The sequence below is a fragment of the Methanolobus sp. ZRKC2 genome (assembly GCF_045291185.1).
GTDB lineage: Archaea > Halobacteriota > Methanosarcinia > Methanosarcinales > Methanosarcinaceae > Methanolobus.
Genome location: NZ_CP146980.1, coordinates 2,594,959 through 2,651,350, shown reverse-complemented (window position 1 = coordinate 2,651,350; position 56,392 = coordinate 2,594,959). Strand labels below are relative to the sequence as shown.

At 41.8% G+C, this 56,392-nt stretch carries 65 protein-coding genes (2 of these 65 running past the window's edge); 38 read left to right on the top strand and 27 right to left on the bottom strand.

The window, feature by feature from the left end; translation table 11 throughout:
• A protein-coding gene (locus tag V7O62_RS12760) for a hypothetical protein (RefSeq protein ID WP_406656713.1) crosses the window boundary here: on the bottom strand, positions 1-322 show its beginning. Its footprint begins 359 nt before the window's first position; the window shows 322 of its 681 coding nt (coding positions 1-322); its start codon is at positions 320-322; its stop codon lies beyond the left edge, outside the window.
• An 18-nt stretch (positions 323-340) separates the two neighbouring features.
• Positions 341-523: a methytransferase partner Trm112 gene (locus V7O62_RS12755; protein ID WP_406658301.1), complete on the bottom strand. Its 183-nt coding sequence runs from the start codon at positions 521-523 to the stop codon at positions 341-343.
• Between the two features lie 181 nt (positions 524-704).
• Between V7O62_RS12755 and V7O62_RS12750 the strand changes: the two genes are divergently transcribed.
• The 17 genes from V7O62_RS12750 (at position 705) to V7O62_RS12670 (ending at position 17,560) form a co-directional block, all read left to right on the top strand.
• Complete coding sequence (locus V7O62_RS12750) at positions 705-1,643, top strand: nucleoside recognition domain-containing protein (RefSeq protein ID WP_406656712.1); 939 nt, start codon at positions 705-707, stop codon at positions 1,641-1,643.
• Between the two features lie 332 nt (positions 1,644-1,975).
• Complete coding sequence (locus V7O62_RS12745) at positions 1,976-2,332, top strand: response regulator (protein ID WP_406656711.1); 357 nt, start codon at positions 1,976-1,978, stop codon at positions 2,330-2,332.
• On the top strand, positions 2,333-3,430 hold the full coding sequence (locus V7O62_RS12740; protein WP_406656710.1) for a chemotaxis response regulator protein-glutamate methylesterase: 1,098 nt from the start codon (positions 2,333-2,335) through the stop codon (positions 3,428-3,430).
• A gap of 63 nt (positions 3,431-3,493) precedes the next feature.
• Positions 3,494-5,524: a chemotaxis protein CheW gene (locus V7O62_RS12735; RefSeq protein ID WP_406656709.1), complete on the top strand. Its 2,031-nt coding sequence runs from the start codon at positions 3,494-3,496 to the stop codon at positions 5,522-5,524.
• 18 nt (positions 5,525-5,542) lie between these two features.
• On the top strand, positions 5,543-6,157 hold the full coding sequence (locus tag V7O62_RS12730) for a chemotaxis protein CheC (protein WP_406656708.1): 615 nt from the start codon (positions 5,543-5,545) through the stop codon (positions 6,155-6,157).
• Between the two features lie 5 nt (positions 6,158-6,162).
• Entirely contained in the window at positions 6,163-8,286 is a 2,124-nt protein-coding gene (locus V7O62_RS12725; protein WP_406656707.1) for a cell division FtsA domain-containing protein, read from the top strand.
• Between the two features lie 3 nt (positions 8,287-8,289).
• Positions 8,290-9,126 (top strand): CheR family methyltransferase, encoded by an 837-nt coding sequence (locus tag V7O62_RS12720; protein ID WP_406656706.1) that lies wholly within the window; start codon positions 8,290-8,292, stop codon positions 9,124-9,126.
• Between the two features lie 54 nt (positions 9,127-9,180).
• The gene (locus tag V7O62_RS12715; RefSeq protein ID WP_406656705.1) at positions 9,181-9,789 is read left to right on the top strand and encodes a chemotaxis protein CheC; all 609 of its coding nucleotides are present in this window, start codon (positions 9,181-9,183) and stop codon (positions 9,787-9,789) included.
• 15 nt (positions 9,790-9,804) lie between these two features.
• On the top strand, positions 9,805-10,416 hold the full coding sequence (locus V7O62_RS12710) for a chemotaxis protein CheC (protein ID WP_406656704.1): 612 nt from the start codon (positions 9,805-9,807) through the stop codon (positions 10,414-10,416).
• Between the two features lie 20 nt (positions 10,417-10,436).
• A complete protein-coding gene (locus tag V7O62_RS12705; RefSeq protein WP_406656703.1) occupies positions 10,437-10,895 on the top strand; it encodes a chemotaxis protein CheD in 459 nt (152 codons plus the stop codon).
• Positions 10,896-10,951: 56 nt separating this feature from the next.
• Positions 10,952-12,175, top strand: coding sequence for a DUF3795 domain-containing protein (locus V7O62_RS12700; protein ID WP_406656702.1), 1,224 nt, complete (start codon positions 10,952-10,954; stop codon positions 12,173-12,175).
• A 29-nt stretch (positions 12,176-12,204) separates the two neighbouring features.
• On the top strand, positions 12,205-12,828 hold the full coding sequence (locus V7O62_RS12695) for a chemotaxis protein CheC (RefSeq protein ID WP_406656701.1): 624 nt from the start codon (positions 12,205-12,207) through the stop codon (positions 12,826-12,828).
• Between the two features lie 36 nt (positions 12,829-12,864).
• Positions 12,865-13,386: a hypothetical protein gene (locus V7O62_RS12690; RefSeq protein WP_406656700.1), complete on the top strand. Its 522-nt coding sequence runs from the start codon at positions 12,865-12,867 to the stop codon at positions 13,384-13,386.
• 121 nt (positions 13,387-13,507) lie between these two features.
• Positions 13,508-14,134: a hypothetical protein gene (locus V7O62_RS12685; RefSeq protein ID WP_406656699.1), complete on the top strand. Its 627-nt coding sequence runs from the start codon at positions 13,508-13,510 to the stop codon at positions 14,132-14,134.
• A 10-nt stretch (positions 14,135-14,144) separates the two neighbouring features.
• Entirely contained in the window at positions 14,145-14,750 is a 606-nt protein-coding gene (locus tag V7O62_RS12680) for a hypothetical protein (RefSeq protein ID WP_406656698.1), read from the top strand.
• 68 nt (positions 14,751-14,818) lie between these two features.
• A complete protein-coding gene (locus V7O62_RS12675) occupies positions 14,819-16,108 on the top strand; it encodes a GntP family permease (protein ID WP_406656697.1) in 1,290 nt (429 codons plus the stop codon).
• 162 nt (positions 16,109-16,270) lie between these two features.
• Positions 16,271-17,560 carry a GntP family permease gene (locus V7O62_RS12670; protein ID WP_406656696.1) on the top strand — a complete coding sequence of 430 codons (1,290 nt, stop codon included), beginning with the start codon at positions 16,271-16,273 and terminating at the stop codon, positions 17,558-17,560.
• 150 nt (positions 17,561-17,710) lie between these two features.
• Here the strand turns inward: V7O62_RS12670 and V7O62_RS12665 are convergent, their stop codons facing one another.
• Positions 17,711-18,265, bottom strand: a complete 555-nt coding sequence (locus tag V7O62_RS12665) for a PRC-barrel domain-containing protein (RefSeq protein WP_406656695.1) — start codon at positions 18,263-18,265, stop codon at positions 17,711-17,713.
• A gap of 391 nt (positions 18,266-18,656) precedes the next feature.
• Between V7O62_RS12665 and V7O62_RS12660 the strand changes: the two genes are divergently transcribed.
• On the top strand, positions 18,657-18,905 hold the full coding sequence (locus tag V7O62_RS12660) for a DUF2795 domain-containing protein (protein ID WP_406656694.1): 249 nt from the start codon (positions 18,657-18,659) through the stop codon (positions 18,903-18,905).
• Positions 18,906-18,999: 94 nt separating this feature from the next.
• On the opposite strand, the gene fpoO is transcribed toward V7O62_RS12660, so the two are convergent.
• Genes fpoO through fpoA form a run of 13 tightly spaced genes read right to left on the bottom strand, consistent with a single transcriptional unit; the run spans position 19,000 to position 29,211 of the window.
• Positions 19,000-19,362: a F420H2 dehydrogenase subunit FpoO gene (gene fpoO, locus V7O62_RS12655; RefSeq protein WP_406656693.1), complete on the bottom strand. Its 363-nt coding sequence runs from the start codon at positions 19,360-19,362 to the stop codon at positions 19,000-19,002.
• 1 nt (position 19,363) lies between these two features.
• A complete protein-coding gene (gene fpoN / locus V7O62_RS12650; RefSeq protein WP_406656692.1) occupies positions 19,364-20,815 on the bottom strand; it encodes a F(420)H(2) dehydrogenase subunit N in 1,452 nt (483 codons plus the stop codon).
• A gap of 3 nt (positions 20,816-20,818) precedes the next feature.
• A complete protein-coding gene (fpoM, locus tag V7O62_RS12645) occupies positions 20,819-22,306 on the bottom strand; it encodes a F(420)H(2) dehydrogenase subunit M (RefSeq protein ID WP_406656691.1) in 1,488 nt (495 codons plus the stop codon).
• Positions 22,306-24,318 (bottom strand): F420H2 dehydrogenase subunit FpoL, encoded by a 2,013-nt coding sequence (fpoL, locus tag V7O62_RS12640; RefSeq protein ID WP_406656690.1) that lies wholly within the window; start codon positions 24,316-24,318, stop codon positions 22,306-22,308. The genes fpoM and fpoL overlap by 1 nt, the downstream gene beginning before the upstream one ends.
• 2 nt (positions 24,319-24,320) lie before the next feature.
• Entirely contained in the window at positions 24,321-24,623 is a 303-nt protein-coding gene (fpoK, locus tag V7O62_RS12635) for a F420H2 dehydrogenase subunit FpoK (RefSeq protein WP_406656689.1), read from the bottom strand.
• Positions 24,620-24,934, bottom strand: a complete 315-nt coding sequence (fpoJ, locus tag V7O62_RS12630) for a F420H2 dehydrogenase subunit FpoJ (protein ID WP_406656688.1) — start codon at positions 24,932-24,934, stop codon at positions 24,620-24,622. Before fpoJ ends, fpoK begins: the two co-directional genes overlap by 4 nt.
• On the bottom strand, positions 24,924-25,202 hold the full coding sequence (locus tag V7O62_RS12625) for an NADH-quinone oxidoreductase subunit J (RefSeq protein WP_406656687.1): 279 nt from the start codon (positions 25,200-25,202) through the stop codon (positions 24,924-24,926). The genes fpoJ and V7O62_RS12625 overlap by 11 nt, the downstream gene beginning before the upstream one ends.
• Entirely contained in the window at positions 25,187-25,630 is a 444-nt protein-coding gene (gene fpoI, locus V7O62_RS12620) for a F420H2 dehydrogenase subunit FpoI (RefSeq protein ID WP_406656686.1), read from the bottom strand. Before fpoI ends, V7O62_RS12625 begins: the two co-directional genes overlap by 16 nt.
• A 4-nt stretch (positions 25,631-25,634) precedes the next feature.
• A complete protein-coding gene (gene fpoH / locus V7O62_RS12615) occupies positions 25,635-26,660 on the bottom strand; it encodes a F420H2 dehydrogenase subunit FpoH (RefSeq protein ID WP_406656685.1) in 1,026 nt (341 codons plus the stop codon).
• Positions 26,661-26,665: 5 nt separating this feature from the next.
• Positions 26,666-27,790, bottom strand: coding sequence for a F420H2 dehydrogenase subunit FpoD (gene fpoD, locus V7O62_RS12610; protein ID WP_406656684.1), 1,125 nt, complete (start codon positions 27,788-27,790; stop codon positions 26,666-26,668).
• Positions 27,791-27,799: 9 nt separating this feature from the next.
• Complete coding sequence (fpoC, locus tag V7O62_RS12605) at positions 27,800-28,276, bottom strand: F420H2 dehydrogenase subunit FpoC (RefSeq protein WP_406656683.1); 477 nt, start codon at positions 28,274-28,276, stop codon at positions 27,800-27,802.
• A gap of 9 nt (positions 28,277-28,285) precedes the next feature.
• A complete protein-coding gene (gene fpoB, locus V7O62_RS12600) occupies positions 28,286-28,831 on the bottom strand; it encodes a F(420)H(2) dehydrogenase subunit B (protein WP_406656682.1) in 546 nt (181 codons plus the stop codon).
• Positions 28,819-29,211 (bottom strand): F420H2 dehydrogenase subunit FpoA, encoded by a 393-nt coding sequence (fpoA, locus tag V7O62_RS12595; RefSeq protein ID WP_406656681.1) that lies wholly within the window; start codon positions 29,209-29,211, stop codon positions 28,819-28,821. The genes fpoB and fpoA overlap by 13 nt, the downstream gene beginning before the upstream one ends.
• Before the next feature lie 539 nt (positions 29,212-29,750).
• Between fpoA and V7O62_RS12590 the strand changes: the two genes are divergently transcribed.
• Entirely contained in the window at positions 29,751-30,473 is a 723-nt protein-coding gene (locus V7O62_RS12590; RefSeq protein WP_406656680.1) for a DUF6293 family protein, read from the top strand.
• 42 nt (positions 30,474-30,515) lie between these two features.
• Here V7O62_RS12590 and V7O62_RS12585 read toward each other — a convergent pair whose 3' ends face one another.
• The 3 genes from V7O62_RS12585 to V7O62_RS12575 form a co-directional block, all read right to left on the bottom strand.
• A complete protein-coding gene (locus V7O62_RS12585) occupies positions 30,516-31,022 on the bottom strand; it encodes a hypothetical protein (protein ID WP_406656679.1) in 507 nt (168 codons plus the stop codon).
• Between the two features lie 25 nt (positions 31,023-31,047).
• Positions 31,048-31,464 (bottom strand): DUF22 domain-containing protein, encoded by a 417-nt coding sequence (locus V7O62_RS12580; RefSeq protein ID WP_406656678.1) that lies wholly within the window; start codon positions 31,462-31,464, stop codon positions 31,048-31,050.
• A gap of 73 nt (positions 31,465-31,537) precedes the next feature.
• On the bottom strand, positions 31,538-31,999 hold the full coding sequence (locus V7O62_RS12575; RefSeq protein WP_406656677.1) for an Lrp/AsnC family transcriptional regulator: 462 nt from the start codon (positions 31,997-31,999) through the stop codon (positions 31,538-31,540).
• Positions 32,000-32,219: 220 nt separating this feature from the next.
• Between V7O62_RS12575 and V7O62_RS12570 the strand changes: the two genes are divergently transcribed.
• Complete coding sequence (locus V7O62_RS12570) at positions 32,220-32,375, top strand: 4Fe-4S binding protein (protein WP_406656676.1); 156 nt, start codon at positions 32,220-32,222, stop codon at positions 32,373-32,375.
• A 1-nt stretch (position 32,376) separates the two neighbouring features.
• Positions 32,377-33,660: a phytoene desaturase family protein gene (locus V7O62_RS12565; protein WP_406656675.1), complete on the top strand. Its 1,284-nt coding sequence runs from the start codon at positions 32,377-32,379 to the stop codon at positions 33,658-33,660.
• A gap of 12 nt (positions 33,661-33,672) precedes the next feature.
• On the opposite strand, the gene V7O62_RS12560 is transcribed toward V7O62_RS12565, so the two are convergent.
• Entirely contained in the window at positions 33,673-34,188 is a 516-nt protein-coding gene (locus V7O62_RS12560; RefSeq protein ID WP_406656674.1) for a type 1 glutamine amidotransferase domain-containing protein, read from the bottom strand.
• 310 nt (positions 34,189-34,498) lie between these two features.
• Positions 34,499-34,726, bottom strand: coding sequence for a DUF1059 domain-containing protein (locus V7O62_RS12555; RefSeq protein WP_406656673.1), 228 nt, complete (start codon positions 34,724-34,726; stop codon positions 34,499-34,501).
• 400 nt (positions 34,727-35,126) lie between these two features.
• Between V7O62_RS12555 and V7O62_RS12550 the strand changes: the two genes are divergently transcribed.
• The 10 genes from V7O62_RS12550 (at position 35,127) to V7O62_RS12505 (ending at position 43,484) form a co-directional block, all read left to right on the top strand.
• Entirely contained in the window at positions 35,127-35,717 is a 591-nt protein-coding gene (locus V7O62_RS12550; RefSeq protein WP_406656672.1) for an LEA type 2 family protein, read from the top strand.
• A 49-nt stretch (positions 35,718-35,766) separates the two neighbouring features.
• A complete protein-coding gene (locus tag V7O62_RS12545; RefSeq protein WP_406656671.1) occupies positions 35,767-36,291 on the top strand; it encodes an LEA type 2 family protein in 525 nt (174 codons plus the stop codon).
• Positions 36,292-36,513: 222 nt separating this feature from the next.
• Positions 36,514-36,870 carry a hypothetical protein gene (locus V7O62_RS12540; RefSeq protein WP_406656670.1) on the top strand — a complete coding sequence of 119 codons (357 nt, stop codon included), beginning with the start codon at positions 36,514-36,516 and terminating at the stop codon, positions 36,868-36,870.
• Between the two features lie 131 nt (positions 36,871-37,001).
• Complete coding sequence (locus tag V7O62_RS12535; RefSeq protein ID WP_406656669.1) at positions 37,002-37,385, top strand: hypothetical protein; 384 nt, start codon at positions 37,002-37,004, stop codon at positions 37,383-37,385.
• Positions 37,386-37,499: 114 nt separating this feature from the next.
• Positions 37,500-38,063, top strand: coding sequence for a hypothetical protein (locus V7O62_RS12530; protein ID WP_406656668.1), 564 nt, complete (start codon positions 37,500-37,502; stop codon positions 38,061-38,063).
• Between the two features lie 181 nt (positions 38,064-38,244).
• The gene (locus V7O62_RS12525; RefSeq protein ID WP_406656667.1) at positions 38,245-39,135 is read left to right on the top strand and encodes a tetratricopeptide repeat protein; all 891 of its coding nucleotides are present in this window, start codon (positions 38,245-38,247) and stop codon (positions 39,133-39,135) included.
• Between the two features lie 481 nt (positions 39,136-39,616).
• Complete coding sequence (locus V7O62_RS12520; RefSeq protein WP_406656666.1) at positions 39,617-40,540, top strand: ribonuclease HI family protein; 924 nt, start codon at positions 39,617-39,619, stop codon at positions 40,538-40,540.
• Between the two features lie 100 nt (positions 40,541-40,640).
• Positions 40,641-41,372 (top strand): fumarylacetoacetate hydrolase family protein, encoded by a 732-nt coding sequence (locus V7O62_RS12515; RefSeq protein WP_406658300.1) that lies wholly within the window; start codon positions 40,641-40,643, stop codon positions 41,370-41,372.
• Complete coding sequence (locus V7O62_RS12510; protein ID WP_406656665.1) at positions 41,372-41,671, top strand: hypothetical protein; 300 nt, start codon at positions 41,372-41,374, stop codon at positions 41,669-41,671. The genes V7O62_RS12515 and V7O62_RS12510 overlap by 1 nt, the downstream gene beginning before the upstream one ends.
• 103 nt (positions 41,672-41,774) lie before the next feature.
• Positions 41,775-43,484 carry a glutamate--tRNA ligase gene (locus V7O62_RS12505; RefSeq protein WP_406656664.1) on the top strand — a complete coding sequence of 570 codons (1,710 nt, stop codon included), beginning with the start codon at positions 41,775-41,777 and terminating at the stop codon, positions 43,482-43,484.
• Positions 43,485-43,686: 202 nt separating this feature from the next.
• Here V7O62_RS12505 and V7O62_RS12500 read toward each other — a convergent pair whose 3' ends face one another.
• Positions 43,687-43,923, bottom strand: a complete 237-nt coding sequence (locus tag V7O62_RS12500) for a ferrous iron transport protein A (protein WP_406656663.1) — start codon at positions 43,921-43,923, stop codon at positions 43,687-43,689.
• A 221-nt stretch (positions 43,924-44,144) separates the two neighbouring features.
• Here V7O62_RS12500 and V7O62_RS12495 point away from each other — a divergent pair, with 221 nt between their 5' ends.
• Positions 44,145-45,371 carry a peptidase U32 family protein gene (locus V7O62_RS12495; protein WP_406656662.1) on the top strand — a complete coding sequence of 409 codons (1,227 nt, stop codon included), beginning with the start codon at positions 44,145-44,147 and terminating at the stop codon, positions 45,369-45,371.
• Positions 45,372-45,411: 40 nt separating this feature from the next.
• Here the strand turns inward: V7O62_RS12495 and V7O62_RS12490 are convergent, their stop codons facing one another.
• Positions 45,412-45,783, bottom strand: coding sequence for a DUF6713 family protein (locus V7O62_RS12490; protein ID WP_406656661.1), 372 nt, complete (start codon positions 45,781-45,783; stop codon positions 45,412-45,414).
• A 221-nt stretch (positions 45,784-46,004) separates the two neighbouring features.
• Here V7O62_RS12490 and V7O62_RS12485 point away from each other — a divergent pair, with 221 nt between their 5' ends.
• Positions 46,005-46,322 (top strand): B12-binding domain-containing protein, encoded by a 318-nt coding sequence (locus V7O62_RS12485; RefSeq protein WP_406656660.1) that lies wholly within the window; start codon positions 46,005-46,007, stop codon positions 46,320-46,322.
• Between the two features lie 102 nt (positions 46,323-46,424).
• Here the strand turns inward: V7O62_RS12485 and V7O62_RS12480 are convergent, their stop codons facing one another.
• Entirely contained in the window at positions 46,425-47,168 is a 744-nt protein-coding gene (locus V7O62_RS12480; RefSeq protein ID WP_406656659.1) for a hypothetical protein, read from the bottom strand.
• Positions 47,169-47,700: 532 nt separating this feature from the next.
• On the opposite strand from V7O62_RS12480, the gene V7O62_RS12475 reads away from it, so the two are divergent.
• The gene (locus tag V7O62_RS12475; RefSeq protein WP_406656658.1) at positions 47,701-48,810 is read left to right on the top strand and encodes a C39 family peptidase; all 1,110 of its coding nucleotides are present in this window, start codon (positions 47,701-47,703) and stop codon (positions 48,808-48,810) included.
• A 999-nt stretch (positions 48,811-49,809) separates the two neighbouring features.
• Here V7O62_RS12475 and V7O62_RS12470 read toward each other — a convergent pair.
• Positions 49,810-50,730: a cation diffusion facilitator family transporter gene (locus V7O62_RS12470; RefSeq protein ID WP_406656657.1), complete on the bottom strand. Its 921-nt coding sequence runs from the start codon at positions 50,728-50,730 to the stop codon at positions 49,810-49,812.
• 416 nt (positions 50,731-51,146) lie between these two features.
• Between V7O62_RS12470 and V7O62_RS12465 the strand changes: the two genes are divergently transcribed.
• Positions 51,147-51,815 carry a hypothetical protein gene (locus tag V7O62_RS12465; protein WP_406656656.1) on the top strand — a complete coding sequence of 223 codons (669 nt, stop codon included), beginning with the start codon at positions 51,147-51,149 and terminating at the stop codon, positions 51,813-51,815.
• 143 nt (positions 51,816-51,958) lie between these two features.
• Here V7O62_RS12465 and V7O62_RS12460 read toward each other — a convergent pair whose 3' ends face one another.
• Positions 51,959-52,276 (bottom strand): ferredoxin, encoded by a 318-nt coding sequence (locus tag V7O62_RS12460; protein WP_406656655.1) that lies wholly within the window; start codon positions 52,274-52,276, stop codon positions 51,959-51,961.
• 177 nt (positions 52,277-52,453) lie between these two features.
• Between V7O62_RS12460 and V7O62_RS12455 the strand changes: the two genes are divergently transcribed.
• The 3 genes from V7O62_RS12455 (at position 52,454) to V7O62_RS12445 (ending at position 54,055) form a co-directional block, all read left to right on the top strand.
• Positions 52,454-52,663, top strand: a complete 210-nt coding sequence (locus tag V7O62_RS12455; RefSeq protein WP_406656654.1) for a hypothetical protein — start codon at positions 52,454-52,456, stop codon at positions 52,661-52,663.
• A gap of 84 nt (positions 52,664-52,747) precedes the next feature.
• The gene (locus V7O62_RS12450; protein ID WP_406656653.1) at positions 52,748-53,209 is read left to right on the top strand and encodes a hypothetical protein; all 462 of its coding nucleotides are present in this window, start codon (positions 52,748-52,750) and stop codon (positions 53,207-53,209) included.
• 324 nt (positions 53,210-53,533) lie between these two features.
• A complete protein-coding gene (locus V7O62_RS12445) occupies positions 53,534-54,055 on the top strand; it encodes a GerW family sporulation protein (RefSeq protein WP_406656652.1) in 522 nt (173 codons plus the stop codon).
• A 343-nt stretch (positions 54,056-54,398) separates the two neighbouring features.
• On the opposite strand, the gene V7O62_RS12440 is transcribed toward V7O62_RS12445, so the two are convergent.
• Positions 54,399-56,392 carry the 3' portion of a response regulator gene (locus tag V7O62_RS12440; RefSeq protein WP_406656651.1) on the bottom strand. The gene runs 1,189 nt beyond the window's last position, so the window shows 1,994 of its 3,183 coding nt (coding positions 1,190-3,183); the start codon falls outside the window, past its right edge; the stop codon is at positions 54,399-54,401.

The following is a 56,392-nucleotide window of genomic DNA, read 5'->3' as shown; positions in this document are numbered from 1 at the left end:
TGTTAAGGTTAAAGCTTGCCTTTTTCGAGCCATAACCCACCGTCACAAAGACCTGGCCTGTTGTATACAGCCTTCCTGCATAGGATATCCTGGCTATCAGCGGTATATATTCTTCGTGCCTCACATAGGGATTATCTTCAAGAATAGTTATATTCTCAAATAAAGAATCGCTAACTGACAAACTTACATGTGTAGGAGCACCGTAATTTATCATCACAAGCTCAAAACTGCGTTCCTCACCGGGAGATAAAGGTATTTCAACAGTATCGTCCTCGAACTCTATAGAGTTAACTCCAAGCCTGTTGATATGTACCTGTTGCAATTAGATGTCCTCACTGGTTTATTCCCTGAGATCGGGAGGGAGCATGTTAGGAATGCCCTCTTCAATAGGATAATATTCATCACAAACGGAACAATAAAGAGTCCCTGAAATAACCTCTTTTTCATCTTCCTTCTCAATGTTCAGGACAAGGTCGCCTTTACAGATAGGGCATGCAAGAATTTTCATCAGGTCCTTTTTCATCTCGATCACTACTTATCAATAGATTAACAAAATATAAGTTTTTGCTATTATATTTAACGTAGTAATTAATTGAGTTCCTCCCTAACATTTTGTGAACGGAAGCAATGTTATGGGAACCATATTTCAAATGTCATTATTCTAAGACAAGCTTAATTTAGGTGTTTACCCGTAATCATATCCTATGTTCTCCCTTCTGGCCGATGTCCTTGATTTTGCAGTTCCCGTACTCATAGTGATATTCATTGGCCTTTTCGGAACAGGAATTCTCATCGAAATGGGCTTTATGCAAAGACTGTCACGCTTTGCAAGTCCTGTTTTCAAACACACGAATCTGCCTGATGCCTGTGCTTCATCGTTCATTGTAGCTATGGGATCAACTGTCGCTGCTAACAGCATGGTGGTCAATTTCAGGGACGGAGGATGTATTGATGACAGGGAGACAATGCTTTGCGCAGTATTCAACAGTACACCAGCATACATCAGGGAAATACTCACTTACCAGATACCTATTGTCCTTCCTGCACTGGGCGCGGTAGTAGGCGGATTTTATGTGATGGTGTTCATACTGACTGCAATTGTCAAGATCAGTACTGTGATAATCCTCAGCAAACTTCTACTCAGGAAGAATCATTGTGTCTTCGAGGAAACTTTTACTGAAAAAAAGGTAACCTTGAAGGAGGCAACCAGGAAATCCCTGAAAAGAAATAAAAGATTGTTCACCAAAATTGTTGTGATATATCTTGCAATGACGACACTGGTATTCTATCTCAGGGACATAGGTGCGTTTGAGTCTTTCAATGTACTACCGCTTGCCGAAGTTTTCGGAATTCCGGCTGAAAGTATAGTACCCCTGACGACTTACGTTGCAAGTCCTATTCTTGGGATATCTTTGCTGGGACCAATGATAAGCAGTAACAGCATATCTTATCATCAGGCAATGGTAGTTCTTATGCTTGGAAGTATGTTCATGCTCCCGTTTTTTAGTTTCAGGACTCTTCTCCCAAGGTACGTATCCATCTTCGGACCACGCATAGGCGTAAGAATCGTGGCCTTTTCTACAGGGATAAGTATGCTGGTCAGGTTCTGCATACTGGTAGTTCTTCTTTTTATTGTCAGGTGAACAAATATCAGCTTAGCCAGTTTAGCAGTTTATCAGTTCACCGCATATATGAGAAAAGTAATATATATGAAAATTTATATATTATTACTGAATGGTTTATTAGATATACGCTTAGATAAAACTGTACTGTGTGTTTTTGTAGATTTTACACTGAATTGGACATTCAGGAAACAAACAGACAGTCGGCATAATTAAGCTATCCATTTATGGAAACTAAACAATAAATTAATATATTATATTATCATCTATATAATTACGTGGGAATAGAAACCACGTGACAATTACTTGTTGTGCATTTGTTACACACAGAAATAAAGGGAGATACAAAAAAAATGGCAAAAGTAATGATTGTGGACGACGCTGCTTTTATGCGCATGGTCATCAAAGATATCCTGAAAAAGAACGGTCATGAAGTCGTGGCAGAATGTGTTGACGGATTAGATGCTGTTCAGAAGTACCCTGAGGCAAACCCCGAATTGGTATTTATGGACATAGTTATGCCAAATATGGAAGGTATCGACGCACTTAAGAAAATAATGGAAATGGACCCCGGAGCAAAAGTAGTCATGTGTTCATCTATTGGACAGCAGTCCGTAGTGACGGATGCACTGAAAAGCGGTGCCCAGGATTTCATAGTGAAACCATTCGACGCTACGAAAGTACTGGAAGTTATTGGAAAAGTAATGTAAATGACCATTAATGTTCTTGTTGTCGATGACTCGGCTTTAATGCGCAAAGTTATCTCTGACATTCTCACAGAGGATGATGAATTCAAAGTAATAGCAACCGCAAGGAATGGGCTTGACGCCGTAGAAAAGGTGGAAAGATTCAGACCTGATGTAGTCACCCTTGATGTAGAGATGCCCAAACTGGACGGATTACATGCACTGGGATACATCATGAGTGAATGTCCGACCCCGGTAGTAATGCTAACAGCCATCGACTCGAAGTCTGCCGAAAGAACATTGAATGCATTTGAATACGGAGCAGTTGACTTTATCCAGAAGCCTTCCGGAAATATCAGTCTTAACATAGCAGATATAGCCAGTAGTATTCGCCTTAAAGTAAAAATGGCATCGAAGGTAGATCTCAAGAAACTGGAATTTATGGAGGAGCAGGTCAACAAATCCAAGGAGAACAGTGGGAGCAAAAGGGAGAAAAGGCCTTTGAATAAGCTGAAAAATGCTAAACGGAAGCCATTATCCAGACAGAAGATACTTGCAATCGCTTCCTCCACAGGCGGACCACGTGCGCTTGAACAGGTCGTACCAAATCTTCCAGAAGACCTGAATGTACCTGTTGTTATTGTACAGCACATGCCAGCCGGTTTTACAGCTTCACTGGCTCAAAGGCTGGATTCACAATCAAAGCTTAAGGTATGTGAAGCAAAGGACGGAGATGTGGTCAGGAATGGAATTGTTTACCTGGCACCTGGCAACTACCATATGGAAATAGTCCAGAAAAATATCAATGGAAGGAACGAGGAAGTAATTTCCCTGAACCAGAAACCTCGTGAACAGGGAGTAAGACCCTGCGCGAATATCCTTTTCAAGTCACTTGTGCCAATATACGGACAGAATATCCTGGCTGTAATCCTAACCGGAATGGGAGCTGACGGAGCAGATGGTGCAGAAGAGATTAAAAACGCAGGCGGGAGAACAATAACCGAGGATGAGAAGTCCTGTGTTGTTTACGGAATGCCAAAATCCGTAGTTAAGCGAGGTCTCTCGGATAGTGTTGTAGCCCTGGAAAAGATATCAGATGAAATAGTCATGATGCTAAAATAGTCGGGTGATTTGGGAATGTTAATTTTTAAAACAGTGATCGAAGTAATAGGGGCATGATTTTACATGGATATGTCAGAGTATAAAGATATATTTAAAGCGGAGTCCGAAGAACACCTGCAGCAGTTGAATGAATCACTGCTCGGACTTGAACAGAATCCCAAGGAAATGGAATTTATCAATACTATGTTCCGTTCCGCACATACATTGAAAGGTATGTCGGCAACAATGGGATTTGGCACGATAGCCGAGTTGACCCATGAAATGGAAAACCTTATGGACATGGTCCGCAAATGCCAGGTCGCTGTTAACGACTCACTAATTGACATACTCTTTGAGTGTCTTGACACCCTTGAAGCACTTGTGGAAAGTGTTGACAGCGAGGAAGAGGTCAATATATCTCATCTTCAGGCCACCCTTACACAGGCTATGGAAGGTACAATTTGTGCTGCGGAGAATATTACTGAGGTAGTAAACGACCTGACAACCATTGATGAACCGGGGCTGTCTCCGATAGAGGAGATAGCAGTACCTGAAATTGATTTTTCTGCTGATGAAAGTGCTTCCATCGAAAATGCAAAACAAGATGGTTCCAACGTTTCTTCTCTGAAGGTCACACTTGACGAATCATGTGTATTAAAATCCGCAAGATCAACGCTTGTTCTAATTAATATCTCAAAGATCGGACAGATCATCAAATGCATGCCCAGTGAAACCGATCTTGAAGATGAGAAATTCGACAGGGATTTCACTGTAATCTATTCCTCAAAAGAGAGCAACGAAAATGTTGCAGAAATGATAGGGAAGGTTGCAGAAGTGAAGAGCATAGAGATAACATCTCTGTACACCTGCAACACTGAAGATAGCGAACAATCATTAGAGGAAAAGGAAAACAGTAGCCAATCAGAGCAAAGTAGTTCTGCTGTCAAACGGTCTGATACCGTAAAGAGCATCCAGAGTGTCAGAGTGAACATTGAACGCCTGGACAATCTGATGAACCTTGTGGGAGAGCTTATAATCAACAAGATAAGGCTCAACCAGCTTGCTTCTGATCTTAACGCAAAACATCTGGATGAATCACTTGCTAACCTTGACCGCCTTACCAATGAGATACAGACCGAGGTCATGGAAGCCAGGATGGTACCCATCGACCAGGTATTCAGCAGGTTCCCACGGATGGTAAGGGACCTTGCAAAATCGGAAGGTAAGCAAATCAACCTTGTTATAGAAGGTAAAGAAATCGAACTTGACAGAACGGTTCTTGACGAAATAGGAGATCCACTGGTTCATCTCTTGCGTAACGCTGTGGACCATGGAATTGAACCCACAGAGGAACGTATCAAACTCGGAAAACCTGAAGCAGGATTTGTCGGACTTTCTGCATCAAGACAAAGAAACAGTGTCCTTATAGAAGTAGAGGATGACGGAAAAGGCATGGACCCGGCAAATCTCAGGGATGTTGCTGTAAACAAGGGCATATTAAGCCGTGAAGAGGTGGACAAGTTATCCGATGCTGAAGCTCTTAACCTGATATTCTATCCGGGATTCAGCGGTGCACAGGTAATTACTGATGTCTCCGGCAGGGGAGTCGGTATGGATGCCGTCAAAACCAAGATTGAAGCCCTGGGAGGAAGTGTCAAGGTCAGTTCAGTACCTGGGCAGGGAAGTTCCATCAAATTACAACTTCCACTTACAGTCGCGATTATCCAGTCACTGATGGTTACGGTTATGGATGAAACCTATGCGATCCCCCTTGCCAATGTCGTAAGGGACGTGGGTATCAAAGCAAAAGACATCAAAACCATCGAAGGAAAAGAAGTCATCATGCTGCGTGGAGAAGTACTGCCTCTGTTAAGGCTCCACGATATTCTTGACTCACCGGACGAGATAGAGGAAAAAGAGAATCTAATAGTTGTCGTCGTTGAGAGAATGGGAACAAATATTGGATTCGTAGTAGACCAGCTTCTCGGACAACAGGAAGTAATAATAAAAACACTTGATAATAAACTTTTGAAAGATACTAAAGGATTCGCAGGCGCTACCATCCTGGGAGATGGAAACGTTGCGCTTATCCTTGACATTGCAACATTGATATAATCACAATGAGGGTAAAAAATGGCTGAAATGGACGAAATGGCAAAAGGAGCATTCCAGGAAGCAGGGAATATTGGAATGGGTCATCTGGCGACCTCTCTCTCAAAAATGGTTAGCAGAGAGGTAAAGATAGACATTCCCAGTGTGGAAATGCTCTCACTGGAGGATATAATCACCAATGCATCCGATGGAAAACAAAAAAGTGTAGTAGGAATTCACCTTCAACTGTCAGGTGATGTAACCGGAGGGACATTGATCTTATTACCGAAATTCTCAGCACTTTCGTTTTCCGATCTTCTCATGAAGAAACCTATCGGAACTACAACAAAAATAGAAGAGATGCAGGTACGTAAGCTACGGGAGATGGGAGTGCGCCTTTGCAGTTCCTACATGCGCGTAGTCAACGAATTCCTGGGCCTGAACCTGAAAGTAGGTGAGCCGACAATGGAAGTGAATATGGAAGGGGTGGCTGATTTCATACAGCAGGAAATAGGAGAACTTGCCGATGATTTCATAGTTGTCAAAGGGGAATGTTTTATTCCTTCCACAAATTCCAGAAACGAGTTCAATATGTTGTTTGAGCCGGAAGCCAGTGATGTAATCATGGCTGCTGTGATGAAAAAGATGATGGGATGATATGAGTGAGTGCCACCCACTTTGCCCTGGACATAGGAACCAGGACTGTCGTGGGGCTCATTGTAGGAGAAGAAGAGCCTCTGGAAATAAAAGCAGCATGCATACTTGAGCATAACGAACGTAGTATGTATGACGGGCAGATCCATGATGTAGACAGGGTCGCAGAGGTTGTCAGAAAAGTAAAGAACGAACTCGAAAAACAAGTAAATTATGAACTTACCGGGGTCTCTGTCGCAGTTGCCGGCCGGGCCCTGAGAACATCTAAAGTAAAAGTATCCATCGACCTGCCCTACAGGGAAATCACTGAAAAGGACATTTCCGAACTTGAATTTGAAGCAGTTGCCAGGGCCGGAAGTGAACTGGACTGTGATGAGAGATTCAACTGTGTAGGATATTCGATTGTGGGATATGAACTTGAGGGACAGAAGATCTCCAGTTTGGAGGGACACACAGGTAGCTCTATATCAATAGAACTACTTGCGACGTTCCTGCCGGAAACAGTGGTGAACAGTATGTTTGCAGTGCTCGACAGATGCGGCCTTGAAGCGGAAAATGTAACCCTGGAACCCATCGCAGCGCTGAATATCGCAATCCCCAGGGATACACGCAAAATCAACCTTGCACTGGTTGACATCGGTGCGGGAACATCTGATATTGCAGTCACAAGTGACGGAACTGTTGTAGGCTATGGCATGGTTCCGGAAGCAGGTGACGAAATAACTGATTTTATTTGTGATCATTATCTTCTTGACTTTAAAAAAGGAGAAGAAATCAAGCAACAGCTCCTGACAGAAGACAAGATAGAGATACAGGACATCTTTGGAGTGACTACAGAGATACAGACATCAGAAGTCATTTCTGTTATTGCGGAAGAGGTTGACAAACTGGCCTTCCACATTTCCGAAGAGATAGTTTCAATTAACGGGAAAGTACCCAGAGCAGTTGTGCTTGTAGGTGGCGGATCCCAGACAGCTACACTCAGGGAGCGGCTTTCTGACCATCTTGGTATACCAGTGCAGCGCATAGGTTCACGACTTCCCGGGATGATAGAAGAACTGAAAGACAGCACCGGGAAGGTTAATGGCGCAGAAATGATAACCCCGCTGGGTATTGCCCTTACAGCCATTCGAAATAGTGGAATTGACTTTGTTGAAGTTTCAGTGAATGACAACAATGTACACCTGATGGACCTCAATGGTCTTTCCGTAATGGATGCGTTGGTAGCTACCCATGTGAAAAAAATGTATCCCCGTCCGGGTCTTGCACTTACATTGAAGGTCAATTCCGGATTCATGACCATAGAAGGAGATTCGGGCAAGCATGCCAGCATTATGGTTGACGGAAAGAAAGCAAGTCTTGGTGATGTAATTTCCAGTGGTTCGAAGATTGAATTCAATCCCCCGGTTGACGGAAAGGATGCCAGTATAACAGCACAGCAACTGGCTGCCCGGGCAGGAATACCAATTGACGTTGATATCACAATTAATAGCAAGCAGGTAAGACAGGCACCTTTTATCCAGGTGAACGGAAAGAGAACCGCATTAAACGATGCAATACCTGACAGAGCGGAAGTCACTATCACACCTGCAACACTGAAAGAAGTATTGCATGCCTGGACAGATAGTGATCCTGATGAGAAATTACAGATAACTTTGAACAAGAAAGCCAGGGTTCTCAATAAAAAAGAATACGTTGTCAAACTTAACGGAATTCCTGTCGATCCCAAAGATTTCTCTGACACAATTATCAAAGACGAAGATGTTTTACAGATAAGCAAAAAAGACATAAAATGGACGTATGCCGATATAATAGACCCGCCGCAGGCCGGAAAAAATATCAGTGTAATGCTGAACAATGAGAAAGTGACCTTTGAAGGAACTGACAGTTTCATTAGGGTCAACGGAAAGAAAGTACTGCCTTCTGAAAGAATCTTCGACGGAGATAATATAATTCTGGAGGAAGGGAGCGAAACAAATCCGATACTTTCAGATCTTTTCGAATTTATGGATATCAGGCGAGAGGAGCTTGTCGGCAAAAGCATTAGCCTGTTTGTAAATAATTGTCAATCTCGTTTTACCACACCACTGAAAGATGGAGACAAAGTAACGATAGAATTCCTGGAGGTTTGAATAATGCTTAAAACTGCAGAAAGAAAAACAGCAAAGGAGGATGCAGATTTTGCATTGCTCAAGAGTATAATAAAAACTAAGCTTGGTTTCAACTGTGAATACTACAAAGACTCCCACTTCAGAAGAAGGATCGATGTCAGACTAAGAGCAACCGGCTCAAGTAATTTCGGAGATTATGTCCAGGTTCTGAAGAATGATCCCAACGAGTACGATGTTCTTCTGGAAACCCTGACAGTTAATGTTACAAATTTTTTCAGGAATTCAGAGGTCTATGATATTATCGAGGAGGAAGTGTTCCCGGCTGTTATAAAGTCAAAGAGCACCGGCCTGAATAAATCCATTAAAATATGGAGTGCAGGCTGCTCGATAGGTGTCGAAGCTTATTCCATTGCAATGTTATTCCACCATATTCTGGGAAATAGCATCAAGAGATACAATATCACCATAACAGGTACTGATATTGATAAAGCCAGCCTCCAGCATGCCCAGCAAGGAGTCTACAACGAGACTGAAATGAAGGATGTAAGGCCTGCTTTCATAGACAAGTATTTTGTCAAGGAAGGAAAGCAGTATCATGTCAAAGATGAACTGAAAAAAATGACACATTTTAAGTCCCACGATATGATATCAGGGCCGAAGATGGGTGGATTTGATATCATCTTTTGCAGGAATGTTACGATCTATTTTGAAAAGGAATTACAAGAGAAGCTCTACATGAACTTCTACAATGGTCTGAATGAGAACGGGTTCTTTGTAATGGGTAAGACTGAAACCTTAATCGGACCATCAAAAGACCTTTTCAAATCTTTCAATGCGAAGGAGAGAATATACGCCAAATGACACGGAATCTCCAGTCACCTGGAAAGACTTCTGATTTAGAAATGAGGGAATAAAATGCGGATGGAAGAACTTGATGAAATGCAAGCCAGTGCATTAAAGGAAATTGTCAATATTGGCGTTGGCAATGCTGTTACATCGCTTTCTAAAATGGTTGGAAAAGAAATTAAGATAGAGGTCCCTGAGCTCAAGATCGAAAAGATAGAAAAGATTCCCGAAATCGCAGGAGGTGCCGATACTGTAGCTTCAGGAGTGATAATGCATGTTGAAGGAGACGTAAACGGCTACATCATGATGCTGCTTTCGAAGGAAACAGCTGAGGCCATATGCAGTACCATCAGTGGTGAAGAAAATATCGATATATTAACCGAAATGAACCAATCACTGATAGAAGAGGTCGGACATATCCTTGCAGGTTCTTACGTGAGCTCCCTATCCGAGTTCCTTGGACTGGACCTCAAGATATCACCACCCATGCAGACGTTTGATATGCTGGGTGCAATCATGGATCACATGCTTATCGAGATGAGCAGGAATGTGGAAAGCACGCTTCTTTTTGACACATTCTTTACACTGGAAGGAAACAGGATGGAGGGTATTTTACTCACTTTATTCGATCCTGTATCAATGAATAAGATACTGAACAAAATTGCAGAAATGGTCTGAAGAGGAGGTTTCCAAATGAACATAGTACTTGACAAATTTTATTATGATGCACTGAACGAAGTAGGCAATATCGGAATGGGAAATGCTACTACGGCTCTTTCCCAGCTTGTTGGAAAATCAGTCAATGTCAGTGGATCTGCATTCACATTACTTGGTTTGAATGATATCTCCAAAGATTCCGAGTACAAAAAGCTTGGAGCTATTGTAAAAGTAGTAGGAGACCTCAATGGCGGTTTCCTGCTCATGCTGAATCAGAATCACTCAGAATCTCTTTCAGAAATGATGCTTGAGCAACGTGATCATGATGACGATGAGTATATGCGAAGGTCAGTCGTGGTCGAAGTCGCGAATATCCTTGCAGGGACATATTACAATGCTCTTTCCAAATTCCTGGACCTGTCAATAATTCCTTCGATTCCGATAATTTCAGAAGGAAGTCCTGATGAATTGCTGAAAAAATGCAGTAAGCATTTCAATGGTAAAATAGAGCATGTCATGGGACTAACTACCCTTTTCGAGATAGAATCTGAAGACCGGTACCAGAGTCTGAGTGGTGATATGTACATGCTTATGGACTCAGCTTCAATGAAAACTATACTTGACAGAATAGACACGATGCGTACCTGAATAGTATGATGATAGTTGGAATGGCAGACAGCGCAGTAGCAAAAAAACCTGTAAAAATCACAACCCTGGGCCTGGGTTCATGCGTAGGCATTGCTATGTATGACAGAGGAACCTGTATTGGTGGCATGGTACACATTATGCTTCCCAGTGTTGAGAACGCAAGGTCAAAGGATAACGTTGCCAAGTTTGCCGACACAGGAATACCCCATCTCCTGGATTGCATGCTGTCGGAAGGTGCCAGTAAAAGTGCTATCAAGGCAAAAATAGCAGGTGGGGCAAGAATGTTTTCCTTCAGTTCGAATGCACAACTGAACATAGGAGAACGCAATGTCATTGCAACAAAGGAAATCCTGAAAAAATTAAGGATACCGATAATTGCAGAAGACACTGGTGAGAACTATGGACGTACAATTGTACTTGATACGGAAAATGGCGATCTTACAGTGAAAAGTGCACTCAAGGGTGAAAAAACATATTAATTCAGATATTTCGATTTGAACAGGAAAAAAATCAAAAAGGCTAAGGTGGCAGCAAGATGTTAACTTCGGACACTACACTGATCTACATATACATATTATTCATTTCGGTTTCACTTTCAACCGGAATAGCAGCTATATACTTCTGGGTGAGAGTCCATCTTGAGACCCAGAAAGGATCAATCGCATGGCTGCTCCTGGCACTTACTGCCGTATTCCTTATTACAACATCCATTTTCTCGTCACTGGCCGTCAGTAATTCTGACCCCCTAATAACAGAAACCATTCTTATATTCATGGGATTCTGGGGTGCAGTATATACTACAATCTTTGCTGCTGCAGGATTTATTATGTTTAATGCATTCAGGACAATTCCCCGGGAAAAACTGGCAGATTTTCTTCTTGAAGGCATGGTCTTCCAGAAAAGCCAGATCTTAAAATCTGCCTGTGGAAAGAACTGTTCAGTATGCGAAAAATACTCCAGTGAAGAATGCAAGGGCTGCATCTCAAAGAACAAGGATACAGATGCCGATTGTCCGATTTATGAATGTGTTGTTGAAAAAGGGATGACATCCTGTATTGACTGTGACAGCAACGAAGACTGCGAGACCTACAACTGTGAGATAGTTCAGTGTCCTTTGAATAGTGAACCAGGAACCCTTACCGAATTTGAACATACAGCCAACATGTTCAAACGATCAACACTTCTGGAATACACTCCCCATGCAAGATATGAGGATGCAGTAATTGAAATTTGCCTGAGGCTTTATGGAGAAATGGTGAATACCGTCCTTGTATCTACCCAGCCACGTACATCCCTTTACAAGGAAAAGCTGGGCGATCTCATTGATGTCGGAGCCATGAAATTCATTGAGATATCCGGAACTGCAAAAAGTCTCAGTGAAGAAAATGGAATAATAAAATTACCTGTCAATGAACTTGATAAGTTCTTCGACCTCACATCCAAATTGCCGACTGGATGTGCCGTTATATTCGAACCGGTCACCCAGCTCATAGTCTCCGAAGGAGAAGAAAAGACATATGAGTTTGTGTCCGGCATGGCTGAAAAATTCGATTCAAATGAACTGATACTGATAGGGCTCATGAATACTACAGCCCATGAAGAAAGAACAGTTTCAAGATTTGAAGGTCTTTTCCTTAACCTTGCAGAGATGGCCAGTAGCCGGATACGTATTGTGAAAGGTGGAAAAGAAGAGTATATTCGTTTCTTCGCCGGAGAGAAGTTCTACATGGAAGAAGCTGAAGAAACCGGGAAAGCATAGATCAAAAAAAGTATACCAAGGTAGGAAAAATGGAAAGCCTAAATAGCCTGGAGATAGACGCCCTGAAGGAGATCGGAAGCATCGGGATGGGGAATGCTACTACAGCACTCTCTAAACTGGTGGAGAGAAATGTTCAGCTTAATCTCTCGGATGCCAGGATGTTCAATTTACAAAATACTGTCAGCTCGATTCCTGATTCCATCACTATGACAGGTGTCATTGTAAATATAGGAGGCGAGATAAGGGGCGCAGCGGTGCTTTTGTTCGAGTTCAACAACTCGGTTCTCTTGAGCAACCTGATGCTTGACAGCAGTGGCATCACAGGTGACCCTACTATGAACGAATCCGCACTTTCCGAACTTGGCAATATCTTTACCGGGTCTTACATGAATGCCATGTCTTCCTTCCTTGACCTTGGAATATACCAATCCCAGCCAATCGTTACCATCGGACCTATACAGGAAATATTTGAAACAGCGATCACACGAATCGGTACTAAGGCCGGGGGACTGCTGAACATTGAAACTATGTTTATGGTACACAATGCCGGAGACTCTACAGGACTTAACACGGTATACGGAGATATGTTCCTGCTTCTGGAACCTGCTTCCACAGAAAAGCTCCGTGACTCCATAAGGAAAATGTTAGCTTGAAAAACTATTGATATTCAATTAAATGGTTGACTTAAAATGAAAAATATATGGATTCAACATCTTGAGAAACAAGCATCCGAAGAAAGTACACAAGATTCTTCATTTGTGAAGATGTTGCATTCACTGGCGAGACTGGATGATGAGTATGAAATGAAATCAGTAATAAAATCTCCCGGTGGCAATAACAGGCAGTATAGCCTGAAAACCATCCAGGAGGAACTTGCTTTTGATGATCCGGTCCATGAGGATATTGGAACCTTGAATGAAGCTGCCTCCGTTGAATGCAAAGCTACAGAAATGACGACGGAAATTTGCAGATGGACTGCAAAAAGCCAGCGAGGATACGAGATGGGTATAGACTCCTTTGAGGATGACCATGTTCGCTTGTTACAATTACAGAACGGACAACTTATGCTAATGTATAATGTTGCCGGAGAGGATGACTTTGAGGTCGAAGTGAGCTCTGCTGAGGAAGCTGACGAACTGATAATAGAAGACAATCTGACAACATCGGAATTGTATCCTGAGAATCCGGAACTGCAATGGCATAAAAAATAAGCTCATTTTAATATAAACAATTGAATTCAATGGTAAAGAATAAAAACTATCAGTGCAATTAATATATAAATAAAGTATTTAAGGCGCAAAGGTGCGAGATGAATAAAGGAGACCCGTAACAATGATGGACATCGCAATATATTCACTTGTTGACGATATGGTCAGCAAAGCAGGAACGGAGGGTGTTGTAGAATACTGGCTCCGTGTTGGTGAAAGCTATGCGGAAAGGATGGGAAAGGAAGCTTATGTTGGCTGGCCTGCCTTTAACGTAGCAATGAAAGAAGGTAGAACCTCACTCACCGTTGAAGGTGAAGTGAACGTATTGACAGACCTGGCAATTATAGACAAGGACGGAGATGTTATTGGTTATGTCTATGCACTTAAAACCTGTCCTATGGCCCCTACTATGAGAAGATACATTTCCAGGATAGGTCCGATTCCGGATTCAGACACCGATGTTGCCGACAGTTACAATAATCGTATCAGGGACTCTGCAGTCTCTAATTACTGCATCACACACCAGAAGTTCAGGGAAGTTGCAGCTAACAATATTACTGTTGCAAAACAGGCACTCGAATGTCTCCAGCTTGCTAATAAAGGAATGACAGGGGACGTGAAGATGGTGCCTGAAAACCTTTCAAGAATAAACGTGGACGAACGTCATATAAAAAGCATACTTCGTAGTGCATCTTGTGTTTTTGCTTTGATCGTGAAAGGCAAAAGTGCAGGTGAGGAAATAATCGAATAATGGTGATAATATGGCAGAAAACATCGAATCAAATCCTTTTGTTGACGTTTCTGTATTCCTCTTCTTCGAGGATATTTCTGACAAACAGGGAGTAGAAGGCTTTACCAATTATATGGTTGGACAGGCCCAGTCCCTTGCTAAATCCGTTCCAGAGGAAGAATATGAGACATGGGACGATTTTGCAAGTGCAGTTGGCAGCGGAGAATCCGTATTTTCCTCCTTTGAGAGAATTGAACAGATTAGTAAGTGCGGATTCGTAACTAAAATATGTCCGTTCTCAAAGGCTATCAGGGAATACATAAAAAGGATAGGCAATTTCAATCCCGTACACATTGAAGCCACAGACCATTTCAATCATACCATACAGCCTTCAGCCGCCCACAGTGCATGCATGATGCACCAGACTTACAGGAAAGAGGTTGCAAAGAGAATAACAGTCGGGGGAAAACCTCTTCAGTACGCGCAGATAGGTGCAAAAGCATATACGGGCGAAATTGCACTCCCTCCAGAATCATGGAAGAAGGTTCTTCTGGAAAAGGCAGGCATTTCCGAAACTCAGGGTTTTATGGAAATGCGTGAAAACAGTTGTCTTTACCTCCTGTATGTTGAAGATTAAAACCATTTGCCTATAGTTAAAAAGTAACTTGGGCAAGGATTATAATACCTAAGGTTTTATTCTTCGTAATGGACCCCCTTATTATTTTTTCTGTTGCTCTTGTATTGATTCTCATCCTTACTGCACGGTTGAGAATCCATCCATTTCTGAGTTTAATACTAGTTTCCGTATTTGTCGGACTCCTTATTGGTGACCTGGAAAGAACACTTGTAGCTATATCGCAGGGAATGGGACGTGTATTCGGGCAATTTGCAATTGTGATCACCGCAGGTAGTATAATAGGTCTGATACTCCACAGAACAGGTGGAACCACATTGATTGCAGATGATATCATCAAGATATCAAAAAGACCTCTGCTAGCACTCAATATTCTCGGGTTCGTATTTGCAGTGCCGTTGATGTGCTGCATCCTTGCATATGTGATTTTCATTCCTGTTGCCAAGGACCTAAGTGCCAGGCTGGGAATATCGAGAGCAGTTAGTGCTACTGCATTGGGACTGGGAACATTGGCATCCTTTAACCTGGTATATCCTTCACCAGTTGTTCATCCCGCTATGATCGAACTGGATATCCTGAGACCTGAAGTGATTGTAACGGGACTTGCTATTGCAATTATAGTTTCTTTAATAGGATACTGGTATGCTGTTAAATTCTGCGATTTCGGAGAAAACACTAGTTACTCAAGTGAAGAGGTTGATCTAAACAAAGAAGAGCAGGAAAAAGTATTACCTGGCAGAGTTGCTTCCTATTCTCCCCTTGTTATCCCAATAATACTTATTCTCCTGGATGTTTTCACAGCAATTCCATTATTTGATTTAATAGGCGATCCTGACGTTGCACTTCTGATAGGAGTTATACTTGCGATACTGCTCACTGTAAGGACTTTTGATTTTTCAGAAGTAAGAGCATGGATTGAAAAAGGAATACGGAGAAGTGGAATCGTACTACTTGATATGTGCGGAGGAGGTGCACTTGGTGCGACTCTTGCCCTTACCGGAGCAGGAGAAGCCCTGGGAGATCTGTTAATTAGCACAAGTATGCCGGCATTACTAATCCCTTTCCTTGTTACAGCAGCTATCCAGACAGTACAGGGTTCAAGGGTAGTAACAATGCTTGTTGCACCTTCGCTTATCATACCGGTCTTACCGGAGCTTGGACTACCTGCGGAAATCGTACTCTTTTCAATGGCTTCAGGAACGTTACTAATATCTCACTTCAATGATCCTTTTTTCTGGATTTTCGGAGACCTTGCGGAAATGGAAACAACTGAAATACTGAGGACCTATACTGCAGGAGGTATTATAATGGGGATCAGCAGTCTTGCACTCACAGGTTTGATTTATCTTGTATTTTATTGACACATGGACAGGTTTGTCAGGAAGCTAAAAAGCCTGAAACTCTTTACTGGATTAAGCAAAAGAAAATAGTCGGTCGCTTGACTTCGAAAATAACTTACTTTATTTTTTAACATCGAAATCAATTCAGTTAAGTTTATAAGAGCAAAAGCCAATTTATTGCTAATGAGTCCTCTACTCATTTTCCTTATAGCACTGTGTTTTGTGTTGGTGCTCACGGCGCGGCTGAGGGTTCATCCATTTATCAGTTTGATAGCAGGGTCAGTTTTGGTGGGGTTCCTTGCGGGTGAAATCGATGCCACTTTAGACACAATAACCGCAGGTATGAGCAGCATATTCTCACAATATGCAATAGTAGTTACTTCTGGAAGTATCATAGGAGTGATACTTCACAAAACCGGTGCAACCGCACTTATAGCTGAGGATATCACAAAACTGTTCAAGAGACCTATACTGGCAATAGGTTTGCTTGGATTTGTTTTTGCCGTTCCGATGATGTGCCTGATACTGGCATTCATAATCTTCCTTCCAGTCGCTAAAGACCTTAGTGATAAGCACGGTTTTCCAAAAGGGCTTACTGAAGTTGCTCTCGCACTGGCAACTATGGCATCTTTTAGCCTGTTATATCCTTCACCTGGTATCTACGCCTTTGTCAACGAAATGGGAACGGAAACTACAGTACCAAGAGTTCTGCTCATAGGAGCCACCATTGCAACCATAGTATTTTTAGTAGGTTACCTGTATGCCAGCAGGTATTATCATTTCAGTCCTCATGATGATTGTTGCGAGAATATGGTAAAGCAGGAAAGTGAGACAAAGATACTCACATACCGGACTGCGAGTTACATACCAATCATGGTTCCAATCATATTGATACTTTTTCGCCTTCTTACGAATATTCCGTTGGTGGAACTCATCGGCCATGAAAGCATAGCCCTTTTTTCAGGTGCTGTACTTGCAATGGCTCTCCCAACAAGGAATTTTCCATCAGCCGATATCAGGGCATGGGTAGAGAAAGGAATACGAAGAAGTGGACTGGTCCTACTTGACATTTGTGGAGGAGGAGCACTGGGAGCCACACTTGCAATGGCAGGAGTTGGAGAAGCACTCGGAAACGCCCTGCTTGAATCAAGTATGCCCGCCCTTTTAATACCTTTTCTTATTGCTGCAGCTGTGCAAACGGTACAGGGTTCAAGGATGGTAACATTATTCATTGCTTCTGCACTGGTTATACCCATTATGCCGGAACTGGGACTGCCTGTGGAAATAGTACTTTTTTCCATGGCATCCGGGACCTTCCTGATATCACACTTCAACGATCCTTATTTCTGGATTCTGGCTGATTTTGCAGAGATGGAAACCCCTGAAGTATTGAAAACATACACAGTGGGAGGCGCAGTTATGGGAATTGTCAGCTTGCTTGTCACTGGAATGATATACTTTGTCTTTTACTGATTGAAACAGAGAGGAAGGAGCAACTTTTCCAAATAAAAAAGAAACTTGAATGCTTGTTAATGGCTTGTCCCATTATCAAGTAAAACAGGAGTCGTTCGGAATATCCGATCGACCTCAAAATAATTGTATAAAAAATATGTATCTAAATATTTATTTTTCTGATTTTCCTTTAGGGGACTTGAGTGTCCTGCCTTCTTCCTTGATGCCACCAAGGTCCTCAATGCTTCTACCTTCTTCCTTGATACCACCGAGGTCCTCCAGGGTCTTACCACCGGCCTCTTCAAGTGATGTATCCCAGGTTCTCTTGCTTTCCCCAAGTACCTCAGTGCCCTCATAGGGACACTCATAGCCGTAATAGCCATACACACATGCTGCATAATCCATTTGAGCCTCGCCGGAAATACCCGGCCATTTGTCCTTATCAAAACCAGGAGCTGCTTTTAATCTCTCTTTATCAACATTAAGGACAAATACATCCTCACCTGGTTTTTTCTTCAGTGCTTCAATAGGAACACCGAACAGTTTGTTCGCAACACCCACGAAACCGCCAAAAGATATCACGACATAAGCAATGGAATCATTAGTTATGTCGAGTACGACATCACTTATGCTTCCAAGGTCTTCACCCTTTTCGTTTACTATCTTGTCTCCCTTCAAAGAGCTGGCAGACATTATATCCGGAACATCCACTGTTATCACTCCCACTTAATGTTCAATATGAGGCGACACATTTGTCTTCCCCTGATAGATATGAGGTTTACATTTATTTAAGCATTACGAACTTAGAGCCCTGTAGAAATTTTGATTGGATGCAATTATCAAATCATCAATTCCAATCTCACGTGAAAATATGTAATGATGCAGGTAATCCAAAATACAGAGATGACATCCTCATTTCATTTTTTAATACTTGGGTTAATAGAATAATAACACTAAACACATTGATCGTGTTATGGTCGCAAACATTTATTCTATCAAAAAATTTCGGCATCTTCAAGAATATCTATTACTTTCATATGTAGATTTAATTCAAGTACTTACTTATACTACTGCTCAGATAGTTATGAGTGATTCCTAAAAGGGAGGGAGTGAAAATATGCGAAGCAATGCAACCGCTGTCCAGGAAGCTCTGGAAGGCATGGATTATCCAAAAATGAAAAAAGATATTCTGAGCTATGCTAAGAAACATCATGCTTCAGAGAATATAATCTCAGATCTTCTGGACATTCCTGACAAAGAATACAAAAGTTCGGCAGATATCAGACAAGTTTTTCTTGAAAGTGAAAGGATAAAAGAAGACTATGAGAAAATAGACAAGGACATTGAAAGCTGGAAAAAACAGTAGTTTTTAAAAATGGAGATATATCTTCAGAAAGTGAGTTTGTGACCTTGTTGGATTAAAAAAGAAAAAAAGGTTGATTGGTTAATACCAATCAATTTCAATGATGTTCGTGCTCGCTTTCAGCTTTTTCCTTTTCCCAATGCTCAGAAGCTGTTTCGATTGAATCAAGGCATCTGCCGCAAAGCCGAACCGTGTCCTCCTCCGCACCTTTGGAAAATGATGGCCTGCTTATTGTTACGGGATAGAGAGGTTCCATACCGCCACACAGGTCGCATTTACCGGTGACTCCGAGTGAAGATGATTCTGCCTTTTCAGCGCGTGCTTTCTTTGCAGCATTCAGGCATCCTTCACAAAGTCCCTGCCACATTCCATGAGGATAGGAGTGAGCATACTTTGGCTTGAAGACCTGCACCGGAACAACTGTGGGTATAGCGACTCCACACAGATTGCAATCTGCCATATTACATACCTCCGGGGATCAATACTTTTGCTGCTTCCATTGCCCAGTAGACAAACGGCTCGGACCAGAAACCAATCACAAGAACACCAATCACAGCTATTACAAGAGCGATTGTGTATGGAAGAGGCTCTGATACCTTGTCGGCATCTGTTGGCAGGAAGTACATGTATTTCACAATCTTTGCGTAATAGTATAGTGACAGTGCACTGTTAAGTATTGCGATAACAGCAAGCCATACAAATCCTGACTGTATGGTTGATGAGAACAGTACGAACTTGCTCATGTAACCTGCTGTGAGAGGTATACCGGCCAATGCAAACACAAAGATAGTCATGGAGAGTGCTGTGATTGGCATCCTCCTTCCAAGACCCCTGAAGTTGTCCAGATGGTCTGGGTCCTCAGCATCCTTGTTTTCGGACAGTACCATATACACTACCGCCGCGGTTGCTATGAAAGCTCCTGCCTTCATGAAGCCATGCGATAGTGCGTAGAGTATGCCACCACCAAGTGCCATAGGTGTGAGCACCACAAATGCCATTGAGATATAACCTGCCTGTGCAAGGGATGAATATGCAAGCATCCTCTTAACACTGGTCTGGGACAGTGCAACCACATTACCGTAGGTCATTGTCACGACTGCAAGAATAGCGAAGGCTATCTGCCATTCAGCCTGCAATGCGATCAGGGCAACGATAAATACCTTGAATGCAGCAACAATACCCATTTTCTTGGAACCTGCAGCGAGCAGGGATGAGACCACTGATGGTGAACCCTGGTATGTATCAGGTGCCCACATATGGAATGGCACAAGAGCAATCTTGAAACCAAATCCTGCTAGCAGAAGAATTACTGCAACAAGTCCGATCGGGTTTGTTACAAGGTCTCCTGCAGCTGCTGCAATTGCGGGAATGCTGGTTGTACCGGTCATTCCGTAGATGAAGCTTATACCAAAGAGCAGAAGGGCTGCCGAAAGGGAACCGATCATAAAGTACTTCATTGAAGCTTCAAGCGACTTCTGGTTGGTCTTCTCGAATCCGGCAAGTGCATAGGTTGCAAGACTTGCAAGCTCAAATGCGACGAAGAGGACCATGATGTCATTTGCAGATGCTACGAACATCATACCGATGGTAGCGAAAATTGCCAGGGAGAAGAATTCTTCTGTATGATTGTTGCCTTCTGTATACTTGATGGATGCAATCGCAAAAAGCAGTGCAACCACAAGGAAGACTATCTTGAAGAACTGGGACAATGCATCGATGGATATCGTGTCATTGAACATTGTCGCTTCGGTTCCGAGGCTGGTAACTGTCAGTACCAGCGCAATAAGGATACCCAGACTTGCAAGGTATCCAAGCATCTTCTTTGCACCAACTGGCAGGAAGAGGCCTATAAGCAATACAGCCAGGCCTGTTATAGCAAGTGTAAGTTCAGGAGCCAGTAACATCAGATCCATGAATTACACCCCCATAGCAGCCATGAGGCTGGTTATCTGTTCTGAATTTGTCAACATCATATCTAGCACCGGGCTTGGATTAAGTCCGAAGTACAGTATGAGTATTGCAATGATTCCCATTGACAATGTCTGATAACCATTGATATCAACAATTGTACCGAGTTTTTCATTGAATACACCGAACATTGCCCTCTGCAGAGCCCACAAGTGGTATGCTGCGGTTATCACGATTGCAAGCAATGCGATTATCACATAAGCCGGCAGGTTCACAAAGGAGCCTGCAAGGACAGATACCTCTGCAACAAAACCGCTGAGACCTGGCAGACCAAGGGATGCCATGAAGGTCAACACCATGATGACTGCCAGTTTTGGCATCTTCTGTGCAAGCCCTCCAAGGTCATTGATTATCCTTGTACCTGCAACCGTGTTAATGACACCGCTGGCCATAAACATAACACTCATGATCAAACCGTGTGAGAACTGCTGGAACATCGCTCCTGATATAGAAAGTGAAACCAGGCCAGCTGCACCAAGAAGTACGTATCCCATGTGACTTACACTGGAATAAGCAATCATTCTCTTGAGGTCTCTCTGTGCGAGCGCAAGGAATGCACCGTATATTATACTGATTGCACCAAGTGCTGCCATTATAGTTATCATCAGATTAGTTGATGCTGTGAATGGGAGCAGTGGGAGCATTATCTTGAAGATACCGTATCCACCGATCTTGAGCATTACAAAGAGCACACTGCCTGCGGTAGGTGCCTCGGTATACGCATCGGGTTGCCATGAATGGAATGGGAATACAGGGATCTTCACGATAAAACCGAACAGCAATGCAAGGAAGATGAGATCCTTCAACGTACCGGATTCAATGAACTGGAACTGGGACAGCAGAGTTGGAATATCCAGGGTTGGTGTTCCTGTCATGTCCCAGGCTGCGAAGTACAGTCCGAAGATTCCGAGCAGCATTACAAGAGATGCTACGTGGGTGTAGATGAAGAATTTGATTGCTGCGTGGTGTTTGTTGGGTCCACCCCAGATGCTCACCATAAAGAAGAGCGGTATGAGGGTCAGTTCCCAGAATATGTAGAACAGGAAGAAGTCCAGTGCTGCAAATACACCAATGACCGCACCCTCTGTTGCCAGAATGAGTGCATAGAACTTGTTTGGTGACTTCCTGTCGTCGTTCCATGTGAAGAGTATCAGGAATGGAAGTACGATTGCATTGAGAAGTATCAATGGCATTCCGATTCCGTCAACACCAAGATGATAGTTTATACCGAGGGATGGTACCCACTGGTACAATTCTTCAAATTGGGTATTTGCTGTCGTACTGTCGAAGTTGAAGTACATATACAGTGTAAGTATCAGTACTGCAACTGTGGTTACAAGGGCTATTGCTCTTGCCTGTTCTTTTGTTTTTGTAAGTAAAGTAAGTGCTGCGAATATCAGAGGTATCAGCACGATCAAAGATAATATCGGCAACATCAGAGTACCTCCAGAATCACTTTGATAAGGACTATCAGCAGACCTACTCCTGCCACCACATAGGTTGCATAGGTCTGTATCACTCCAGTCTGGAACTGACGCAGTGAATCTCCTGCCTCGAGTGTGAAGTCGCTTATCCAGTTAACAGTCCAGTCAAATCCGGTATCTATCGCACGGCCTGCACATGCAAGGCCTTCATAGATGACCTTTACAGAGAAGAAATCCGTGTAGATCGCATTCTGGTAGTATCTGTTGTAAAGAAGCTTGTATATCGGATTATTCCTTGAAACAAGGTTATCCATGTTAACTATCTTCATTCCGTATATCAGGTAAGCAACCACAAGACCTGCGACTGCAACTATCACTGGCATCCAGAGAATGAGCAGTGGCTCATGGTGCGCTCCGTGGGAGAGGTGATATCCTCCCATCTCTGCAAGTGCCGGGATGTCCATATGCACGAAGTCGTTAACAAAGGTCTCACTGACGAATTCGTAGAAGGTAGTTCTGGTAAGACCACCAAAGAACAATGCGAACAATGCAAGGATTGAGAGCGGGATAGTCATTGATATAGGTGACTCATGTCCTCCGTAATCCGTACGTGGCTTGCCGAAGAATGTCATGAAGACCAGCCTGAATATGTACAGGGAAGTCAGCAATGCTGCAACGATAGAGAACAGGTATGGCAACCACATTCCACTTCCCTCAGCAAAGAGGTATGCACTCTCGATAATAGGATCCTTACTGAAGAAACCACTGAAACCAATGATTGTACCAGGTATACCGAACCCTGCAAGTGAAAATGCTGCAATGATCATTGTTGCTGCCGTTATCGGCATGACCTTGGCCACACCTCCGAGCTGCCTCATATCATGAGTACCTACTGCATGGATAACGCTACCGGCACACAGGAAAAGAAGAGCCTTGAAGAATGCGTGGTTGATCAGGTGGAAGAGTGAAATACCGACTGCTTCTGCGCCTATCGCAGCTCCGACACCAAGACCGAGCATCATGTAACCGAGCTGGCTGATAGTGGAGTATGCAAGTACACGCTTCAAGTCATTCATTACTATACCCATGGTCGCTGCGAAAATCGCTGTGAAAGCACCGAGGTATGCAACTACCAGCAGGGAGCTTGGTGCTGCTATGAACATCGGGAACGTCCTTGCAACCAGATAGACACCGGCTGTAACCATTGTTGCTGCGTGGATGAGAGCTGAAACGGTCGTAGGACCTTCCATTGCATCAGGAAGCCACACATGAAGCGGGAACTGACCTGATTTACCTACCGCACCACCGAAGAAGAGCAGTGTTATGATAGTAATGTGACTCACTTCCATTCCGAGGATGTTTACATGCATTGCTGCAATTTCCGGAATTTGAGCGAATATCTCATCGAACCTGAGTACGTAGACACCATCGGGAACTGTGCCACCGTAGATCTTGAAGAGATCTGCGAAGAGTATGACAATACCTGCAAGGAACATCACGTCACCGACCCTGGTTGTCAGGAACGCCTTCTTTGCCGCACTGGCAGCGGAAGGCTTCTGGTACCAGAAACCGATAAGCAGGTATGAACATACACCTACAAGTTCCCAGCAGATAAAGAGCTGCAGTATGTTGTCTGAAAGAATCAGACCCAGCATTGAAGCTGTAAACAATGCAGTCTCTGCAAAGTATCTGGAAGGTGCTTTGTCATGTGACATGTAGCCTGTCGAATATATGTGGATAAGCAGACTGACAAATGTCACCATTGAGAGCATTACAGCTGCAAGCGGATCGATAAGAATACCGATATTAAACATCGCAAACCAGCTGTAAGACTGATTAATAACTTCTTCAGGATTCTGAAGCAGGTTTATTGTTATGAGCAGGGATATCACACAAGATGTCGCGATCGCTGCTATAGGAATTATCGCACCGCCGGTAGGCAGTTTCTTCCCGAGGAAGAAGGTCAGCACAAAGGCAAGTGCGGGTAATAGTGGTATTAAGAATGCTAAATCTTCAACTGCCATTTTTACCACCTCAATACGTTAAACGCGTCAAGATTGATAGTGTCCTTCATCCTGAAGATTGCCATGAGTATCGCAAATCCGATTGCAGCCTCACATGCTGCCAATGCTATGGAATACATAGCAAATACCTGACCGGTAAGGTCTGCATTGTAGCTTGAGAATGCAACAAGATTGAGATTTGCAGCATTAAGCATAAGCTCGACACTCATCAGCATGCGGATACCACTGCGTTGAGTCATGAACCCATAGAGACCTATGGAGAAGATGATAACAGCAAGTCCTATGTATAGTTCAACCGGAATCATTGCTTACCATCTCCTTTTGCCATGTAAATAGCACCCATCAGTGAGGACAACAGTACGATCGAAAGAATCTCGAAGGGTACCACGAAATCAGTGAATATCAGTACTCCGATTCCCTCTATGTTACTCTGGTCGGCAAGGTTCTGTGGGAGTTGGTCAACAGATGGCCAGCTTGAAAAGAACACTGATACCAGGACAACAGCCAGGAACAGGAATGCTACTATCATTCCCATTATACGTGGCCTGAAGAAGTTGTATACCGATGTTAGAACTTTCATCGGGGTAAATGAAATTGAAACCTCGTCATTCAACATCTGAACCAAACTCCTTCTTTGTAAGCATAACTGCGAACAGGATCAGTACTCCTATTGCACCGACATATACCAGTACCTGGACAACACCAAGGAACTGTGCATTGAGCAGTATATAGAAAGCTGCAATAACAAACATTGCAACTACCAGCGCGATTGCCGCCCTTACTACATCTTTAGAGGTCACTACAAAGAGTGAGAACACTATCGATACGAGTGCCAGAATCGCAAAAATGATTAATTCGATTATTGTGCCTATTGAGGTGTCCATCTGCTCACCTCCTCTCCTGCTTCTTCTTCAGCATTAATGTCAACTTCTCTCGCCAGCATATCAGGCGTAAAGAGAAGGTCCTTGTGGTTCCAGCGAATGACACCTGTCAGATACACCTTTGTGCTTGACAATGCCTCTTTAGGACACTGGTCGATACAAAGACCACAGAAAAGACAGTGGCCGACATCTATTGCAGGGAACCACCTCTGCTTGTTACTGTCAGGACCTATGCGTGCCCTGACTATCTTGATAGCATTGTTGGGACATGTGTTGGCACATATTCCACAACCTATGCATTTACTTTTATCAAGTTTCTGTAAGCCCCTGAACCTGTCTGAAAGCTTTGTAGGAACTTCCGGACACATTCTCGTAACAGGAGGGCCGAAATAAATGTTCTTAACGGCTTTAATTACATTTTTGATAACCATCTATTCACACCCCCAGCAAACCCAGTCCGATTACCCATCCGAGGTTAAGGAGGGATAAGGGCAGAAGTCTCTTCCAGCTAAGGTCAACCACCTGGTCGATCCTGAACCTTGGGACAGCCCACCTGACCATGATAATTCCAAGAATTACCAGTGCTACCTTCAAAAGGAAGAAAGCTGTCGGGAGTATCAGACCAAGTACAGGGTTAGCAGTCAAAGCTGCAGGCAGGTTCCAGCCACCTAGGAACAACAATGTAAGGAGCATTGAGCCAAGTATCAGGTGAATATATTCTGCGAAGAAACAGTAACCGAATCTCATACTTGTGTATTCGGTCATCCATCCGGCAATGAGCTCTTCCTCGGACTCATTCTGGTCAAAGGGAAGACGACCCATGTCTGCCATAAGAGCAATGAAGAACACAATGAATCCCAGTGGTTGCTTGATTATAAACCAGAGAGGACTTTGTGCTTCTGCGATCTCTACAATATTCAGTGAACCTGCCATTACAGCAACACTTACGATACAGATACCGAGTGGAACCTCGTATCCGATCATACGTGCAAAGTTCCTGAAAGCACCAAGAACAGAGTATTTATTGTTCGCACTGTATGCGACCATGAAAATACCGATTATAGAAATAGCCGACATGGCTTCAATGTAGAGGATACTGATATCCATTTCTGTTGCCACTATCGGGTAACTCACACCATCTATTATTACTGCACCGAAGGGAATTGCCACCAGCATGAGGAAAACAGATGCCAGGAGGACAATAGGTGCGGAGACAAACAACAGTTTATCGGCATTTTTCGGGATAATATCTTCTTTCGTGAACAGCTTGATAGCATCGGCAACGAGCTGGAGTAATCCGTGAGGACCTACCCTCATAGGACCATATCTCTGCTGGATATCTGCAGAGAGTTTACGCTCAAACCATATGACTACACATGCACCTGTGAAGACGACACCCATGAGACACAGACCAATAATAGCTCTTACTAAAGGATTGAAAAGAATTTCCGGTAATTCCATAATAATCACCTGTCAACCTCACTGGTACATGTGTCCATACTTCCGGCAATCGCTACAATATCTGCAACCTTGACACCTTTGAGAAGTGGTGGCAATGTCTGCAATGTAGGGTATACCGGTCCTCTGACCTTCACACGGTAGGGTTTGTCCGATCCATCGGATACCATATAGAATCCCATTTCTCCTCTTGGGTCCTCCACACGATGGAAAACCTCTCCTGCGGGGATTCTCATGACCGGTGATCTCTTGCCATACGGAGTATCCTCCGGGAAGAGTGGTCCTGATGGCATCTGGTCAAGGCACTGTTCAATGATGTACATGCTTTCACGCATCTCATCCAGACGTACCTGGATTCTGGCGTAGACATCGCCGGCTGTCTCTGTGCATACCTTGAAATCAAGGTCATCGTAAACAAGATAAGGTTCATCCTTACGTATGTCAAAAGGAACTCCTGTTGCCCTGAGTGGTGGTCCAGACACTCCGAGATCCTTTGCTACATCTGCTGTGAGTACACCTATATCTTCAGTTCTTGCCTTGTAGATCTCGTCGGTACTATACAGCTCTTCATAATTATCAACAGCCTTCCTCAGGTTTCCAAAGACGTACTTTACATCGTCCTTAAAGCCCTCTGGAAGATCATCCTTTACACCACCAAAACGCAGGTAACTGTGTGTGATACGTGCTCCTGTAACGGAGTCAATAAGTGACATCACATCTTCCCTGTCCTTGATGGTATACATAAACATACTCACGAATCCAATAAAGGACGCATACTCCCCCATACCAAGTATGTGGCTCTGTAATCTGGAAAGCTCTTCCATGATCACACGGATGTACTGGGCTCTTTCAGGAACTTCTATGCCTGCAAGTTTCTCAACACAGCCAACGTATGCCTCTTCATTGGTCATCGCTGCAAGATAACAAATCCTATCCACGATGGTAATACCCTGAAGATATGTCTTGTTTTCAAGGATCTTTTCAATACCCTTGTGGATAAAACCCATTTCTACCTCAGAGTCCACAACGGTCTCACCCCTCAACTTCGCATTCAGCCTGAATGGGCCTGGCAGCATGGGATGTTGTGGGCCAAGGTGCACAATCATTTCAGAAGGTCCAACTTTTTCATCCATAATTAAACCTCACACCAAATTCCTGGCAGTCTTGTTGGGGAAGCCTTCGTAATCCTTACGAAGTGGCCACTCACCGAGCATCTCTGTTGGAAGAACAAGAGGTCTAAGGTCAGGGTGGTTAAGATACTTCACACCAAACAGTTCGTACGTTTCTCTTTCGTACCAGTTCGCATTCCAGTATACAGGTACTACGGATTCAATCTCCGGGTTATCCCTTGGAAGGAGAGCCTTCATGGTGAGTACAACCGGGTGTTCGTAAGAACCTATTATATATATTACTTCGATCTCGTTCCTGTCCGGATAGTCAACTCCGAATTCACAACAAAGGTGTCCGAAAGACAGGTCTTCCTTGAGGTAGCGGCATACTTCCACTACGTTTTCAGGCTTCACTTTGGCAATAATCCTGATGTCTGATTCGATACCTGTATCAAATATGTCATCAGGGAACTTGCCGGTGAGTGAAGCAATAATAGAATTAGCATCCATTGATTCACCTCAATAATCAGTACCCTTATCCTTCTTTGCTTCAATTTTCTTCTGAAGCTCAACAAATCCCTGGATCAGGGCTTCACATCTTGGAGGACATCCCGGAACAAAAACATCTACAGGGAATATCTCATCGACATTCTGGTGGGTACTGTATGACTCATAGAAAGGTCCGCCACTGATCGCGCAATCTCCAAAACATATGACCCACTTTGGTGCAGGCATCTGGTCCCAGACTCTTTTCAGGGCTGGCAGGTATTTCTTTGTCACATACCCACTGATGATCATTACATCAGCATGTCTTGGGGAGTTACGTGGAATAATACCGAAACGATCAGTATCATAGTGTGCCATACCTGTGGCAAGGAGTTCCACACCACAGCAACCCATTGCGTTTACCATGAACCACAATGAATTTTTCCTACCCCAATTGAGGACGTCCTGAACTTTGGTCTTTTTGAGGAAGTCGGCGAGGGCATTCGAGTCGGTGAGTGCTACACCCGGAACGTCATCGTATCTTACGACTTCAGGTTCAATTTGCTCTACATCATCCATTTAAGAGCCTCCTTCTTCAACAGGTAGACGTAGCCGAACAATACAACAAAAATAAAGACCAACATTTCGACGGTTGCTATCTCGGTAATTCCATGCCCTTGGAAAATAGTAGCCCATGGATAAAGGAACAGGACTTCTATATCAAAGAGAACAAAAGCAATGGCATAAAGATAATACTCGACATTGAACTGTATCCTCGCATCTCCTATAGGGAGAGAACCAGCTTCGTATGTCTGATATTTTGCTGCGGATTTACTCCTCGGACTCAACATTTTTACAAGAAACATTGTCAGGGGAGGCATCACTAATGCCACAACAAGAATGATTGCAACCGGTATGTAACTAAATATTATGTTACTGATATCGATTATTTCTGACATAACAATTCTCCTGAGAGTTATTACGTAGACTTATTATATGTATAAAACACCTTCCGTGCAGTTTTTCATATAAATAAATCTACAATTTTATGAAACAAATCATATCTTTTGATATATTTTTCAATAGACTGAGTTGGATATTAGTTGATATTAATTCATTATATTTAAATTGTAGCAATTAAGGCATTAGAACTCAGAAATTCAGGTTTGAATAATGAATACATAAAAAAATTAAATTATGACTTCTCCAGAAGATTAAAACTTGATTCAAAAGCATAACAAGAATTTGAAAAACACCTGAGAATAAATTTCTATAGCTGAAACATTGCTACTTCTTATAGTGGGTAAGATCCCGGGAAGCACCCGGAATCTTTAAAATCCACTCCTTGTTATGTGCCTGGGTACCACCTTTAGGCCAAGCACTACCTGCAATGCAGGTAGAATCAATATGCATGCATGATACTTAAATTTAATCTTTAACTGTAAATTTTGAATTTAACAATAGATTATTTAGTTAATTAATACAATAACATCCATACATGAAAGAAGCAAAACACTACACTCACATAGTACTCGTAGGAATCTCCGCAGAAAAAATGATAGCCAGTCTCAGGCAATTCCCGGTACACAAGATCGTAACTGTGACCCATTGTGGAGATGAAAACAAAACTGACATACAAAATTCAATTAAAAAGCTCACACAAACATTCGAAAGCCTTGAATTCGAAAAACATAACATAGAGACTGAAAACATTCTGACTGCGTCTATGCAGCTGTTAGATATTATCAAACAAGAAACCCGAGATGATACTGTAGTAAAAGTAAACATTTCATGCGGATTGAGAAACATTGGGGTTTCTGCTTACATTGCTGCTTTCGTAAGTGGTATTTCGATCTACAGCGACATACCTGAACACGAAGATGAAGACACATACATACTAAAAGGTATATTGGACCTTCCTCCTATTCCCATAAAAGATCTAAGCAGAGAACAGATGGACATTCTTGAAAAGCTTGAAGACGGAGTCGATTCCATGGATATACTTATATCACGTATGAAACCGAACCACGTAAAAAATAGCAACAAGCTCGGACGTGAGCGATCAAGGTTAAGCCATCATATAAAGAATCTGAAAAATGACAGGCTTGTAGAAACCGAAAAATGCAACCGATGTCTTGTGATAAGAAGAAGTGAACTCGGCGAGATATATTTCAAAGGAAAAAAGATAAAGGACATGCAGTCACAAAAAAATAAGAAGTGATCTGGACCCGGCTTCTGATAACACTTCACGAGTGTTGCCGAATCAGACCTGCTTTGGCGAATAATATTTCTTTATTACCGTATCACATTCAGAACATGAGACCACAAGCCAGTCCCCATGATTGTACTGAGCATACTTCTCAAAAATGGAAGAGCCACATGTGGGGCAAACATAGTATTCCTTGAAGTAATAATGATAGAACTGTGGTGTACCCTCAAGCCAGTCCAACACCTTCTGCATATGCTCGAAATAACGCTGTTTAGATGGGTGATTATTGTTCTTTTCAATAGCCTCTGAAATACGATTACCGACGTCCTCGGTATGCTGATGTGATTTCTGTGTAATCTTTTTGTAGTCCGAAATGTACTTGGTTGTACTGTTGAGATATCTTAGGTAACCTTCGTGTGCCTTGGGAATATTCCTGCGGATGGTACGTACGAAGTATTCACCCATGACATCTTCCATGATGTCCACACATACAGTACATATATTGTACCCTTCGTAATGCTTGAAGTCTTGCAGATCTCCACAAATTTTGCAGGTTTCCATAAGTTTATCCTCTCCCTTGAATTACCTAGAGATTTTTCGGGGTAAGAGCCTCACGGGTAAACATTATGGGGAAAATATTCAGCACCGCAAGCAGGTCACCTTCCCTAACCCTGCCATTTTCCTGGCCCAGCAGATAAGCATACTTGATTATACGCTCACTATCTACAGGCTTCGCCCCGCCTTTAGCTCCCACCTTGATCAATGAAACCATCGCGTGGTGCGTGAAGGTACATGGAATTGCCACCATATCAGGCTCCACGGAAATTTCTTTTACATTGACCCTTTTGAACTCACCTGCACGAATCTCAAGGTCTTCCTCGGAGATTACCATTTCCCATTTGGCACGGGTGGCTATGGTGAACTCATAAGGTGCTGCCTTAACCTTTTTGGAAACCAGTTCGCCATTGTCCCTTGATACAACCTGGATCAATTCTTTTCTCATTTCATCACCAAAAATGTAACTATCATGTTAGTATAAATAGGTTTTGAGCAATTATCACGAATAATCATGATATCTAAGAAATAAGAGGTTTTTTATGTATCGAAAGGCTCTTTTCTTTATGGCACTTCGTTGTCAGAATACTATCTGATTTTTTAATGCCTTTCATATTACTAATAGGAACAAGAACATTTTTTTTCAGGGAATGAACATCGAAGGTCTGAACTTTTAAAAGCAGGTCATAAGGCTCCAGAAGTTCATAGATTTCCAGAATATCATCAATGCCGTTTAATTGCTCGATAACACTTGCACTTGTGTTTGGCTCAAGAGTAATCCCAATGAAAGTCGTGATATTGAACCCGACAACACCAGGATCGACCTTTATGGTGAACTCTTTTATTATACCGGAGGAGTGCATTTTCTCGATCCTCTTGTGCACCGTGGAAGTAGCTACCCCTAATTCGTTAGCTATAACAGTGCTATGCTTCCTGCAGTTGTCGGAAAGATGTTCCAATATGGCAATATCGACCTCATCCATGTGAATACTAATAATCAAAGTTAATAATATATTTTTCTATTTTCCTCGTTTTAAGAATATTTTTTGATACGAATTAACAGATAAATCTGAAACAGGTAGAAATAGCGGAAAACTAATTTTGCTGAATTTGAAACAGCAATTTCATAACAATAACTCTAATCCGGACAATAATCCTTTTATTGTTAGTCCTTTTATAATAAAGAAAGTCCGGTGAGGTTACATGAAAATTAATGATCATTGTGTTGGATGCGGACAATGTGCCGCATTTTGCAAATTTGATGCCATTGTGGTAAAGGGCAGGGCAAGCATGAACGATAGTTGTACAGAGTGCGGCATTTGTGCGGCATATTGCCCATTAAAAGCGATAGAGGTGTGAAATGAAGGCAATAATAATCGGTTCCGGGCTGGGAGGACTTCTAAGCGCAGCCAAGCTTTCAAATTCCGGGTACGAAGTAGAGGTATTTGAACGTCTTCCATTAATCGGTGGAAGATTCACGAACATACCTTTCAAGGGTTTCCAGCTATCAACAGGTGCACTGCACATGATACCGCATGGGCCTTCCGGACCACTTGCAAGACTGTTAGCAGACATAGGTGCAGAAGTAAGCATCGTGCGTAAAAAACCAACAGCAGTTATCAGGATACCCAGGAAAAGAGGAGATACCAGCTACAAATTCGGACATAAGGACCTCCTGTTTGAGGATTTCAAGGTACCTTTCTCCCTGACAAACCGTATCAAACTTGCTTTCTACATAATAACTACAAGGAAGAATCCTCCAAAGGAAGGTTCCTTTGCAGAATGGTGTGCAAAACATATTGAACAGGACTGGACTCACAGGATATCCAATTCTTTCTTCGGCTGGGCACTCAGTCTAAGATCCTCAGACGTACCTGTGGAAGAAGCATTTGAGATAATTGAAAATCTCTACAGATACGGAGGTGCAGGCATACCTGTCGGAGGATGCAAAGCAATCACGGATGCACTTACCGATATTGTACTTGAAAACGGAGGAGCCATACACACATCTGCAGAGGTCACGAAGATAATTACGGAAAACGGGAAAGTGACAGGCGTAGTAGCTAACGGACAGGAATACAGTTCAGACCTCGTTATAAGTGACATCGGACACTCAATAACTGCAAATCTGCTGAATATTGAATCAGAAAGTCTGGAAATCCAGAATTATATCAATCAAGCAAAAGAACTGAAATCTTCTGCCGGCATCAAGATTTGCCTTTCTTCGGACAAACCACTCATAGGGCATGGCGGAGTACTGCTTACACCATACGCACAGAGGATCAACGGAATTAACGAAGTAACCAATATCGATCCAAATCTTGCACCCGCCGGAAAACACCTCACAATGTCACACCAGTGTGTCCGTTGGGAAGACCTGGACAAACTTGAAGAAGAAATCGAACTCGGGATTCAGGACCTCGAGGATATTTTCACAGGGAAAGAATATGAAGTGCTCCTCATCCAGTCATACTCCAATGACTGGCCTGTAAACAGGTCATCCTCAGGCACAGATCTGACAAACAGTACACCAATTGAAAAACTTTTTGTGGTGGGTGACGGAGCAAAGGGCAAAGGAGGCATTGAAGTAGAAGGTATTGCCCTTGGTGTGGAGCAAACCATTGAAGAAATACTGGGGCATTGATGCTCCAGCTTTTTAACTCATTCTTTTTTTACCCAGGAGTTTTATCATTTCCCTTCCGAACGCAGAAAGGTCATGAGGGCCTCTGGAAGTAACCAGGTTTCCGTCGACCACAACTTTCTCATCATAAACCTGTGCACCGGCGGCTTTCAGGTCATCAATAATTCCAGGCCAGCTTGTAGCTTTTCGTCCTTTTATAACTCCCGCAGAAATCAGCACCTGAGGACCATGACAGATTGCTGCAACAGGCTTATTCTCCCTGAAAAAATACCTTGTGATAGACAGTGCATGATCATCAAGACGCATTTTCTCAGGACCCTTGCCACCTGAAATTATCAGAAGACCATAATCTGAAGGATCTACATCAGCAAAAGTTACATCAACGTCTGCGGAATAGCCATGTTTTCCTTTAATTTTTCCTTTTTTCATAGATGCTATCCGCACATCTACTTCTTCCTCTTTCAACCTGTGGAAAGGATAGAAAAGTTCCAGATCTTCAAAGCCATCTGCTCCGAATAACAATGCTTTCAAAATACCATCTCCCATACTTGTATAGAAGTAATCGGATCAGATAGAACATGTAGATTATGCCTGTACCGAAAACACAGGCAACTGTACGGCATCCACTCAGAAATTATCGTTGCGAGCTCATTGTTTCAGAACAATAGTCCTTATTAGTATTTATACAGTCTTTACTAATTTTTATTAGGACAAATGTGTCTTAAGTAAGCCCTCCTTTCATAGATGCTTTGCAGTTGAAACATAATACCCGAACTCTACCGGGTACACAAAGCTGCAAGGCGTCTATACAGTACGGTAACTCCACTGCGCTTTCTCTTAATCAGGGTTTTGGGAGATGACCACAGCCACAGCTTCTTCCAAGGAAAGCTGATATCCTGTGCTTGAGGTCATGGACTTCCTCGTGAGACATAGTCGCAAGAAGATCACGATGCTCGCTTTCAACATGCTCGAACATTGTTTTTTCAACTTCTTCCATATCGTATCCCATAGCCATGTAACCACAATCGCTGATGCCTACATCGCTACATTTAACCATTCTAACCTTCATTATATTTGCTCCGTTCCATAGCTACAAAATTCAATGAAAGTAGTAGGATATAAACTTAGTTTTTTAGTTTCTTATCTCGGAAATAGACCGACAAAAACCTGATTCGAGTACTTCGTCTGGAAGGTTGGAATCATAATTTTTACCTCTCGATTGTGAATACGATTGAAATGTTCATAACACCGGCATAGCAACCTTGGCCTGGCCCATGCAATCCTGCATAATCAACAGGAATTTTTCAGGAATTACTTGCACGTTTGCTGGTTCGTCATGTATCGTTTATACTGGACCATCTACGCCGTAATTTGTCTGTAAAAAGTAAGGATTAGAGTTTCCTAATATGATTTAAAGCAATGTAATAATCTTTTTTATGGGTTTAGAGGAGACACGAGAGGGTTCTGACATGGATTATAAGTTGACAGGTACCGGAATAGTCATCCTGCTTCTGATAGCAAGCATTGCAAGTATGGGCTGTGAATCAAGAAGAGAACAGATAGAGGCCATACAAGACACGGATATCTCAGTCAGTGATATCGAAATAAACGAAGTCAGTTCGGATATCATCGACCTGAATATCACCCTGGACATATTCAATCCTAATGATGTTACTGCCAGGCTTGAGAGAATGAATTACACTATCTATGCAAACAATGTGCGCCTGGGAAGCGGAAGCTTTGAAGAACCTGTCGAAATACCTCCCAATGAAGGAAGAAGGACATCGACAAATTTTGTCGGGCAACCGACATCAGTACCTGCCGCAGTCATAAACGCTTTGTTGAAAGGTGAAGTCGTGTGGAGTGTTGAAGGAACGGTGTTTTTTGACACACCCCTAGGAACATTAGAACAATCGTTCTCCGGAAATTTTTCTGAATCGGAGGATACCGCAGAATCAGAGAATGCCACAGAATCAGAGAATACAACGGAATCAGAAAACACTTCGGAATCAGAAGAAACTTCTGATAACGTAGTAGAGGATGATGGTGGAATTTACTGAACATGAAAGAAAATAGGCATTCTTCGTAGAACTAAAGGAGTAATTTCAAATGAATTCCAATATAAGCGCTTGCATGGTTGTCATTTTGCTTCTCTTGGCAAGCTTTGCAGGCCTGGGCTGTACGTCCACAGATGAACAAAACGAAGAAAACCAAACACAAGAAGTAGATATTGAAGAAAATGTTCAGGCTTTGAGAGATACAAATGTTACATTTGAAGATATTACGATCAATGAGATCAGTACTGATCAGATTGACCTGACAATCACGGTTTCCATCTTTAATCCTAACGATGTCACAGTAGAGCTTGAAAGAATGGAGTATGACATCTATGCAAATGATGTGCGTATCGCAAGTGGAAGCTTTGAAGAGCCACTCGAAATACCGCCAAATGAAGAAGTAACAACATCAACGACCGTTGTTGCACCGATATCAACAGTTCCTTCAGCAATCCTCGGCATTCTAACAGAGGGAGAAGCAAACTGGTCGATAGAAGGAACGATGTACTTCAATACACCTGATGGAACAGTGGAGCAAACATTTTCCAGAGAGATTGAGAGAGAAGGAAGAACATGAATTTTTTCAAGACAAGCAAAAATGGATCGGGAGCCAGTATAAATCTCCCATCCTATTACAAACCAGGTCTGGACGGCATTTCAATTATGGACCTAATAGCAAGTTTGTTCGGATATGGAAAACCATCTTACGTACTGATATAAGAATTGAAAGGGGGGCATTGACATAGAGGAATTCGATAGACCGCTTGGAGTCACAATACTTGCCATCATAGCAGGTATTATGGCAGTAGTCGAAATCCTGACAGCCCTCAATTGGCTGGGTCTTCTTCCCTGGTTAGGACCCGGACCCTCTGTCCGTACATTCAACCTCTGGTATGCTTTCCTGTATGCACTGCTGGCCTGGGTATATATCTGGCTGGCACAAATGCTGTGGAAGGTAGATGCCTCCGCCTGGATATTCCTGGCTGTAATAACAATATTCAACCTGATGGTTGGATTCGTGGCAATAATAGCTGCCGGCATACCAACAACAGACCTGACAACCCTCTCCCTGATATTTAACGGCCTGGTACTCATCTACATAATGCTTCCAAGTACGAGGGACGCATTTGGAAAAGTATGGGTACACGGAAACTGAAAAGAAACGGTGCAATCAGCCATATACTACCTCACAATCCAGACAAATCCGACCAGGCTGCATCAGAAAACGGGTAATGGATATTGAAGATTTTTGTTCATGGCATTCAATCAAAAGGAAGTGAAATGTATATGGAAGAAAGACCGATAGGTGTAACAATCCTGGCAATACTGGCTGGGCTCTTGTGTTTGATAAATATAATTATAACTCTCCGGTTTCTTGGCTTTTTCCCCTTTATAGGGCCTGTTGATGTTCGTATATTCAATCTATGGTACGCGCTACTCTACGGCCTGCTGGCTTATATATGGTTCTGGGTAGCCAAAATGCTCTGGGAAGTGGATCCACAGGGATGGATGTTTCTGCTTTTTGTCTCGATCCTGAGTCTTAGCTTTGATTTTGTTGTACTAATCACAGGTGGTTCCTGGTATGATGTAAATGCTTCAATTATACTGAGTGCATTGATCCTTATTTATGTCATGCTGCCCGGAACCAGGGAAGCTTTCGGAACAGATTGAAATGTATATTTCCGAGGCGGGACACGAAACTGTAAGAAAACCGAACTTCAATCGGCTTACATTTTCTTTCCGCCAACCTATTTATCCTGCCCTTACAATAGTTTAGCAGGGATCATGAAGGTAGATAACTTAAAATCCATGCTGGTGTTCAGTGCAAGAGAAGAAGCTGCTTTCAACCGGTTTGATCTTCCACGGGACGCTTTCTATCCTATGCTGCTCTCCCTGAAGATCGGCGGAGCATGGAGCTACTCTGCAGAACACCTTAAAAGTATCTCTGTTATGAAGGTCTACACTGCCTATGATGAAAACACGAAGACAGGCAATACAATCGAAGAGATTTATCTGCTTATAGACCCTGAAGTTGTAGCCAAAGAAGGACACGTAGACCGCCTGGAAAAATGCGGCAACAAAGCAGAGAGAGTATTACTTACCAGACCTCATTCTATAGCCCTCAGGGCAAGGAAAATCCTGATCGCAAAGGTAAGTACCGAAAAGAGAAAAATATTTCTTCGAGAGATCACTGAGAAAGTTGTTATGTTCACCGGTCCTTCTGCCTACTATGCGGCTCATGAGATGGAACATCTGGAGAATACCGAGGTTGAGGGATTACCAATGTGGTCTTTTGAATACGTGCTTCAGGAAGATGAAAAGGTTCAGCATAAATTTCAGCATAAATAGTGGGCCAAAAGCAGATTTCAATTGAACATGCGCTCAAAATTAAGGAAAAACATATTTTTAAAAATTACAGCAAAGTAATTATTTATATACCATTATATAAGTATTTATAACAATCGTGCCTTTTTGCCGATTCAGATCATTATTCAGAATATGACCGAGGTTACTGAAGCAAGGTGTTATTATGGGAATGATGGACGAAGTCAAAACAAAAAAGAAACTTAAAGCTGCTGAAACCTGGTTCAAGATGGCTGAGAATGCCAAGACCGAGGAAAAACAGATCGAATATTACACCAAATCTCTGGATGCTAACCCTTATAACGCCGAGGCATGGTTCAGAATGGGAAGGGCCATGGAGAAAATCGGACACTTCAACGATGCACAAAAAAGTTTTGACCATGCCATAGAAATTGATCCTGATTATCAGGGCCTGATCGGACGAAAAACAAATTCTGTCGAATCCTCTGAGTTTTCTGGTGAGACGAATGATTTTCCCGAGTTGTCGGAAGTCGAGGATACATATCAGACAGCAGAAACAGATGATGAATGGATAACTGAGAATCCTGAAAGTGAAAATACCGGTTTCAATCCTCCAATTGGTGATGAATCAATTTTCTCAGGTATCGGATCAAATAATGAGGAAGAAGTAGCTCACGATACATTTTCTTCTGCCGTAGCAGCACCAGATGACGATAATCTTTCAAAAAACATGGTTCATGAAGCAGAACAGGAAATGACTTTCACTACGACCTCCGGAATGGAAGAAGAAGCTGTTGCACCGGTTTCCGGCAACGAAACAGCTTTCAGGAGCGTTAACACCTCTGATCCGGTCAGCTCATATGTATCTGATGTAAAGGAAGAAGCAAGTTTACCGAAGAGTGAAGAGATGGAAATTCCTGCAAAGAAATCAAAACCTGATAGATTGTATACTGAAAGTGCGACAGTTTCTGAAACAGGTGTATCTGGTGGTATCAACATCGTAGACATAAGAATTCCTTTGAATGAAACCCTCAGGTTCTGGTTGATTGGCATCGTTGCAATAATCATAGCATTCAAAATACTGGAATTTATCTGATAGAATAATTGCATAGTATGGGATGAGCCAGTGTCTGCAAACCAGTAACAGACAATGGCGACTCTTTTCTGGAGAATTTAATTAATTTAATTGTTAGCCTGCTTACTAGAAAATTTATATTAGACTATACTGGAAGTAGTGTAGACAAAATAAAAAGTTGAGTTTGCCTAGTTCAAGCAAACAGTTTTTTCTTCAAGCTCATCAAAAAAAACATCCACTTCATACTGGAACTTGTCGCGTTCACGCAGTCCGTGCAATGCTTTGTGATATTCGTGCATATATTCCATATTTTCCCTCCTACATCTGTCAAAGAAGACCATTTTTCCTGATATTCGATTGTTCATAGAGAGAGCATAATTCTCTCTAATGTACCACTATAGATTTTCAAATATAAATAGATAATTTCAATAATAAATAGTTATACCTAATAGTAAATAGTTACAATTCCGCATTTTTATATACCCTTACAACAATATAATTGATGCAAAGGATAACATCCTGTGTACGGCTGAAAACAAGAACGAATATCAGTACGAGAGACATGGATCTAATTACCTTTGACGGCTCATGCAGTCCGAATCCGGGAGGCTGTATGGGAGTGGGTTGGGTAGTTACACTACAGAACAACTCACATTCAATACTCGGAAACGACCGCCTTGACAAAAAAAATAGCAACAGCGCTCTTTTTGCAGAATATCTGGCACTTAAAAAAGGCATGCTCGAATACGTAAATGCCGATGGCCAGGGACCTCTGACTGTAATCGGGGACAGTCAGACGGTAATTTACCAGATGCGAGGTATCTATCCTATAGAGAACCATGAAATACGAACCATATATGAAGATATAAGCTCTATAATCAGGCAATACGAATTAGACATATATTTTCGATGGGTTCCGAGAATACAGAACCAGAAGGCTGACAGATTGTCTAAATCAAAGCAAAAAGTCCATATGGAATACCCCAATGACAGGAAATGCATCATAGACATTGATATCGCACCCGTATCAAACAATCTCAGGCGCAAGATATCATCAATGAACTCAACTCCTTTCCCTACAGTAAAAATGTTAAAAAGGCTGCATCCCGGCTCCAAGGATCTTTTTTCCGAAATGGAGCTTCCAGAACTTCGAGAGATGGCCGGGAAGTACGCTGCAGAAAAAGCTGCAAATGAATTCCCTGGTAAAACGGACAGGAGCAAGTATTTCCAAGCCCAGTCACTGAGATGGATGCTTCGGGGGCTGGCAGTGGATCTCTCCATACACAAAGTAAGGTTCGATTCCGAAAACAAGAACAACTCTAAAAAGAGTAGAAAGAAAAAAAAGAACCAGAAAAATACAAATGCTTCAAAATCTGCAGGTGGCAGATCCAAGTATTATCTTAACAGGCGGAGTTTTGCATTTTAATCCCCTGAAATTCTTTTTTTAAAGGAATTGTTTGCAGGATAAATGTTCACGGAGAAAAGAACATCTATCCTTATCTAGAATGAAAGCAAAGAGTTCTGTGATGTTTGGTCGGTTCAAGTATTCTGATGAAGTTTTTTATGGAGAGGTCAGTAATGGGATTGTCAGTTCCCGTGAAAATGATGGAAAAACCTACGAAATAGAAGAAGTGGAAATCCTTCCTCCCAGTATTCCCACAAAGATCGTATGTGTGGGTCTGAATTACCATGACCATGCAGTTGAACTTAACATGAAAGTCCCCGAAGAACCCATTATTTTTCTTAAGCCCCCCTCTGCCCTGATTGGACATGGAGGAAAGATAATCCATCCAAAATACAGCCAGAGAGTAGACTATGAAGCCGAACTTGCAATAATTATAGGTAAAAAATGCAAGAGTATAAGTTATGAACGGGCTTACGATGTAATTGCCGGATTCACATGTTTCAATGATATCACGGCCAGGGATCTCCAGAACAAGGATGGCCAGTGGACAAGATCCAAGAGTTTTGACAGCTTTGCACCAGTGGGACCTTTCATAGTTCCGGCAGAAGATTTTGAAGCAGATAATGCATCCATAAGTACACGAGTCAACGGAGAAATAAGGCAGGATTCAAATACTTCTAATCTTATCTTCGATGTACCTTATCTCATTGAATTCATATCCGGGATAATGACACTGGAAGTAGGCGACATAATAGCAACAGGCACCCCTCCCGGAGTAGGTGAGCTCAATCCGGGCGATCTTGTGGAAGTTGAAATAGAGGGAATTGGAATTTTAGGAAACGAGGTTGTATAATGCTTTTCGATCAGATTAACAAGGAACTTGAACTTGCAGAACGTCATTTAATGGTCCTGAAGGTTGTAGTTAAACGTGGTCCTATCGGAATACTGAAGCTCGCAGAGGAAACAGGCATGCCTACCCATAAGGTACGTTATTCTCTTCGTGTCCTTGAACAGGAACAATTGATCAAACCTTCATCACATGGTGCCGTCGCCGGCGATTCTGTGGAACAATTCGTATCTGATTTTGAAATAGATATTTGCGATGTAATCTCCAAGGCAGCCCACATCAGGGAAATTGGCAAGCCTTTGTGAGCACAGGTTTAAGTCAGGTTCTTACAATTCACCTAGTGTATTGTGATCAGGAAACAAATTAGAATTTATCTTAATTGATATTCCATTTTTTCGGAGAATACAGATGACTTTAACCGAGGATGACAAAAAAACAGTGGAGAAATATGCTCTCCAGAATGCAGTAAAATACGGACAGGCCCCTCAGATCGGAGCTGTTATGGGCCGTGTTATGGGAGAATGTCCCCACCTGCGTTCCAAAGCAAAGGAAGTAACTCCCTTTATTCAGGAAATACTTGGCGAAGTTTCAAAAGAAACACCAGAACAATGGCAAGCCAGGCTTGAAAAAATAGCCCCGGAACTTATTGAGGAATTATGTACCAAAAAAGAACCTGATAAGGGCTTGAAAGACCTGGATGTTGAAGAAGGCCAGCAGGTTGTAATGCGTTTTGCTCCAAACCCCAACGGTCCGCCAACACTTGGAAGTACCCGCGGTATTGTTGTGAACTCCGAGTACGTAAAGAAATACGGTGGCAAGTTCATTATACGCTTTGATGACACAGATCCACAGACAAAACGCCCGATGCTTGAAGCCTACGACTGGTACATTGATGACTGCAAATGGCTTGGGGCCGACCCTGATGAGGTAGTTATTGCCTCTGACAGAATTCCCATATACTATGACTATGCCAGAAAGCTCATAGAAATGGGACATGCATATGTCTGTTTCTGCGATGGTGCCGACTTCAAGAAATTCAAAGATGCAAAACAGGCCTGCCCTCACAGGGACACAAGCCCCGAAGAGAACCTTAAACATTGGGAAAAAATGCTTTCTGGAGATTACGAGGAAAAATCTGCGGTCCTGCGCATCAAGACTGATATCCGGCACAAAGATCCCGCACTAAGGGATTTTGGTGCATTCAGGATCGTCAAGACTCCTCACCCCAGACCGGATGTTGCAGATAAGTATTGCGTCTGGCCATTACTGGATTTCGAAGGTGCCATTGAGGACCACGAGCTCGGTATGACTCATATAATAAGGGGCAAGGACCTGATGGACAGTGAAAAGCGCCAGAGCTACATATATGGCTATCTGGGATGGACATATCCAAAAACCACCCACTGGGGCCGTGTGAAGATACATGAGTTCGGAAAATTCAGTACCAGTGGTCTGCGCAATGCTATTGAGGAAGGAGAGTATTCCGGCTGGGACGATCCGCGCCTTCCAACCCTGCGTGCCCTGAGAAGACGTGGCATAATGCCCGAAGCTATCCGCAAATTCATGATCGATATGGGTGTTGGAGAGACAGACATCAGCATCAGTCTCGATACACTTTATGCCGAGAACCGTAAGATCATCGATCAGAAGGCAAACAGGTATTTCTTCGTATGGAACCCGGTAAGCATTGAGATTACAGGTACAGAGCCCCGCACTGTGACCCCACCACTTCATCCAACTGAGAAACGCGGAAACCGTGAGATAAGTGTTGGTTCGGAACTGTGCATATGCAAAGACGACGCGGATAAGCTTTCCATTGGTTCAAAGATAAGATTGAAAGATCTCTACAACATTGAGATCACCTCCCTTGAACCTCTGCAGGCAAGTTACCTTGATGATTCCATTGAAACTGTCAAGAAAGAAAAAATGAGAATCATCCACTGGGCTCCGGTGGATGGAGTACCTGTAACAGTACTCTCACCTGATGGCACGTTCCAGGGTACAGGCGAAAGGCAGATAGCTACAGAGCTTGACAATGTAGTCCAGTTTGAGAGATTTGGGTTCTGCCGTATAGATGATGTGGACAAAGAAATTGTAGCTTACTATACGCATAAATAGAAGGGAATCTGAAAAATTCCCTCTTCTTTTTGACTTAAAAGAAAATGAACTGGTTCTAAAAAACTCGACATTAGAACGATTTTCCAATATCATGAATATGCTTTTGAACAGCGGCCATATCCACTGAACTTATAGCTATTGAAATCAATAAAAAAAATTTCCATAAAGCAGTGAATTGGAAAAATTCAAAGATATTGTCGAGTCAGCCTGTACATTCCTGAACCATTATCTTTGAAGCCATCCCCTTCCCAAGAGCATAACTGCATCCGTTCAACTCAACGATAAGAGAACCCATATTGTCTCTTTTGATCTTAAGGAAAGAATTCTCTATAAAGCCCATGGAAATAAGGCGATCCATCAGTGAGCGACCTGCATTAATAGAAACGATCTTGATAACTTTACCTTCCGGCATCATCGCCAATGGCATAATCGGAGCCATTACTTCACCTCTTATTTTAAACGCAAATATTGTTTTTCCACGGTTCTGTCATTTTAGCCTACTTCATCCAGATAGTAGGAATGCCTAATAATACTTGATAACTCGATATAGTGTTTAATAGTATATATGTATTCCTGAGTACGAACAAAAATTGACTAGAAAACAAATTCACTTGATTTAGTAACAGAAAGAATTTAAAGAATAGTTCGTATCCATAACCCATGCCAAAGGACATGAAGAAAGTATCTGCTCCGGAACTTGTGATGGGAGTACGGAATATGGCTTCCCTGACAGCATGCAAGGATCATGCTGATGCTGTCTATTTCTCTCTTGACAGGCTGAGTCTGAGATCCCGGGCACAGGAGATTACATCCGAAAACCTGGGAGAATTCGTTGAGAATATACACAAATACGGGCTAAAAGGATACATGGCAGTAAATTCTGTTATCTACCCGAATGAACTTTTGGAACTCAGTGATGTAATGGAGACCGCAGCATCTGCAGGAGTAGATGCTGTGATTGTATGGGATCCTGCGGCAATAATGAAAGCAGCCGCAAATGACCTTAAGATACATATATCCACCCAGGCAAACGTCTCAAACCAGGAAACAGTCAGGTTCTACGAGTCAATGGGAGCGAGTAGGGTAGTGCTTGCAAGGGAACTGAGCCTGGAACAGATAAGGGACATCAGAGAAGATACTGACTTAGAGCTTGAAGCCTTTGTACATGGCGCCATGTGCCAGGCAGTATCCGGCAGGTGTTATCTTTCAGCATACTTGTTGGGAAAATCCGGCAACTGTGGAGAATGCAGCCAGCCTTGCAGATGGGAATGGTCACTGCACTCTGATAGCGGCAAAAAAGTGGACATCGAGGGAAAGTACCTCATCAGTGCAAAGGATCTCTGTATGATAGAACATATACCCGAGTTGGCCAGGGCAGGCATCAATTCTTTTAAGGTGGAAGGAAGACTGCGCAATCCCGGATATACATCTTCTGTTTCAAGATGCTATCGTAAAGCTATTGATGATTACATTAAAGGTACATATACATTTGAAACCGCAAATTTCATGAAAAAAGAAATGAGTTTGCAATACAATCGCGGATTTTCCACCGGCTTTTACTTTGGATACCCCGGACCTGAAGGACTTGCCTGCGACCACGATATGAACGCTTCTCCTGTTAAGAGACAGGCTGTGGGGGTAGTAGACAATTTCTTCCCGAAGAATAATGCTGCAGCAGTGAAGCTTCTGGAACAGGGACTCAAAGTAGGAGATAATATCATAATAGAAGGCAACACCACATATATCGAGCAAGAAGTATCTTCCCTGATAGTTGACGGAGAAAAGGTCCTTTCCGCAGAAAAAGGACAAGAACCCGGGCTTGCTGTGATTGATAAAGTCAGGAAGAATGACCGTGTGTTCAGGATAGAAAGAAAATTCCTTGACTGACAACATAGTATTTGTGTAAAAAAACATGTTTCCGGCACTTTCAGAATAAGAGCAGAAGTGTGTAAACCAATTGCACCAGCGATATTATGAGTGTCGAAACCAGGATTAGTATGGATATTGTACTCCTGAATTCATCCCTTCCTTTTAACAAGAAGAACGTATGTGCCGTAAAAGCAAAGATACCACTGACTGAAACAAGCAATGAGATCAGCAGTCCATAATAGTTTTGCTGGTACACTAATACCAAGCCATATAGTACTATGAAAAGAACCGGAAAGTGAATAAGCAGGAATGTGTTTATGCCCCCAGGAATCCTGAACAGTTTCCACTCTTCCCAGTATGCGGAATCAATCTCATGATTTATGAGAAAAATTGAATTTAGCAGATATATCCAGAATAATGTTTCATTCATAGTCCATTTTTTAGTTCAGTGTCCATGACATTTATATTAACTGATAAGTGAATTGTAAGTTTTGCAATATATTCTATTGATAAATATATATTTCTGATAGACAATGCTTATATTAAACTGAAACTATAGAAGTCATCGGGACCCGATGTGGGTTTGAAAAACAGATTAATCGTCAAGAAACCTTCTTCTTAAAAGCAGGTTTCATAAGGACCGGGAAAATAATGGATACTCAAAGCTCAATAAATAAGCATGTTTTTGACAAGGCCAGATGTGCGGTCATTGATATCAACGACACAGAAGCTATAGAAGCAGCCCAGGAAGCCCTTGATATGGGAATTGATCCTGTCGATGTTATCGAACAGGGATTCGTAGAGGGAATGAGAACTATGGGTGACAGGTTCGAGGAAGGGAAATTGTCCCTTGTCCAGATACTTGCCGCCTCAAAGACAATGAACGTAGGTATAGAAATATTGAAGACAAAAGTTATTGCCACCAATGAGAACACGGGTTTTTTCGGTAACCTTGTTGTTAATTATTAGCTTTGAAGTGGCGCATAGATTTAAAAACGGTTTAACCGATTTCCCTTTTTCTGAAACTTTTATTTATGGATTTTAGGTACCTTACAGGGTTGGCCGGACATTTTATAAAAAGTGCTTATCGTTGTACGAAGAACCTGAACTTTCTCCACCTGTCAGGTCAATAGTAGCATTGACAAGTATTTGATGACTCAGAGGCATTGTAAGGAAAATGCCAATGAAATAGACAGATAAATTCAGTGCCATAGGCCATTGTAGAAACAATCCTGCATAATATGGAAGCACACCTGCCAATGCAATACAAGCAATTATGATGCACAGGATCGTGCTCGCAACAAAATTCTCCTTTACCAGCCCAATACTTTCTGTTAGAGCTTCTGTGATCCTGTATTCTTTGATTACTAACAAGGGAAGGACGAATAGTATGAAAATTCCAGGAATTGAAATAATGCAGGCTACGACAATAGAAATCAGGATCATTAATGCAATAATGGATGTTTTCGGCAAGATCGTGCCAATTGACGTAAGTAATACAATAATGGAGATTCCCAGAACCAGATAAATCACTGCCCATACAACCAGGAATAACACAGCCACAGCTAATATAAAAAGACTATAAACCCAGCTTCTTACAAAATTGCCGGAACGGAAGCCATCGAATACATCACTGGCATTAACCTTCTCTTGATTAGCTCCCTTTACAAGCATCAGAACAAATCCGTAGAGCAAAGGAGGGCCTGTGATTACCAGCATCGAACCAAAAGCAAGAACCAGCGTTGCTAATCCATAGGCTACAATATTGCTAAGAACATTGTTGAATGAATTTTTAAACAGTCGGCAATATTCCATAATATTCCTTCATTTTAATATATAATATAAAGATAATATAGCATATTAAAAGTTATTGATAAGTAGTCCCATATAAATCACGATTTTTCGCAATTTTCAAATCAGCAATTCAGCTCACCTTCAAAAACGTAAAGAAAGAAAGAACCAAGAATACCTCTTCTTTATGTATTTACTTCTTAATTTTTTCATCGACTACATTACAATAATGCGAAAAAAGTATTTTTTGATGCTCTCAAAAACAGGTTTTCTACAAACTCAAATGAGCAGCACTAAAATATAGATCGGCAACAGAAAATCTTTACATCATCATCATAAGTATTAGGATATCGCTATGCAGAGACACTTATTTATACTGGTGAAGAGACTTTTGCTTAAGTCAGGCCAATAATAGATCCAAAGTATATTATCTTTACTGTAATACAAAATAAGTCTGAAATTGCAGTGTGGTCTGAAAAGGAGTATGAGTTAACAGGGGGACTGTGTCATTATTCGAAGAATTGACCTGCCGTTTATGGTCAAAATGCTCTGCATAATGCTGATTTTATGCAATGTAGTAGCAACAGGCGATATAGGAAGATTGTCTGCTAACCCGGAGAATCAAAATGCTGCCAGAATAACCTTGCCTGTGCCTTACTACGACCAGGGAGACACCAGCTGGTGTATTTATGCCTGCTTTTCAATGATGCTAAATTACAATAACAGACAGGTGGAGCCATGGGAAATAGCTTCATACTTCAATTCAGGACATAACGAAACTTTCGAAGGACAGTATGATTTTTTTGATAATTCACTAGAAGATTATTTCATGGAAAACTGGTCAGTCAAAACAAAAAGAACACTGTGGGGATACAATATTGGCAATTTCGATGTGGATAATTTCAATTCTATGATAAGGAACAATGTAGACAGAAGACAACCTGTTTTGCTGGCTTTCCAGTATCCGAATTCAGAAGGGACAAAAGAAGGGCATGCCGTTATCGCAGTTGGTTATGATGAAGAGTACATATACCTGACAGATCCAAGTGGTGCCATAACAGAAGACTTCTTTAAAACCGGAGAGGAACATATTGCAGCACCGGTCACATGGCATGATTTCAACGAAAAGCTTGTCAGAAATATAACGCCCACAAACATGGCATTTACAATAGAGATTATGGAGGATGCACCTGAAAGTAGTCCTGAAGGATCTATATATCTCATAGATAATAGTGACAACAACTATAGTTATGTGTGCTTCACAGATCGTTTCAATGCTAACGATGTCGGACTTTTGCGTTTCGATGGCAAACATGATAACGGATACCACTTCGTTCGGAAAGGAGAGATATCCGTCGAGAGAAAAACATCTGTCAGAGATGCCATGTCCCTGTACTTTACGGTTGCAAATCCCACCCCTGAACAGAAGAACTACACAGTTGTCAGTAAAGCAATAAACAAAAATTCAGGAAATACTGTAGAAGGTTTCTTTTTCTCTACAGATGTAAACGTGGAAAGCCGTGAAACCATCTCAAAAGGAATTAATTACTCGAATCAACTTGAAAAAATCTCGGATGACGATTATTGTTTCGTATTGACATTGCTTGACGAGAATAAGCAGGAAATAGACTCTTTATCGATAGAATTATACATACCCTCATACTGACCGGATGGTAACTGCAGTATATATCTTATTCTTGAAATACATAGCTTTTAATCCAAAGAATAGCTGGAAGGACAGGCAATTTTAGAAAAATAAACATCAGAGATTACCCATGATAGGCTACATAGCAGGAACGTTAACTACTATTGCTTTTGTGTTCCACCACAGGAATGATGCTGTGGCTGTTCCACGGAGTATCGATAAACGATTTTGCACTCATCATCGCCAATAGCATCTCAGTCACACTGGCATCTATTCTCCTTTTTTACAAAATAAAGAAGGATTATTTTAGTGATGAAAGAAGCAACTTTCCGAAGACAATACATGATGAAGAGGCAAATATTTCATGAAAATATCCAGCATGTCAGAAAGCAAAACACACCGAATGTTAGCGACGCCTATTTATATTAAACTTAAAAAATAAAATCAATAGATTATTTACTACCCCTTTATTTCCACTGGAAAATATATAGAACTCGTGCTAATCAAACAATGGAGATGATTTAATCATATAATGCACAGTCCTATATCACACCCATGCATTGCAAAACCTCATACATTTTTCAATATATTTAAGGTATAATTTCTTCTGGCATTAAATTAAACTCTGATGTGAAATTCATCCAAGATATTTTTAAATATAATAAATTTAGTTCTCTAATTTGTAGATCAAAGCGCTAAAAGGCACCTGATCTTTAATGGGGGGTTAAGATATGAATAATCAATGGAGTGAAACGAATACGATAGCAACTGTAGTTGCACTAAAGAAGTCATTTTATGATGTAGAATATTAAATACCGGAGAACTATGGGGGGATACAATTGTATTGGGTAAGATTTTGGGAAGATGAAAATAATAAGATACTGAGAGAAGTACCGGTACATGCAAATAATAAGAGCGAGGCAGCTGACGCATTTAAACATGATTTTCCATACATAAGAAACTTTGAGTTGATCTCACCTTAAAAGCAAACAACAAAAAATTGATTCATATCATTTCCCATTATTTTTCAAAACCGGTTTCCTTTGTTGGATCGGATAAAAATGTAGGACATGTGTAATCTTTTATGGAACATTCCTCGAACTCGAATTCAAGATTTGCATGTCTGACATCATATTTTTTAAGTTTCTGTTTCAGTATTTTCTTTAAGTTTTCTACTTCAGCCATATCCTTTTCAAGAGTAAATATGTGAGCGTTCAGAGCATTCACCTGCGAGCTCAGACTCCATAGATGCACATGGTGCACACCTTCCACACCTTCAGTGTTTTCTATATCGGATATCACATCTTCTACGTTGATATCCTTCGGGACGAACTCCAGCAATATCCGAAGACTTTCCCTGATTACAGGAATTGAAGTCAACATTATGAAAAGAGCTATTATTACACTAAGGACAGGATCAACTATTACCTGCCCGGTGAAATATATCCAGAGAGACGCAACAATAACGGCAACTGAGGATAGGGTATCCGTGAGAACATGTAAGAACGCACTTTGAACGTTCAGATCATGGCTTCCACGTAGCATCAGGGCTACATAAACGTTCACTACCAGACCCATCAATGCAACAATAAGCATTAGTCCACTCTCAACCGACCTGGGTGCGAGGAACCTTTGATATGCTTCCGCTATCACCCATAATCCAATTCCTATTAGTAAAAAACCATTTATCAAAGCAGCAAATATCTCCACCCTATGATAACCAAAAGTTCGAGTAATGGTTGGTTCTAAACTCCTTGAAATTTTGATTGCACCAAAGGATACTATTAGCGAAAACACATCCCTTAACATGTGTCCTGCATCACTTAATAAAGACAAAGATCCTGATAAGAACCCTCCGGCCACTTCCACGATGAAAAATCCAAAGATCAGCAGAATTGCAAATTTTAATGAACGCTCAATATCCACATATTCCACCACCATTAGATATCAGGGAAGTTTACTATATACTCTTTGGATACCGTGTAAATCATACTGCTTATCTTAAAAGCTACAAATAGGTCATTTGCAGTATCATAGAACTTGACAAGAGCAAAATCCACCATATTGTTCCATTTCAATCTCTTTTTCGTCCGGATCACATGCAATTTGGGAGAGGTTTCTTTACTTATACAAAAAACAGATTGCAGGGCCACATGTGACTTGATTGGATAAAAAGACTTATAACATACGATTAACATACACCTTCGTGCGGGAGTAAACTAATGCAAAGAGCATTATGAATATTTGTAATACTGACAAGTGTGCTTTGATCATCGAATATGCTAGTCCCGAAAGTAGCGATGAGATATAATATAGATAGAAATTCACGCTATCAGTATAAAGAAGGGGGTTAATTTGTGAGAAAGCAATTGATAATATTGTTCGCAGTACTGCTAGCTGTATTCCTTGCTATTGGATGTACATCTACAGATACTCAGGACCAACCAACTGAGAATCAAACAACTGAAGACCAAACTAGTGAAGAAGACATGGTGGAAGAGGATAATGAGTCCATGGATGATGAAGAAAACATGACAGAAGATAATGAATCCATGGATGATGAAGAAAACATGACGGAAGATAATGAATCCATGGATGATGAAGAAAACATGACGGAAGATAATGAATCCATGGATGATGAAGAAAATATGACAGTAGATAATGAGTCCGTGGATGATGAAGAGATGATGGTCAACGATACACTGGAAGGTGAAGAAGTTACCATCACTGAAGACGGCTTTGATCCTTTTGATGTCCAGATCACCGTTGGCGACACTGTTACCTGGACAAATGAAGACGATAGAGCACACACTATTAATGATGATGAAGGTGTCTTCAACTCAGGAGAACTTCAGTCCGGTGAATCATACAGCTATACATTTGAGGAAGCAGGAACATTTACATACGGATCTGAAGAAGACACGTCCTTTGAAGGTATGGTAACTGTAGTCACCTCCACCGGAGAAACAGATACTGGAGAAGATAACACAAGTGAGGATGTGGTAGTAGTACCATCAGACGCATAAGATAATCATTAATGTGCTCTGAATGATGGTTGCAAGGAGAATGGCAGCTTTCTACAAGTGCTCCCTGCCTCCTTACTTTTCATCATTTTCAGATACCGGTAATATATACTATTTTACTAGATATTAAAGAAAAAAAAGAGATTTCAGCCATCGTTTCCGATAGCATCAACCGGACAGCTTGCTAGTGCTTCGTCACACATTTCTTTTTCTGAATCGTTTTCCGGCTGCTTGTGAACATAGGCATGTGTGCCATCGTCAGTCATTTTGAAATTTTTAGGAGCAGTATCCACGCACAGCTCACATCCTATACATTCCTCGTCAACATAATATGGACCAAAGGAACTCTCAGGAACTTTGTTAGTATTATCAGCTATATTTAACCCCCCATATACGATATAATAAGATTGTATATTCTGCACAAATAAGTCATTTTCGATAACAATAGTACTTGTTAAAAACATAATCAAGCATATTGTACCCTTGTAATCTTTTTTCACCATTGGATATGCTTTTCAAGAAGAGTAGATGGCATTCTTTACTTGTATCAAAAATTAAAATAGGAAACCATATACGGCATACTTGAGTAAAAAGACTTATAACATACGATTAACATACACTTTAGATACGGGGGTAAACTAATGCGGAGAGCATTGTTAACATTCGCAGTACTGATAGGTATGTTTTTGACCATCGGATGCACAAATCCCGAAAGCGACGATACAATAGAAGATGACGACGAACCGGGAGTGGAGGATGATGATCTTGGATTTGAAGAATCTTTTGAGGCAGTAGCCGAAAATTCGGATGATATTCCAAGTGTTCAGGGAACCGGGAACATGGTCATCTGAACAAATTCATACATCTTTGCAGTGACAAAATCACTGTGAAAGTTAGCAGCAACATAAAAATCAGTACTATAAGGGGGTTAATTTATGAGAAAGCAACTGATAATACTGTTCGCAGTGCTGTTGGCTGTATTCCTGGCTATTGGATGTACAACAACAGATACTGAGGATCAACCGACAGAGCCAACTACAGAACCGACAACCGAAGAAGACATTGAAGAAGATGTCTCAGACGCCGAACAAGACATAGAAGAGGATGCCTCAGAAGCTGAAGAAGACATAGAAGAAGGTGCTTCAGAAACTGAAGAAGACATAGAAGAGGATGCCTCAGAGACTGAAGAAGATATAGACGAAGGTGCCACAGATGTCGAAGAAGGCATAGAAGATGAGGAAGAAGACATTGAAGAAGATACCACGGATGCCGAAGAGGATGTAGAAGGTGAAGACGAAGAAATGGATGATGAAAACGAAACCATGGATGACGAAGAAATGATGGATAACGAAACCGATGGAGAAGATGAAACTCAAGTAGTACCTGCAGATTCATAAGCAATTTGTGCAAGTAATGGGAACATTTTTCCTCTGGTTTTAGACTTCAGGCTAAAAACGATTCAATTTTTTAGGCCATTGTTCAGTTCGAGAATAAGACTGTATTAAATAGCGATATCCCATAGCAGAAGGTTTGGAATCAGCCAAGATTTTTATGCCAATTATGGGGAGGTAGAGATAGAACTCAATATCAAAAAGCAGCAATCCAGTGTTGCTGATACATATTAAATAAATTATTGATTTTTCGGATTCACTTTTAAACTATAAGACACATATATCAGATATAGACAAAAACGTCTGTAATCCATATCGGGGAGGAGTTATATGGGTATAGAAGATTTAATGAAGGAAATCACAGACGAGAATGAAAGTATAATAAATTCAAAAACCTTGCTCGGAGAACCTTTTACATGGGCAGGGAAAACAGTAATGCCTGTAATTAAAATGTCTGCAGGGTACGGAAGCGCTGGCGGAGAACGTAAAAAAGAAACGAGCCATGGCTTTGCAGGTGGCGGATACACGGGTGTCAATATGGAACCCATAGCTTTTGTAGTCATAGCAGACGAAGATGTCCGGTTGCTAAGCATAACAGGGAAACATAGGTACAGCAGCGTAATAGACCTAATCCCTGAAGTAGCAAGTAAGCTTCCTGAAGCCATGGAGAGAGCCAGAGAAGCAAGCAACGAAATTGCTGAAAAGGTCAAAATCAAGTCAGAGGAAGCAGGCAAAAAAATCAAAGAAAAAAGAGAGGCAATGAAGGAAGAAGCCGAACTTGAAGAAGCAGAAGAGCTCACAGAGGTTGCAGAAGAAGAAACAGAGGGTAATTGGGAAGGATCGTCAAAGTAACTCAAGATAAAAAAACTTACCCATATTTCCACTACAGAAATTTAACAGGTTATAGTTCCATGGCATTCAGTGGTTCCTCCACTGAAAGCCTGTGTTGTACGAAGGACTTATTCTCTTTTTTCTTAGGCATTATGCCAGATTCTTATGGCAACTCAAGTGTATAGCAGCCTTCTTACCACTAGCTAGAACCTGCCTTAATATCACAGGGATAATAGGTTTATTATGATCTGCACAACCGCAGAATCTGTGATTAATTCAGATTTTTTGCTTCTGAAACCAAGTATTCACAGATACATAAAAACAAAAGCATAATGTAATAAAGTTTACAATGGACGAAAAACTGTCAAATATTCGTTAACTCCTGAACCAATAAATCATACTGTTTTTCAAGTTCTGGCAGGATCAGGGCTATTTCATCCAATCGGTTTTCCTTCCCCGCTTTATCCAACTCAGCAGCAACAGTGCTCAGAGCCATTCCTCCGATACTAGCTGATGAACCTTTTATCCTGTGTGCATACCAGCTTACTTTGTCAGTTTTTCCGTTCTCTATGCATTCTCTAAGAGATTTTACCTGTTTTGGAGTATCCTCAAGGAAAATTGAAATTAATCGCCTGGCAAGACTCTCATCATCCATTACCCTCTCAAGAAGTGCTGATTTATCAAATATCTGCATGTCTGCCAGATTAACTGGTTCTTCTACTAGTAAAGTATCCCTTCCTTTATCTTTTTTCAAAATATTCTGCCATTTGATCATTAATTCCATGAGTGAATTTAATGAAACAGGCTTAGCTATATAATCATCCATACCGGCTTGAAGGCAGCGTTCTTTATCTCCTTTCATTGCATGTGCAGTCATTGCAATGATGGGGATCTCATGATCAAGAACAAAAGATTGTGAATCCCGTATATGCTCTGTAGCCACAAATCCATCCATTTCCGGCATCTGCACATCCATGAAAACCATATCATATGGTAACATCTCCAGTGCTTTTATAGCCTCTTCCCCGTTTGCCACAGTGTCAACACGACAGCCTATTTTTTGCAGCATGCCTCGAGCTACCTTCTGATTGACTATATTGTCTTCAGCAAGTAATATCCTCAAATTCTTATGATATGAGACTGAAGTTGAAAGAGTTTTCAAATGTTTCTGCAAGTTCTGTCGTTTTTCTTCCATCCCCAATACACCGGACAACACATCAAGTAGTTCCTGATGTCTTACAGGCTTGGTAAGATGGGCTTCAAAGTACCTCTCTTTGACATTTTGCGGGTTGAGGTTTTGGCCCAAGGAACTTAGCAACAACAAAGCAGTATCCTTAATTCTTTCATCTGATTTGATTATCTTTGCCACAGATTCCCCATCCATGCCAGGCATTTGCATGTCCAGAATAACTACCTCGAACGGTTCATTATCTTCCTGTGCACGGTACAAGGCCTGTAATGCCATCGACCCATTCCCTACATCTCTAACTTTTGCACCCCATGAAGATAACTGCTTGTAAAGTATCTCACGATTTGTGGCATTATCATCAACTACAAGGATGCGAGCATCATAAATTTCTGCAGAGGCAACGTCCCTGTGACCAGTATTCGACTGCTTGACAAATTTAATCTTAAACCAGAACTCTGAACCTTTGTTCTCTACACTTTCCACACCAATCTCACCATCCATCATTTCCACAAGCTGTTTTGAGATGGCAAGACCAAGTCCTGTGCCTCCAAACCTTCTTGTAGTTGATGTATCTACCTGGTAAAACTTGCCAAAGAGAAGATTTTTTTTATCTTTCGGGATGCCAACACCGGTATCACGGACAGAGAAACGTAAGAGTACTTCGGAATCAGTTTCAGACTCAAGACTCACATGTACTACAACTTCGCCCTTATGTGTGAATTTGACTGCATTACCAGCCAGGTTCATCAGTACCTGCTGCAAACGTCCCGGATCGCCCGTGACATAGGCAGGTACATCCGGCGAAGCTGCACAGATAAATTCCAGTTCTTTCTCATGAGCCTTGCTGGAAAGCATAGCAGCAAAATCATCAATCAGATTATGCAGATTGAAATCCACCGTTTCAAGTTCTAGCTTACCAGCTTCGATTTTTGAAAAGTCCAGAATATCATTGAGAATCGAAAGCAAGGATTCCCCGCTAAGTTGTACAGTTTCTGCATAATGCCGTTGCTCACCGGTTAGTTGGGTATCGAGAAGCAAACCAGTCATACCGATAACTCCATTCATGGGAGTTCGGATCTCATGAGACATATTAGCAAGAAACTCTGACTTGGCTTTGTTTGCAGCTTCAGCATCCAGTTTTGCATTTCTGATTTCTGTTATGTCTACTC

Bases quoted from the DNA above. Each gene is read 5' to 3' on its own strand.
- V7O62_RS12755 (WP_406658301.1), bottom strand. From the start codon at position 523: ATGAAAAAGGACCTGATGAAAATTCTTGCATGCCCTATCTGTAAAGGC.
- V7O62_RS12750 (WP_406656712.1), top strand. From the start codon at position 705: ATGTTCTCCCTTCTGGCCGATGTCCTTGATTTTGCAGTTCCCGTACTC.
- V7O62_RS12745 (WP_406656711.1), top strand. From the start codon at position 1,976: ATGGCAAAAGTAATGATTGTGGACGACGCTGCTTTTATGCGCATGGTC.
- V7O62_RS12740 (WP_406656710.1), top strand. From the start codon at position 2,333: ATGACCATTAATGTTCTTGTTGTCGATGACTCGGCTTTAATGCGCAAA.
- V7O62_RS12735 (WP_406656709.1), top strand. From the start codon at position 3,494: ATGGATATGTCAGAGTATAAAGATATATTTAAAGCGGAGTCCGAAGAA.
- V7O62_RS12730 (WP_406656708.1), top strand. From the start codon at position 5,543: ATGGCTGAAATGGACGAAATGGCAAAAGGAGCATTCCAGGAAGCAGGG.
- V7O62_RS12720 (WP_406656706.1), top strand. From the start codon at position 8,290: ATGCTTAAAACTGCAGAAAGAAAAACAGCAAAGGAGGATGCAGATTTT.
- V7O62_RS12715 (WP_406656705.1), top strand. From the start codon at position 9,181: ATGCGGATGGAAGAACTTGATGAAATGCAAGCCAGTGCATTAAAGGAA.
- V7O62_RS12710 (WP_406656704.1), top strand. From the start codon at position 9,805: ATGAACATAGTACTTGACAAATTTTATTATGATGCACTGAACGAAGTA.
- V7O62_RS12705 (WP_406656703.1), top strand. From the start codon at position 10,437: ATGGCAGACAGCGCAGTAGCAAAAAAACCTGTAAAAATCACAACCCTG.
- V7O62_RS12700 (WP_406656702.1), top strand. From the start codon at position 10,952: ATGTTAACTTCGGACACTACACTGATCTACATATACATATTATTCATT.
- V7O62_RS12695 (WP_406656701.1), top strand. From the start codon at position 12,205: ATGGAAAGCCTAAATAGCCTGGAGATAGACGCCCTGAAGGAGATCGGA.
- V7O62_RS12690 (WP_406656700.1), top strand. From the start codon at position 12,865: ATGAAAAATATATGGATTCAACATCTTGAGAAACAAGCATCCGAAGAA.
- V7O62_RS12685 (WP_406656699.1), top strand. From the start codon at position 13,508: ATGATGGACATCGCAATATATTCACTTGTTGACGATATGGTCAGCAAA.
- V7O62_RS12680 (WP_406656698.1), top strand. From the start codon at position 14,145: ATGGCAGAAAACATCGAATCAAATCCTTTTGTTGACGTTTCTGTATTC.
- V7O62_RS12675 (WP_406656697.1), top strand. From the start codon at position 14,819: ATGGACCCCCTTATTATTTTTTCTGTTGCTCTTGTATTGATTCTCATC.
- V7O62_RS12670 (WP_406656696.1), top strand. From the start codon at position 16,271: ATGAGTCCTCTACTCATTTTCCTTATAGCACTGTGTTTTGTGTTGGTG.
- V7O62_RS12660 (WP_406656694.1), top strand. From the start codon at position 18,657: ATGCGAAGCAATGCAACCGCTGTCCAGGAAGCTCTGGAAGGCATGGAT.
- fpoO (WP_406656693.1), bottom strand. From the start codon at position 19,362: ATGGCAGATTGCAATCTGTGTGGAGTCGCTATACCCACAGTTGTTCCG.
- fpoN (WP_406656692.1), bottom strand. From the start codon at position 20,815: ATGGATCTGATGTTACTGGCTCCTGAACTTACACTTGCTATAACAGGC.
- fpoM (WP_406656691.1), bottom strand. From the start codon at position 22,306: ATGTTGCCGATATTATCTTTGATCGTGCTGATACCTCTGATATTCGCA.
- fpoL (WP_406656690.1), bottom strand. From the start codon at position 24,318: ATGGCAGTTGAAGATTTAGCATTCTTAATACCACTATTACCCGCACTT.
- fpoK (WP_406656689.1), bottom strand. From the start codon at position 24,623: ATGATTCCGGTTGAACTATACATAGGACTTGCTGTTATCATCTTCTCC.
- fpoJ (WP_406656688.1), bottom strand. From the start codon at position 24,934: ATGTTGAATGACGAGGTTTCAATTTCATTTACCCCGATGAAAGTTCTA.
- V7O62_RS12625 (WP_406656687.1), bottom strand. From the start codon at position 25,202: ATGGACACCTCAATAGGCACAATAATCGAATTAATCATTTTTGCGATT.
- fpoI (WP_406656686.1), bottom strand. From the start codon at position 25,630: ATGGTTATCAAAAATGTAATTAAAGCCGTTAAGAACATTTATTTCGGC.
- fpoH (WP_406656685.1), bottom strand. From the start codon at position 26,660: ATGGAATTACCGGAAATTCTTTTCAATCCTTTAGTAAGAGCTATTATT.
- fpoD (WP_406656684.1), bottom strand. From the start codon at position 27,790: ATGGATGAAAAAGTTGGACCTTCTGAAATGATTGTGCACCTTGGCCCA.
- fpoC (WP_406656683.1), bottom strand. From the start codon at position 28,276: ATGGATGCTAATTCTATTATTGCTTCACTCACCGGCAAGTTCCCTGAT.
- fpoB (WP_406656682.1), bottom strand. From the start codon at position 28,831: ATGGATGATGTAGAGCAAATTGAACCTGAAGTCGTAAGATACGATGAC.
- fpoA (WP_406656681.1), bottom strand. From the start codon at position 29,211: ATGTCAGAAATAATCGATATCAGTAACATAATATTTAGTTACATACCG.
- V7O62_RS12590 (WP_406656680.1), top strand. From the start codon at position 29,751: ATGAAAGAAGCAAAACACTACACTCACATAGTACTCGTAGGAATCTCC.
- V7O62_RS12585 (WP_406656679.1), bottom strand. From the start codon at position 31,022: ATGGAAACCTGCAAAATTTGTGGAGATCTGCAAGACTTCAAGCATTAC.
- V7O62_RS12580 (WP_406656678.1), bottom strand. From the start codon at position 31,464: ATGAGAAAAGAATTGATCCAGGTTGTATCAAGGGACAATGGCGAACTG.
- V7O62_RS12575 (WP_406656677.1), bottom strand. From the start codon at position 31,999: ATGGATGAGGTCGATATTGCCATATTGGAACATCTTTCCGACAACTGC.
- V7O62_RS12570 (WP_406656676.1), top strand. From the start codon at position 32,220: ATGAAAATTAATGATCATTGTGTTGGATGCGGACAATGTGCCGCATTT.
- V7O62_RS12565 (WP_406656675.1), top strand. From the start codon at position 32,377: ATGAAGGCAATAATAATCGGTTCCGGGCTGGGAGGACTTCTAAGCGCA.
- V7O62_RS12555 (WP_406656673.1), bottom strand. From the start codon at position 34,726: ATGAAGGTTAGAATGGTTAAATGTAGCGATGTAGGCATCAGCGATTGT.
- V7O62_RS12550 (WP_406656672.1), top strand. From the start codon at position 35,127: ATGGATTATAAGTTGACAGGTACCGGAATAGTCATCCTGCTTCTGATA.
- V7O62_RS12545 (WP_406656671.1), top strand. From the start codon at position 35,767: ATGAATTCCAATATAAGCGCTTGCATGGTTGTCATTTTGCTTCTCTTG.
- V7O62_RS12540 (WP_406656670.1), top strand. From the start codon at position 36,514: ATGGCAGTAGTCGAAATCCTGACAGCCCTCAATTGGCTGGGTCTTCTT.
- V7O62_RS12535 (WP_406656669.1), top strand. From the start codon at position 37,002: ATGGAAGAAAGACCGATAGGTGTAACAATCCTGGCAATACTGGCTGGG.
- V7O62_RS12530 (WP_406656668.1), top strand. From the start codon at position 37,500: ATGAAGGTAGATAACTTAAAATCCATGCTGGTGTTCAGTGCAAGAGAA.
- V7O62_RS12525 (WP_406656667.1), top strand. From the start codon at position 38,245: ATGGGAATGATGGACGAAGTCAAAACAAAAAAGAAACTTAAAGCTGCT.
- V7O62_RS12520 (WP_406656666.1), top strand. From the start codon at position 39,617: ATGCAAAGGATAACATCCTGTGTACGGCTGAAAACAAGAACGAATATC.
- V7O62_RS12515 (WP_406658300.1), top strand. From the start codon at position 40,641: ATGTTTGGTCGGTTCAAGTATTCTGATGAAGTTTTTTATGGAGAGGTC.
- V7O62_RS12510 (WP_406656665.1), top strand. From the start codon at position 41,372: ATGCTTTTCGATCAGATTAACAAGGAACTTGAACTTGCAGAACGTCAT.
- V7O62_RS12505 (WP_406656664.1), top strand. From the start codon at position 41,775: ATGACTTTAACCGAGGATGACAAAAAAACAGTGGAGAAATATGCTCTC.
- V7O62_RS12500 (WP_406656663.1), bottom strand. From the start codon at position 43,923: ATGGCTCCGATTATGCCATTGGCGATGATGCCGGAAGGTAAAGTTATC.
- V7O62_RS12495 (WP_406656662.1), top strand. From the start codon at position 44,145: ATGCCAAAGGACATGAAGAAAGTATCTGCTCCGGAACTTGTGATGGGA.
- V7O62_RS12490 (WP_406656661.1), bottom strand. From the start codon at position 45,783: ATGAATGAAACATTATTCTGGATATATCTGCTAAATTCAATTTTTCTC.
- V7O62_RS12485 (WP_406656660.1), top strand. From the start codon at position 46,005: ATGGATACTCAAAGCTCAATAAATAAGCATGTTTTTGACAAGGCCAGA.
- V7O62_RS12480 (WP_406656659.1), bottom strand. From the start codon at position 47,168: ATGGAATATTGCCGACTGTTTAAAAATTCATTCAACAATGTTCTTAGC.
- V7O62_RS12475 (WP_406656658.1), top strand. From the start codon at position 47,701: ATGCTGATTTTATGCAATGTAGTAGCAACAGGCGATATAGGAAGATTG.
- V7O62_RS12470 (WP_406656657.1), bottom strand. From the start codon at position 50,730: ATGGTGGTGGAATATGTGGATATTGAGCGTTCATTAAAATTTGCAATT.
- V7O62_RS12460 (WP_406656655.1), bottom strand. From the start codon at position 52,276: ATGTTTTTAACAAGTACTATTGTTATCGAAAATGACTTATTTGTGCAG.
- V7O62_RS12455 (WP_406656654.1), top strand. From the start codon at position 52,454: ATGCGGAGAGCATTGTTAACATTCGCAGTACTGATAGGTATGTTTTTG.
- V7O62_RS12450 (WP_406656653.1), top strand. From the start codon at position 52,748: ATGAGAAAGCAACTGATAATACTGTTCGCAGTGCTGTTGGCTGTATTC.
- V7O62_RS12445 (WP_406656652.1), top strand. From the start codon at position 53,534: ATGGGTATAGAAGATTTAATGAAGGAAATCACAGACGAGAATGAAAGT.